We start from the raw sequence: 57671 nt of genomic DNA on the forward strand, positions 1-57671 counted from the left end.
GCTCTCGTACGCCTTCATCGTCAGCCCTGAGCAGTCGTAACCGGCTGGACCGGTCCCGCCCCAGATGTACGGCTTCCCCCGCTGGTCCAGAGCCCAGTCGATCACCGCCTGGGTCAGTTCGTCGGGGGCGCGTCCGATGAACGCCCCGTCCTGGTCCAGCTCGCACAGGACGGCGGTCCGGATGGAGCCGGACGTGTCGAACTCGCCTCCGGCGTACTGTTCGGCCCACTCCATCACGTCGTCCACGTACCACCAGGCGTGGTTGTAGCCGAAGATCGCCTGGCGGACGTCGTCCTCCAGACCGTGCGCGATCAGGTAGTCGGCTGCGGCGGGGATGGCGTCCGCAGGATCGTAGACGTTGACGATCCCGTCCTCGTTGCCGTCGACCCCGTAGCCGGTCTCCGGCCGCTCCTCCACGGGCTGGACGGGTTCGCCACCCCAGCTGTTGCCCGCCGCCGATCCGTCGAGGGAGCCGAACTGCATCGGTCCGGCCGCCCCCCAGTCGTTGTGCCCCTCGGTGATTCCCGGGCCCTCCCAGCGCCCGTGGTGCGACTCGACCTGACCGACCCCGGCGAGGATGTTCCAGGGAATGCCCTTCTCCTCCCCTACCTCCTGGTAGATCTCCAGGTAGTTCTCCGGGATGGAGTCCATGGCGTAGCCGCTCGCGTCGGGCTGTTCGGCGTCCGCGTTCGGGGTGCAGACGAGCCCGCTCGCCATCAGGGAGCCGACCTGCTGGGTGGACGTGGTGATGACCGGGATCACGAACATCGCCAGCATGACCGTCAGGGCGACCGCGACCACCGCCGTGACAGCGACCCAGAGTCCTGCCGCTCCCCTGTCCGAGGATGAGGTGAAGGCGAACACGTGGACTACTCCTCGCCGAACTGGCCCGCGTCGGCGGGCTGGAAGTCGAAGACCTGCCAGGAGCCGCCGCTCCGGACGACGGTGACCGCGAACTCCCCGAGTTCCTCGTCGAACTCGGCGTTCGCCGTCTCGGTGATGGACTGGGCCGTCACGACGAAGGTGATCGAATCGCTGCCGTAGGTGCGCACCGAGTCGACCTGCGCCCTCCCCTGCGCGACGGCCTCCGCCTCGGACATCTCGTCCCAGAAGGCCCCCGCCCTGCTCGCGTCCACGAGCACCCGGGCGTACTCGTCCGTCGCCAGGGCCTCCATCGAGGCGTAGTAGGACTCGGGGGACCCGGTGTAGTCGATGGTCCCGTAGGCCTCGGCGAACGTCCGAGCCGTCGCCCCCGCCGCCCTGAGCTCCTCCTCGGAGAAGGGGAACCAGTCGAGGACGTCCACGTCCTCCTCGGCGGTGGTGTCGATGGGGCTCGGAGCGACCGTCGACAGCGCGCCGGGCTCCGCGGGCTCGGCGGCCCCGCTCTGGGACGCCCCCGGCTCCTCCGGGGCCGCGGCGGGCTCCTCCTCGCCACCTCCCCCGAAACCGCCGAAACTGAGATAGAGCCCGAACACGACCAGCACGACTATCAGGCCGATGAAGACAGCCCGCTGAGCGCGTTCGGGGAGAGGGTTGGGCATGGTTCGGGGCCTTTGTCCGTCAGTCGTCGTTCAGCCAGAAGGGGACGTCACGCTTGCGGTCCCTCGTGCCGGAGCCCCGGCTCTCCCCCCAGAAGGGGGTGATGGGCGCGTTGTCCTTGTTCTTGCCCGACCCTGTCAGCCACCCGCCGTCACCGTCGCCCCGCCCCCGTCCTTCGCCGGAGGGTGCGGGACGGGCCGGTCGCTGCGGGGCGGGGCGCTCGCGCCTCTCCCTGGGTGTTCCCCAACGCGATCCGCGCGCGTCCAGGGCGCCCCGGGCGGGGGTGTCCTCGCGACCGGTGAAGATGCCCCGGCCCGTGCTCGGATCGGGCCGGTCGGAGCCGGCCGCACGACTGTTCCCGGACACCGGGGCCCCGCCACCGAACACGGAACCGCCTCCACCGCTGTCGCGCCGGTCGGAACCGCCGCGTCCGCCGGCTCCGGTGCCGAACACGGCCGCCCATCCGCTGTCCCCGGTACCGGTGTACCCGCCGCTCGGCCGCGGCGGGATCGATCCGGCCCGCGCGTTGTCGAGGCTCGGCGCCTGGTTGCCGTCGCGGCCCACACCCCCGGCACGCGTTCCGGCCGCACCGCTGTGGCTCCTCGTGACGTTCAGCGGAGGAGCGTCGCCGTCCCCCCGGACCCGCCCGTACCCGCCGCCGCGCGCACGGACGCCGTCAGCGCGCACGGGAACGCCGTCGGCCGGGACCTCGTCGCCGACGCCCGTCTCCGTTCCGGTTCCGGCGCCGGGAACTCCTCCGCCGCCGGCGGGGACCCCCGCAGCTCCTGCGGCGATCTGCGGTGCCCGACGCAGCCCCCAGGCCTGTGCCTTCAGGTTGGCGACGGGTGGGAGGACCATCGCGCTCCTGCCGAGCGCCTGGCTCTGAGCTGCGTCACTCACGATCCGCGAGGTGAAGCTGTTCGCGTTGACCGAGGCGAAGAGGTAGGCGAACGGCTTGCGGTAGAGGAACAGTGCCACCGTGAACAGGGCGAGGAGGATCATCTGCAGCCCCCAGCCGAGACTGGTGGACATGACCATTCCATAGCACATGACCAGCAGGGATATCAGGAGTACGACGAAGATCTGCTTGAGCAGGAATCCGATCATCAGCTCCACCCAGCGCAACAGGACCATGCGCCCGTACCCCGGATGAATGCCGATGAGCAGGAAGATGGGAGCGAAGAGGAAGAGCAAGAGGAAGGCGATCTTCAGGACGATGAGCGCCACGGAGCCTGCGAGAATCAGCCCACCAGCGAAGACTGACGCAAAGAGCGCGAGAGTCGCAATACCAAGACGACTGCCCTGGTCTTCCCCTGAGAAAAGTGGATAGACACTGGGGTAGTACTCTTGAACATCCGCAGCGATAGCTTCGTAGGATGCCTGCTTCTCCTCAAACAGCTCGTTGGCGTCGATGTCCTCGTCCGCTATCTGCTGTTGCTCGATTCGACTGACCGCCTGCGCTGCCACCAGGTCGGTTCCATGAATATGAGAAGCGGATTCAGCTATGTCGCCGTTACCGAACTGACCGGCGACCCACGGCTGGCAGACCAGGCTCGACCACAGCATGTCGGCGTTCCGCCTCACCTGGAAGTCCGACTCGGACTCCCAGTCAGCCCTCTCTGGCGGCTCCGCTCCGGAGGGGCACGTTCCCGACCCTCCCCCGTAGGGGACCTGACCGACAGCACTCGTCACCAGCTGGCTTCCGGAGTTCACCAGTCCGCTGGCCATGCCCATGATCTGGGCCGGGTTGATCATGATCCACAACCCGAGGGCCGTGGCGCCGATCATCCAGATGGTCGACTCGATCGTGAGGGTCATCCGCTTGCGGATGAGTCCGAACCATCCGAGCCACAGGGCGCCCAGGATGACGACCGTGGGGATGAGCGGCCGCCAGATGCCCTCCCGGAGCGTGACGACCACGTTCTCGACGAGTTCGTTGAAGCTCGCGAGCAGTCCGTCCGAGGTCGCCGCCTGGTAAACGGTGATCGTCGACTGGTTGATGGTCTTCGAGAGGTCCCACGCGGTGTTGGCGAGCGTGGCCTGGGCGCCGTTGCTGATCCCGTCGACGCACGATTCGGTGATCATGTGCCATTGCTGGCCGGCGGTGCCGTACTGCCCGTACATGCTGGCGTCGGGGGGCAGCCCGTCGGGCGCCCCGGCGATGGCCGACTGCGACTGCGGGGGGACGAGGAGGCCGTCGGACCCGCTGCCCGCGGATTCGGGGAGCGGCGCGGGCTCGCCCGGGCAGAGCGGGTTGGCCTGGGCGCCTGTGAGCGGTAGCAGGAGGAGGCCCGACAGCATCAGGAACGTCATCAGGAGGCGTCGCCATCCCCGCCGTCGGACGTGCTGATGCGTCATCTGCTGGCTCCTGCGTCGTGTGTTCGTGCGGGGACGATGGCAGACACCGGGACCTGAGCGCCGGTCGCACACGCACGCGTACCACTGCTCCGTGCGCGGCGGTGCGCGACCTCAGGGCCCCCGCATGTCTTTACCCCATCCTCTATGGTGCGCCATCACCGGGTTGGGAGATGGGTACAACGCGATGGGATTTCCGGTTCTCCCGCTTCCGGCAGCCAGACCAGCAGACACAAAAGCCCCCTTTCGCCCTGTTTTCGCAGGTAGAAGACATGAACGGCCTTCCGGAACACCCAAAATCCGCAAGGCCACAATTTTCTCTCCACCAGGCGACTATGAGGGGCATCACACTCGGTTTCGCGATCAAAAGTGGACACTTTGCTACCAATCGGACTGGCACCCGGTTCCACTCTGGTCTTCCGTGGGCTCCCGAGATCTCATTGGCGCACGGCCGAAACCACACCCCCCCGCGCCCCCGTCCAACAGAGTCCCGGCGCCACCACCGCCGGGGCTCCGCGACCACCGGCGCCAGACGACCCCGCCCAGCCCCGACCGGAGGCCGAAGCATGACCGTTCCGCCGCCAGGCCAGCCCGATCCTTCCCGCGGCACCGGACGCCCCGCCGCCCCTCACCTGCCCGTGGTGAGCGTCACCGTGCTCTTCGCGAGCGCGATCCTGTACTCACTGGCCACCACGGGGGTGCTCCTGGTGGTCGGCGCCTTCCTCCTGTTCGTCGTCACCAGCGGGGCGGCGGCGTCCGCCGCCCTGGCCGCGACCGCCCTCGTGGTGCTCGCCGTGGCCCACACCGCCCTATTCGCGGTCCTGCGCCGCACCGACCTTCCGCGCCCCGGGACCACCGCCGCCCTGCTGACGGCGTCCGTCGTGCTCGGGCTGCTCCAGACGGCTCTCATGTACCTCTGGTTCGACGTCGGCCGGGGCGGGGGACCGCTGTTCGCCGCCGGACTCCAGGGAGCGGCGGTCGCCCTCGCGCTGAGCCTCTCCCGGGGCCGCGGGATCGGCTGGGCGGCCGCGGCCGCGGCCCTGGCCGTGGCGTCGCTGCTGCGCCTGCTGGTCACGGGAGGCCTGGACACGGCCTCCCCGCACCTGGAGGTCCACGACCGGCCGGCTGCCGCCACCGCTCCTCCGCACGAGGTCGCGGCTCCGGACGCCACGGCTGAAACCCCGCCACATTCGTCACTATGAGTTATTGCAAGTATCCGTGAGTGGCGAAAGGCGTCGGAAGTACGGGACGTCGCCGACCTCGTTCCACGGGGCCCGGAAAAGGACGCCCGGACGCCGAATCATGGCCAAGGTCAGTAATGACCCTGACCAGGTCTCCCACCTCCCCGGACGGCTTCTCCCCGCGGGACCGGGCCGCTGGTCGGAGATTCCGTCGCACCGCACCGGTACCGTGGTCACTGTCCTAGGAGGCCCCTGGAACCCCCTGAATCACACACCTGTGGCGGTGACCACTTTCGGTCACCTCCCGTCGGCGCCCAGGGGCGGAGGGCCTTCCGGATTACAGTGAGAACCATTCGGAAAACGGCGGCGAGCACCGCATGGCGCGGCGGTAAGGCCTTTCTTGGATAGATTGGCTGCCCATCGCCCCCGCCTCCAGAAGGGATGCGCCCCTATGCCCACCCCCGGTCGTGCCTCCGTCGGCCGTTACGAGCTGCGAGAACGGCTCGGCGCGGGCGGAATGGGCACGGTGTGGCACGCCTGGGACCCCTCCCTCCAGCGCGACGTGGCCGTCAAGGAGGTCCTCCTTCCCGAGGGCATGGACCCGGAGGACCGCGCCGAGGCCCGTGCCCGCACGCTGCGCGAGGCGCAGGCGACCGCCAGGATCAGCAACACGTCGGTGGTCGTCATCCACGACGTCCTCGAACACGACGACAGCCCCTGGATCGTGATGGAGCTGCTGAGCGGGGTGTCGATGCAGCACCACCTGGACCAGCACGGGCCGATGCCGCTGGAACAGGTCGAGGAGGCGGCGAGGTCCCTGCTCGGGGGGTTGAGGGCGGCGCACGCGGCGGGGGTCACCCACCGGGACGTGAAGCCCGCCAACATCATGCTCACCGACGACGGCCGGACGGTCCTGACCGACTTCGGGATCGCGAACGTGGACGGGAGCGCGGCCCTGACCCAGACGGGCGTGTACATCGGGTCGCCCGAGTACATGGCGCCGGAACGGTTCGAGGGGGAGCGCGCGCTGCCCGCGTCCGACCTGTGGAGCCTGGGCGTCACCCTGTACTCCCTGTTGGAGGGGCACACCCCGTTCAAGCGGGACAGCATCACGGGGATCATCAGCGCGGTGCTGACCGCGCCCATGCCGCCCGCGCTGTCCGTGCCGGGGTACGGGTCGGCCCCGGCCGGCGCACCGCTGCGGACGCTCATCGGTGCGCTGCTCGACCGGGACGCGGCGCAGCGGCCCGACCCGACGGAGGCGCTGGCCCTCCTGGCGCGGGAGAGGCGCGCGCACACCGGGCACACGGCCTCCACCCCGGGCACGGGCCCGCAGAGCGCTGCCGGCGGCGGCCAGCCCGCGTACGGACCCGGGAGTCCCGTCGCCGGAGGAGTGACGCGGTGGCAGGAGACCGGGCCGAGCGGCGCGTACTCGGCGCACCGGAACCCGACCGGCGGGGAGGGGGCGTTCCCCCACACTCTGCGGCCCGGCGCCCCGGGAGGGCCGACGGTGCCCGGCGTGATCGGGATCCCCGCCGTGCCCGAGGGCCCGGGGGCTCCGGGCGCCCCCGTCCAGGGACCGCCCGGACACGGGGGGATGTCCGGCGCCCACCCGGTCCACTCCCGGCAGACGGGCCCCCAGAACGCGAACCCCCCGCACTCCGGCGGTCCGGGGACGGCCGGTGCCCCGGCGCCCCACGGAACCCACAACACCCCCCACCCGATGACGGCTCGCGGTGGCCAGCCGTACCAGCAGCAGCCGTACGGGCCTCCGACCGGGCAGGGGACGGGGCACAACACCCTGCCCGGGGAGGCGTCCACGGGGGCCGGGCCGGGCGTCGCCCGCCCGGGGTTCGCCCCGGCGGGCGGTGTGCCTCCCGTCTCCGGCGGCCGGCAGTCGTGGGCCCCGGCGGGGGCCGCCGCGCCCCGGCCGGTACCGGTGGTCGTCGCAGCGGTGATGCTGGGGATCAACGCGGCCTACCTGCTGTTCCTGACCGTGATGTTCGGGGCCGAGGCGCTGGGCGGGGACACGGGCAGCTGGGGCACGGTGCTCCTCCTGGGCCTGTGGGGTTCCTACTCGGTCATCGCGGCGGCCGGGACGGTCCTGCGCTCGCGCATCGTTTTCGGCGCCGTGGTGCTCGTCCAGGGGGTCGCGGCGGTCGGCTTGTTCTTCAGCCTGTTCTCGGTGCTGATCTACAACCCGGACCAGCTGGCGTTCTACCTGGCGGTACTGGTGTTCAACCTGGTGATCGGCGGCCTGCTGCTGCTTCCGCCGCGGGTGCGGGCGTACTTCGGGGTGGGCGCGGGCTCCGGCTGAGGACCGGCGGTCGCGGGACCGCGCGTCCCGCGCGGTGACCGGCCGCCGGGGCTCACCAGCGGGTGACCCGCAACCCGCCCAGGTCGGCCAGTGCGACCCTGCCCTCGTCGCCGAGGACGCGCACCATCTCCTCGGCCTCGGGGAGGCTGACGTGGCGGCCCCGGGCCAGGCTCTCCTCGGGCGAGGGGCTCTCCATCCACAGTCGGGGCCCGGGTTCCCACATCATCTGCACGACCCCCTCGCCCCGCGAGGCGAACACCGCGAACGTGCCCTTGACCGGGGTGAGCCGGTACACGAGGTGGCGTGCGGCCGCCGTCCGCATGGGCTCGGCGTAGTCCACGTACCCCGCCCCCTCCTCCGCGGTGTCGGCGTAGGTGACCTCCAGCAGGCCGGACGGCGAAGGGTGGGCGTCCTCCCCCGGCCAGGCGGCGCCGACCGCCCAGCGGCCCAGGGGCTCCTCCGCACGCTCGCGGGACAGCGCGGGACCGCCGGCGACCCGCAGGAGGTCGAAGTCGCGCGTGATCTCGGCGCTGTCGCCGTGGTCGCTCCGCAGGGTCGCGACGAACCCGCCGGGCATCCAGGGCAGGACCATGCGGGCGAACTCGCGGACGGCCACCCGCCCCTCGTAGCGGGTGATCCACGGGGGGACCGCGTACGGGCCGGGGCTGCCGATGCCGACCGTCACCATGGGTTCGCCGTCCGCGGCGGGGCCGGCGAAGGCCGCCTGCCGGTCCCAGCGCCGGTGGCTCCAGTCCGCGCGGACGCGCAGCTTGCGACCGGAGTCGCCGTCCCACTCGACGGTGAGCCCGTGGGCGCGCAGGACCTCCGCGACCTCCTCCCCGACGGCCGCGAGGCGGACCGGGTGGCTGGACTCGAAGCCGACGTACAGCGAACCGCCGTCGGCCGCGGCGAGGCTCTCCCCGTGGTGGTAGAACGCGTAGCCGCGGGTGGCTGCTCCGCCCGGCTCGGAGTTGCGGACGCCGAGCTCGGCGTCGAGCGCGGCCCTTCCGCAGGTGTCGCAGCAGGTGAAGTCCTCACGCGCGATGATCCCGGACTCGTCCAGGGCGCGGAAGGCGCGGGTGAGGCGTTCGCCGTCGGTGCGGGAGGGCCACCGGCGCTGCCGGTGGCGGTGGTCGGCGAGGGCCGCGTCGACCTGGTCGGGCAGGCGGGCGAGGGCCTCGCGCACCCGCGGGTCGTCGGGACCGGCCCCCTCCTCCAGGGAGTCGAGCAGGTCCGCCCGCGCGTGGTGGAGGATCTCGACGAACCCTCCGCGGCCGGAGGCGACCCGCGCCCGGACGCCCTCCCCCGCGTCGGCGCGGGGGAGGCGGTCGGGTTCCCGGACTTCACTCATCGGTCCAATGTGACAGAAGCCGCCGGGGTTCGGGGCGGGAGGCCCGCCTCCTCGCTGTCCGCATCCGGACAACTACCGCCCCCTGGTCACGGTGGGCGCGGAACCCGCTTTCCGCGCCCGGCACGACCGGGGCGGTTCGCGGAAGGCTGCCCCCGGGAGGTCCGGGCCCGTCCTCACCCGGGTCCGGTCAGCAGCCGGTCGGACATGAGCACGCGTTCGACGCGTTCGTCGCGGACCCGTCGGGCCGACTCGGCGGTGTCGGACAGTGCGGACACGTCCGCCGAGGCGGTGCCGAGGCACCCCGCGGAGACCAGGTGGTCGACGTAGTCGGCGTTCGAGTCCACCGCCTCCTGGCACTGCTCCCATTCCCTGTGGGCCGCCACGGCCTGCTCCACCAGGGCCCCGTACGCGGTGATCTGGGCGACGCGGGCGCGCACCGCCTCCTCCACCGCGCCCAGGTGCTCCCGCTGGGGTCTGAGCGCCTCCCTGACCCTGGGCGACACGGCCCGCTGCCACCGGCGGAGGTGGGCGCGGCGCAGCTCCCTCTGCCGGGAGAGGAGGGAGGCGATCCGCCACTCCTGGTCGCGGAGGACGGCCACCGCCCTGTCGGTGTCCAGAGCCTCCGCGCCGAGGTCGGTACGGGCGTCCGACACCAGGTCGATCGTGCGCTGCACCTCGCCCAGGAGGGCGCGGTCCGTCTCGGCGAGGTCGTCGGGGAGGACGACGAACTGCTGCCGGGGCCCCTGGACGGTCTGCCCCGCCCTCGCCGTGAGGGAGTCGACGGCCACCATGGCGACGAGGACGCCGAACAGCACCCACGGCATGCCGGGGAACGGGTCCTGGGGGACGACCTCCATCAGCCACGCCGGGGTGGTGGCGGCAGTTCCCACCCCGACGAGGGCTCCCGCGGCCCGGACCGCGGGATGGGCGTCCCCGCGGCAGGCCAGGGCCACGACGTAGGCGACCAGGCTGATGCTGACGATCACCATGCCCAGGTACCACCCCGCTGTGAACAGGGCCAGGGCGGTGGTGAAGCCGACCCCGAGCAGCTGGACGCCGCCCTCCCGCAGCCGGGCCCGGCGCCCTGCCGCCTCGGTGTCGTAGCGGCGCGGAAAGCGGTCGGGCGCGCGCGCCTGCCAGGTGACCTCCTCCCGCAGTTCCTCGGGCAGTGAGGGGTCGACGACGGGTCGCGGCCGGATGACGTCCTCACTCATGGGCGGTCCCTCGTGAGTGGTGGGTCTGTCGGGAGGCGGGGCGGGGGCGGGCACCCGGGGAGGAGCCCGACAAACTAGGAGATGCCCACCCCGGGGGCGCCCCGAACCTGCCATCCGGGTCGCCTTTGCCGCGTGGCGCCCACCGATCCGCGGAGGACCGCTCCGAGCTGCGGCGGGCCCGTCAGGCGAACGGGCCCGCCCCTCCCGTCAGGCCGGTCCGTCGTGTCCGGCCGCCACCAGACCGTCGTCGCCCGGGCGCTGCCGGGTGGGGTTGGTGTCCAGCCAGCGCAGCAGACCCTCGGAGACGAGGTCGACGCCGATCCGTCCGGCCCGGCCGTCCAGGTCCCGGAACAGGCACTCGCCGTTGCCCAGGTTGCGCAGGACCGCGAGGTGGTCCTCGGTGGGTTCGACCCCGAGCAGGGCCATGACGCTCTCGACCTCGAAGCGTTCGCTGGAGCGGAACGCGAACACGGAGGACAGGCAGTTGGTCACCTGTTCGTTCAGGAGGTCCCCCGCGTTCTGGGACACGAGGATGAGCGCGGTGTTGCGGGAGCGGCCCATCCGGGACACCTCGGGGACGAGTTTGGCTCCCTCGGGGGTGGAGGTGACCGCCCACGCCTCGTCGAGGAAGATCGCCTTGGGGAGGTGGCGGTCCAGGCCGTTCATCAGGCGGCGGGCGAACTGGGACACCAGGTAGAGCAGGGCGACGGAGAGTCTCTGCTCGTAGGAGTAGTCGTCGCGGCCCACGCCGGAGTCGGGCAGGGTGAGCCCGCCCAGGGTGAACACGGTGGTCCACCCCTCGGTGTCGATCTGCGTCTCGCCCTGCGGGTCGAAGCACAGCGAGGCGAGCCGCATCTCCGACATGGACTGGAGGACCGCGCCCAGGTTGCGGGAGGCGGCGCCAGGCGAGGAGACCAGGTGGTCGACGACCTTGGCGAGGGACGGCTGGGGCTGGTTGGCGACGGCGGCGACCGCCTGGATCATGGCGGACTCGCGCTCCTCGCTCATGCGGGGCAGGAGGAGCCGCAGGGTCTCGGTGGCCATGGTCTTCTTGGCGGCGAGGTCGTCGCCGAACGCGAACGGGTCGAGCAGCCCGGGCTGGGCCGATCCCAGCGACATGGTCCTGGCCTTGCGGCCCCGGCGCTGGAGGAGTTCGATGAGCGATTCGGCGTCGCCCTTGGGGTCGATGGCGGCGACGGTGACGCCGCGCAGGGCCAGCTGGTAGATGAGCAGGAGCGCGAGGGTGGTCTTGCCGCCGCCGGGCTCGCCGGTGATGGCGATGGCGGTGGGGCGGTTGCGCGCGGCGGCGACCATCGGGTCGAAGTGGACGATGGAGCGGGCCCGGCCGATGCTCTCGCCGATGTAGGGGCCGACCCAGCCGCCGCCGCTGTGGTCGACGCGGTCCCCGACGTCGACGGTGGCGGTGGGCATGCCGCCCGCGATGGTGCGCAGCGGCTGGCGCTGGGCGTATGCCTGGAGCCGGATGCGGTCCCCGGGCAGGGACTCGTTGAACAGGGAGAACTGGTCCCCGGTGGAGTTGATGACGTCGATGCCGATGTCGCGGTAGTGCTCGACCACGGCCTCGACCTGTTGGACGAGGAGGCGCTCGGTGGGCGCGGACACCATGAGTCTGTGCCAGCCGTAGACGAAGGGCAGGCGCTCCTTGGTGATGCCGTGCTCCAGCATGCGGGCGGCGTCGATCTGCTCGGCGAGCGCGATGGGGGCCTCCACCCCGGCCTCGCGGATGTGCGCGTCCATGTCGCGGGCGTGCGCGAGTTTGCGGCCGACGTCCTTGGAGGCCTTGGCGGGAGGGATGAGCTTCATCCGCAGGGACACCTCGACCGGGAAGGGCAGCGAGTCGGCGTGGTGCAGCCACGGTTCACCGTCCGGGAAGGGCATCAGGTCCGGGAACCGGGCGAAGGACAGGAACGCGACGTGGGTGGATCCGGAGGGCTGTTCGAGGCGGAGCATGGAGCGGCCGTTGTGGACGACCCCGTCGACCAGTGCCTCGATCTCGCCGCGCCCCCAGGTGCGGCGGCCCGCGGCGGAGGGGCGGACGTCCTCGGCGCTGCCGCTGACGGAGTGCCGGATGAGCCAGGCGATCTCGTCGGAGGTCGCGTGGCGCGCGTGCAGGGAGCTGGCGGCCAGGGCGCGGCCGAGCCGCTCGGACTGGTCGGTCCAGCGGGCGATCTCCTTGTCGTCCACGGCGTCGTCGTTGATGCCGAGGGCCTCCTCGGTGCGCTGGTAGGCACCGAAAACCTGGGAGAACAGGCCGAGCCCGGTACCGGAACCCCGCAGGCCGAGGCGGACGCCGAGGTAGACCTCCTTGGTCCAGAAGTCCTTGGCCCACACGTGCCGGTACATCTCGTCGAGGTAGTCGTACCAGCCGGCCCCCGAGTCGGAGGTGCCGTCCAGGGTGGTCGCCCACTGCGCGGCCGGGTAGGTGCGGTGGGCGACGCGCAGGTGGACCTCGGCGTCGTTCATGCGGATGGCGGCGAGGGCGATGGTGATGTTGGTGGCGAGGGCCTGGCGCTCCTCCGGGGTGGTGAACTCGTACGACACCGTCGGCAGCCGGAAGTAGGCCCAGGCCTCGTTGTCACTGAAGAGCACGCGGTCGTCGAAGTAGCGGACCGCGAGGCGGGTCGCGCCGCGGGTCCCCCTGGTGCCGGTCATCTCTGAGCCCTTCTGGTCGCGTCGCGTGTCGGGGTGCGTCCGGAAGGCGGACGCACCCGGGCCTGCCGCCTGTGCCGCCTTCCATAGTGGAGCATCGTGCCGGGGCCGTAGAAGCGGACGGGGTTACGGCGCGCCAGAATCCCGAGGAAAACGTCTCAGGGCCCGTGCGGGCGTCGTCCGCAGCCCGGTGGAGGCGCCGGTGGGGGTTTCCCCTGCGGTCCCGGTGGCGGGAGGGGTCCCGGGCTCCGTGCCGACGCACCGTGTCCTCCTGTGGCAGTGCCCCCGTCGTGCCCCGCCCACGCCCTTCGGCCACACCCGAACCCGTGTCCCCTCCCCTCGCTCGGCTCACCACTGCCCCGGAGGCGCTCCCGTACACGAGCGGGCCCGCCTCCCCTGGAGGGAGGCGGGCCCCGTCGACCGCGGGCGGTCGGTCACCGGTGGTACCCGGTTCAGCAGGCGGAGTCGATGGTGCCCTGGATGGAGGACTTCTCCGTGGACGTCACGGTGAGGTCGTACACGTACTTCACGTTGATCCAGGACTTGACGTAGTCGCAGTGGACGGTGGTGTTGGTCGGCATCCACTGGGACGGGTCCTTGTCCCCCTTGGACCCGTTGCTGGACGGGGTGGCGAGCCACAGCTGCGAGCTGGTCACGTCGTTGGCGAAGTCGGCGCGCTGGGACGTGGTCCAGTCGGCGGCCCCCGTCTTCCACGCCTCGCTCAGCGGCACCTGGTGGTCCACGCTGATGTCGGAGGGCTGGTCGTACACCCAGGAGTCGTCGAAGGCGCTGTACCAGCTGCCGGACGTCGGCTGGCAGTCGTCGTTGGTGACCACGTCGTGGCCGTCGCGGAGCAGGACGACCTGGCGGGCGGTGCAGGGGCTGTCGACGACGTTCCAGTGCGGGAAGAGGCTGCGGTCGTAGCCGGTCTGCGGTCCCTTGGCCGCGACGGTGAGGGAGTTGAGCTGGGTCTGGGCCGCGGAGGTGCTGGGGATGTTGGGCGGCAGGACGTGGTCGGCGGCCGCGGGGGCGGCCCATCCGAGGACGGCGGCGAGGGTCGCCGCGGCGGCGGTCGCGATCACGCGCGAAACCGCACGGGGGAAGGGGGTCACGTTTTCTCCTCTTGAGCGGGTCGAGGAAACAAGGACCCCACTACTCTGGGGTAATACGGCCTCTCGCGCCAGTCCCGGACGGGGAATTCACGCCTGATCGGACGTTGTTTCGGGGAGACGGAACACTTACTTGTGAATCAACCCCTGTGCCAAATACGTGTGATCCAGCACACGCCCGAATCGCCCAGGGTGACGGCGTGTTTCGGCGGATGCGAGCACGGCGGGTCGACCTGCATCGACGGCGGGGCTGTCCGGCCGACGACCACCCGGAGTGACACAGGGCAGGTGGACGTGGCGAACCGGGGCATCGGGGACGCCCTGGAGAAGGGAGCCGCCGCAGAGGGGGCGGCTGTTTTGGCCCATAAGTGAAACCGTCGTACCCGGAAAGGTAACCGACAAACACGGGAGCCAGAATCGATTCGGGAAATGCCGTCCGTTGTTTGTTAAGTTCGCATGTCGTAGGGAACGCCGTCTACCTCAGAGAGGACGAACCCCACGAGGGGACAGGCCATGACTCTCCTGATCGACATCCCGACCGCGGACGAGTACCCGACCCGCAAGGCCCACGAACCAGCCCTTCTCTACCGCAGGTCGCCCACCGTGTGGGGGTCTGCCGACGGCGGCCCCTTCTCCGCCGAGGAGATCGCGGACTACGACAGGCGCGGCTACACCCAGATCGACTCCCTCGTCAGCGGCGAGGAGGTCCAGGCCTACCGCGCCGAACTGGAGCGGCTGTCGGCCGACCCCGCTCTGCACGGGGACGACCGCGTGGTCGTCGACCCCGAGACGGGCAGGGTCCAGTCCGTCTTCGGAGTGCACGGCCTCAGCGACGTCTTCGCCTCGCTGGTCAACGACCCGCGCCTGGTGGAGCGCGCACGGCAGATCCTCGGCTCCGACGTGTACGTGCACCAGAGCCGCGTCAACCACAAGCCCGGCTTCGGCGGCGGCGCGTTCTTCTGGCACTCCAACTTCGAGACCTGGCACGCCGAGGACGGCATGCCGCGTATGCGGGCGGTGAGCTTCTCCGTCGCCCTGACCGAGAACCACCCCCACAACGGCGCCCTCATGGCCATCCCCGGTTCGCACCGCACGTTCGTGTCGTGTGTGGACCCGTCCCCGAGCCCGCACCACCGGACCCCGCCCAAGACGCGCGGCGTCGGGGTGCCCGACGAGAGTTCGCTGTCGCTGCTGGCCCACCAGCACGGCATCGAGGTGCTCACCGGGCCCGCGGGCGGAGCGACCGTGTTCGACTCCAACTGCATGCACGGTTCGGGGGACAACATCACGCCGCACCCGCGGTCGGACGTGTTCGTGGTGTTCAACAGCGTGGACAACGCCTGCACCGCGCCCTTCGGCTCCTCCGGGCCCCGCCCGGAGCACATCGCCTCCCGGGACTTCTCCCCCGCCGGGCGCTGAACCACCGCCGCGCGGACGGGCCCCGCTCCCGCCCGTGCGGCGGTTCACCACCGCTCCGTGACGCGTCGGTGCCCGGAGCCCTCTGAGGGCTCCGGGCACCGACGCGCGCCCCGGGGCGGGCGTGCCCGGCGGCCCGGACGCGAAGGGAGCGCCCGGCCGCCCCTACCGGACCAGTGCGTTGACGAGGACGCCGCCGAGCGCGCCGTGGGCGCGCTTGGTGGCCGGGCGCAGGGCGCCGACGTCGATCTTGGTGTAGGACGAGCCCAGGTGGTCGTCCCACGGGATGCGGACGATGGCCCGGCAGCGCCCCCGCGCGACCCGCTCGGCGGCGTCGACGTCGTTGAGGCTGCGCTTGCTGACGCCGTTGACGACGAGCACCGAGTTGGCGCGCAGCGCGTTGTAGCCGTTGCCGTCCAGCCAGTCGAACGTCATCGAGACAGCCCGTTCTGCGTCGGCGTTGGCCGGGGCCACCAGCACGAGACCGTCGGCGACCGGGAGGGCGCGCGCCACCCCGGTGGCCGCCGGGTCCAGGAGGGTGACGCCGTAGAACGAGCCGAGCAGGGACGCCAGCTGGCCGTAGTCCCGGTCGTCGAGGGTCTGGACGTAGGGGTCGTCCAGGGTCTGGACGACCTCCAGGCCGGTTCCCGACTGGCTGGTGTAGTCGCTCATCCGGGAGTAGTCCCCGATCGCGTCCGCGTTGGCGAGCAGGGCGGTCAGGGTCTCCGGGGTCTGGGCGCCGACCCTGCGGGAGAGGCCGTTGGGGCCGGGGTTGACGTCGACCGCGACGACCAGGTCGTCGCGGTGCGCGGCCAGGGTGTGGCCGATCATCAGCGTGGTGACCGTCTGTCCCGCTCCGCCCGTGCATCCCAGGACGACGAGGCTGCGCGGACCGTCGAGCGGGGTGCGCAGCCGCTCGATGTCGCTGGGGGGCAGGTCCGACCGGACGGGCGCCGCCCCTCCGGTGACGACCTTGGCCAGCCGGCGCCAGCCCCGGGTGCCTCCGGACTCGCTGCCGCCGGGCTCGCCGCGGGCGGGCTCCTCGGGTTCACGGACCGGCTCGGGCGGCAGGACCCGCTGCGACGGGACGCCGTTGGGCGTGTCGCCCAGGCGTTCCTGTTCGCCGGTGCCGTGGTCGAGTTCCAGCTGGGGTTTGGGCTCCCTCGCGGCCGGCTCCGGCTCGTCGCCCGGGACGGGCTGCCCGAAGAGCTGACCGAGCTTGCGGGCGTTCTGGGCGACCCGGTGGAAGACGCCGTCTCCGGGGTCACCGTCGCGGGTGTCCTGGCCGGGGTGGGTCTCGTGGCCGGGGTGGGTGTCCTGCTCGCCACCGTGTGCCCGGGCGTCCTGTCCGGCGGCGCCGTCGCGGACGCCGTCGGCCGGCGGGGCGGCGGCGGTGCCCGTCCCGTGGGACCACAGGTCCTCGGAGCCGGCCCTCTCCGCCGCGAGCGCCCCGGCCATGCTGGGGTTGCCCCGGGGATCGCGCGCCGCGCGCTCGCGCCCGGCCGTGTCGGCCCGGCCCTCGGTGCGGGCGTCCCCGTCGGAGCGCGCCCCCTCCGCGGGTCGCGCGTCCTCCACCGTGCCGGTGGCGCGCATGCTCCACCTCGTACGCGAGGAGGCTTCGTCGGAGTCGGCCCCGGAACCGGCCGCCTCGGCACGGGCGGTCTCGGAGCGGGTACCCGCCTGGCGCACACCGTCCGTTCGGGCCTCCGGGGTGTCGGCGGCGCGCCGCACGCCCCTGCCGTCCTCCGCTCCGAGGGTGCGCCGGTCGTCGTCGCCGTGACCGGCCGACCGCCGGTCCGTGTCGCGCCCCGCCGCGGCGCGGCGGCGGGCCAGGGCCGCGGCCTCGGCCTCCTCCAGGTCGGAGACGGTGCGTCGGCGCGCCGCCTCGGCCCCGGGGTCCGCCCACACGTTGCGGTCGGCGCGTTCGGGTTCGTCGCGGACCTCGACGAAGCTGACGAGCTCGCCGGTCCCGTGGTCGAGCTGGGTGGGTGGTTTGGGCTCGTCGGTCGGAGGGGTCGGGTCCGGTTCGATCTGCTCCGTCTCCGGAGCCGCCGCAGCCGTCTGCGGCGCGGCCGTTTCGGTCGCCCTTTCCGTGTCGGGAGCGACGGCGGTGTCGGAAGCGTCGGCGGCCCCGGGCGTGGCGGTGGCGTCCTCGCGCAGCTCGCTGGCCGGGATCACCGGGTTCCCGCGGTCGCCGACCTTGGGCTGGTCCGGGTGGCGCTTCTTCCCGTCCTCGAACCACTCGGCGGGGTCGCGGGGGGTGTCCCGCTCGGTGCTGGGTACGGCGTCGGCGAACTTGGGGCGGGGCGGCGCCGGCGTGTCGGCGGTGATGAGGTGCCGGTCGAGCACGGACATGTGCGCGTCCCACTCCGGGCCCCGGTCCTCCGGCTCCTCCTCGGGCGGCCTGGACATGGCGTCGTGCTCGCCGGTGCCGTGGTCCAGCTCCAGCGCCGGGACGGCGTCCACGGCACGGGGGGCTCCGGCCCGGCGCGCGGTGTCCTCCGCGCGCTGCGGTTCGGGGTCCTCGGTGGAACGGGTGCTGGCGTCCTGCGCCCCGTCGGCGGGGGCCGACGGGGCCCCGGAGGAGACGGCCGCGGGGACCGCCCCGGACGCGGTGGGGGTGGTGTGCTCCTCGGAGGCACGGGGGGCGTCGTCGTCCGCGCCGTCCGGCTCGGCGGCAGGCCCCGCCGCGTGCGGCGGCGCCTGCTCGGCACCGTCGTCGCGGTCCTCCTCCACCGGGGCGGCGGAGGCCGGGGGCAGCCAGGGCAGGGCGGTCTCGGCGGCGGGCCGTCCCGTCGCGGCCGCGAAGCGGGCCGCGTAGTCGGACAGGTCCGCGTGCTCGGCGGGGTCCTCCTTGCCCTGCTCCTCCCCGAGGTCCCACGGGGCGGCGTGCGGGCGGCCCCGGCGGCGCGTGCGCTCCTCGGCCCTCTCCGCCGCGGGGGATCCCTTCCCCCGGGCGGGGTCCGCCGCCTGTTCCGGAAGGCCGAGGCCCTGGGCCCGGACCTGGCGCTCTTCCCGGGGGCCCCGCTCGCGCACCTGGTCGGTGCGGCGCTCCTCCAGGTCCTTGGCGACCTGGATCCCCTGGGTGCGGCCGCGCAGGCGCCGCGCGGCGGGCGACTCGTCCTCCGGCCCGGGGTCGGGGGCGGACATGACCTCCTCGGCGCGGCGGCGCTCCCGGACGGGGTTGCGCCTCCCGGCGGGGGACACCGCGTCGGCGACCTCGTCCCGGCTCAGCGCGCCGGTGTCACCGACGGAGTAGGCGCTCTTGGAGGTGAGGCCGACGGGGGTCTCACCGGAGGAGGCGCGCAGGTTCGCGAACCACGCCTCACTGTCGCGGTGCTCGTCGTTCTCGGTCGCGTACAGCCGGTCGTCGCCGAACCCGTCCGCTCCCCCGCCCTGGTCGTGTTCCTCGTCGCGGTCGGGGGCCTCCGGGGAGGCCGGAGGCGCGGGTTGGAGGGCCAGCCCGAAGTAGTTGAGCACGCGGCGGCCGACGCCTCGGCGCGGGCCCTCCGGCGTGCCGGGGTCCCCGGTGGTCGCCGGGTCGGCCTCGAACGCGCGGGGGTTCTCGCTCCAGGCGTCCGCCGGAGCGCGGTCGTCGGGTTCCGCGCGGGCGGCGACGGAGACCGGGATCCGCTCCTCGCGCGCGGGGGCCCCGGCCTCCCTCGGCGCGGACGTGCCCGCGAGTTCCGGAGCCCGCTGTTCCCTGCGGGACTCGGCCGCGTCCCGGAGGGCGGGCCGGGACGATCGTGCGTACGCGTCCCCGGTGAGGACGCGTCCGGCCGCGGGCAGCGCGGGGGCGGCGGAGGCGCGCGCCGGCACCCGCTCCTCCTCCCGCACGTGCTCCGGGTCGGCTTCGGCCGGGGCCCGTTCGGGCACGGCCGGGGTGTAGGCGGGTGCGTCCTCGACAGTCGGCGCCGACGCGGACGCGGGTTCGGCCACACCGCGCAGCGGGGGCGCGGTGTCGGGGGTGAGGCGCAGGGGGGCGGTGTCCTCGACGGGGGCCTCGGCCGGCTCGGCCCCGGTCTCCACGGCGTGGCGCTCGGCGCGGCGGCGCCCGGGCATGGCGAGCGGACCCGCCTCGGGGTCCCGGTGCCACACGCGCACCGCCACGCGGACCTCGGACGGCTCGTACTCCGGGGCCAGGCGGGTGTAGACCCTGGCCTCGGCGAGGAAGCGCGCCTGGGAGATGAGCAGTTCGGTGAGCCGCTTGCCCTCGACGACCGGCCGTGTGGCCAGCACCGTGATCACCCCGGGGGGCACGACCCAGAGAACCAGGTGCCAGCCGTTGCCGAACGCGAAGGGCGCGTTGAGGATGCTGAGCAGGACCACCCAGAGCGCGAACACGCCCAGGGCGACCCCGAACGTGCCCACCGGGAGCGGCATGGGCAGCCGGAAATCGTAGAGCTTGTACAGCCGCTTCTCGATACGCCAGATGTTGGTGTACGTGGGCAGATCCACGTTCCCGGCCTCCCTCGCCTATTCCGTCGATACGCCCATCGCTCGGGCGAGCGCCACTGCGATGACCTCGATGATGCCGGGGACGTAGAACACGATCCCGATGAAGATCGCCAGGATGATGAACTGCGCGAAGCGTGTGATCTCCCTGGTGAACAGGAAGAACACCGCCACGATGGACACGATGACGAGGAAGAGCGGCCCGAAGAAGCCGCGCAGGAAGTCGGCCAGGCCACCGGTGTCGGGGGCGTTCTCCGTCGGGGTCGTCTCGACCGCGAGGAGGAGCAGGTCGGTGGCGCCGACGGCATGGAACACGTCCGGTGTGGATGACAGCAGGGGGAGCATGTCAGGCGCCGTCCTCCGCTGTCGTGACTGGTGTGCTCATGGTTCTTCTCGTCTCCTTGCCTACTGGCCCCGTCACTCGCCGAACGAGCGAGGGGCGCCCTGGATGTCGCGGACGTGCCACTCGGTTCCGGAGTTCACGACCGTGACCAGGTAGTTCTGCGTCACCTGTCCGGCTTCGGCCCCGTCGGAGGCCGGGACGCTCCACGTGACCGTGGTCGCTACCTGTCGTACGTCATCATCCACGTTCGGGGACTGTGATGGCACCGTCATATCGGACAGTTCCACGAATTCCAGACTGTTCTCCGGAAGTGGGGCGATGGTGACGCCCGGTTCGACGTAGCGTTCCAGGTGCGCGGGCTCCCCCGCGTAGGCCTCGAAGAAGCCCGGCAGCACCTCCGTGAGCTGCTCGCCGGCCTGCGGGTCGGTCTCGAAGGAGGCGCCCTCCGGCAGGCTGGCCCGGGTGGGCGGGGCGAGGAAGGCGGGGGTGCCGGCCACCACGAGGGACTCCCCGTCGGCGTAGACGGGCACGTCCATGCGCATGGGTTCGCCGTTGACGTCGGCCCGCACGATGACGGAGGCGTTGTGGTCGTCGTGGACGTCCACGGCGACGACCGTGAGGTTGTCCCCGGTGAGGCTGTCCACGGGGACGTCGAGCGCGGCGGCCTCGCCCTCGGGGACGAACGCCGCCAGGGCCGACAGGCGGGCCTCGGAGTCGGAGGTGTCGAGGTAGGTGTCGGCGAAGCGGAGCCCGAAGGCCGCGGCCGCCGTCTCCGGGTAGGCGGGCTCCTCGGTCTGCTCGGGCTCGCCCGAGGCCGTGGGCAGGGCGAACCCGCCGCGCAGGGGGAACCAGATGCCGTTGAAGATGACGACGATGATGAACGCCCACAGGACGGCGCGTCCCACGCCCACCCACCAGCGCCCGCCCGACCCGGCACGGGGCCGTCGGGTTCGGGGGGCGTCGAACTCCATCTCGTCGCCCTCCCGGTCACGTACGGCGGTGCCGCGTCGTGACGCCTTCGCCATCCCCGCCTCCTGCACACAGTTCCGAGCCGCCCGCTCCGGACGGCGTATCCGCCAAGCCTTGTCTACCCCATCCCTATAGTGAGGCATTGTGGGGGTTGGGAGCTGCCTCCGTGACTCCGCGTTTCCCCGCCAACAGTGCAATGCGCACACCGACAGAACCTCGCAAAAGGTGCATATTACGGCAATGACTCATGGAACTCGTGGTGGGGCCGTGCACGTCCGCGCCATTAGGGTTGGCCCGGAAAGCGATTAGTCACTCGGCAGGGAGCAAGGTCTGTCCCCCGGGGGCAGGAAACCGTTGACGGGATGTAACCGGGATCTCCTTCCGGAGGCTCCGAAACCCTGCGCAGGGGCCCCTGAGGCGCCACCCCGACCACACCGTCCTCCGCCGTCACCCCAGTAACGCGCGACGGCTCTCGGGGGCCGGCCGCCCCCGATGCCTATGATGGCGCGATGATCCCCCGCCGCCCCCTCGCACGGGCCCTGCTGGCCCTCTACGGCGCAGTGGTCGCCGTCCACCTCTGTGTCCAGTGGTTCGACGCCGACGCCTGGTCCCGTCCGACACAGGCTCTGCTGATGCCCGTCCTCGCCGCCGTCCTGCTCGCGGAGGCGGCCCGCCCGGGCGAGCGCCTCACCGCCCTGACCGCGGTCGCCCTCGGCCTCTCCTGGCTCGGCGACACCGCCCCGGCGACGGCCTCGGGCGACACCGCGTTCCTACTGATGGTGGGCTGCTTCCTCGTCGCGCAGGTGGTGTACGCCGTCGCCTTCCTGCCCCTGCGCGCGGACAGCGCCCTCCACCGCCGGCGGGCTCTGCTCGTCCCCTACGCCGCCGCCGTGGGCGGGCTGGTCCTGGCCTGCGCGCCCGGGGCGGGAGGCCTGCTGCTCCCCGTGCTCGCGTACGGCCTCTGCCTGGGTGTCGCGGCGGTCCTCGCCACGGGGGTGCACCCGCTCGCGGGGGCGGGCGGCGCGCTGTTCCTGGTCTCCGACGGCCTGATCGCGCTCGGGGCGTTCGCTCCCGGGTTCGACCTGCCCCGGGACGGCTTCTGGGTGATGCTCACCTACGCCGGGGCGCAGGTGCTGCTGGTGCTCGGAGTCCTGGCCCGGCTGCGGGCGCGGGAGCGGACCGCCGGCACGGCCCCGGAGACGGTCGGCAGAGCGTGAGGGGCCGCGTGCCGCCGTGGTCACGGCGGTACACGGCCCCTCGGGCGTGCTGCTGGTCGGCTCGTCCGGTCAGACGTTGAAGCGGAACTCCACCACGTCGCCGTCGGCCATCAGGTACTCCTTGCCCTCCATGCGGACCTTGCCCGCCGAGCGGGCGGTCTGCATGTCGCCCGCGGCCACGAGGTCGTCGAAGGAGACCACCTCGGCCTTGATGAAGCCGCGCTGGAAGTCGGTGTGGATGACGCCCGCGGCCTCGGGGGCGGTCGCGCCCTTGCTGATGGTCCAGGCGCGGGCCTCCTTGGGCCCCGCGGTCAGGTAGGTCTGGAGGCCGAGGGTGTCGAAGCCGACCCGCGCGAGCTGCGCCAGGCCCGACTCGGTCTGCCCGAGGGACTCCAGGAGTTCCTGCGCCTCGTCGTCGTCCAGCTCGGCCAGCTCCGCCTCGATCTTGGCGTCGAGGAAGATCGCCTCGGCCGGGGCGACCAGCCCCTGGAGCTTGGCGCGCAGCGCCTCGTCGGCGAGCTCGTCGGTGTCGAGGTTGAACACGTAGATGAACGGCTTGACCGTGAGCAGGCTCAGTTCGCGCAGCCGGTCCAGGTCGATGCCCTCGGCGGCCGACAGCGACGTGCCGCCGTCGAGGACCTCCTGGGCCTCGCGGGCGGCCTGGAGCAGTTCCTGGGCGCCCTTGTCCTTGGCGTTGCGCTTGGCGTCCTTCTCCAGGCGCGGGATCGCCTTCTCCAGGGTCTGGAGGTCGGCGAGGATCAGCTCGGTGTTGATGGTCTCGATGTCGCGGGACGGCTCGACGTCGCCGTCGACGTGCGTGACGTCGGGGTCGTCGAAGGCCCGGATCACCTGGCAGATGGCGTCGCTCTCGCGGATGTTGGCGAGGAACTTGTTGCCCAGCCCCTCACCCGTGGAGGCGCCGCGCACGATGCCCGCGATGTCGACGAAGTCCACCGTCGCCGGGAGGATCTTCGCCGAACCGAAGATCTCGGCCAGCGCGCCGAGCCGGGTGTCGGGCACACCCACGACCCCGACGTTGGGCTCGATGGTCGCGAACGGGTAGTTCGCCGCCAGAGCGTCGTTCTTGGTCAGGGCGTTGAAGAGGGTGGACTTGCCGACGTTGGGCAGGCCGACGATCCCGATAGACAGACTCACAAGGCCAGAGTCTATGCGGACCGGCGGGTGGCCCGGTCCGCCGCCGCGGGGATCGGGACCAATCGCCGAAACGCAGTGCGCAGGTGCCACTACGCGCAGTAGGTTGCGAACAACGTCTCCGGGGACCGGGGGCGGGAACGCCCGGGGCGCGGCCGTGTGCCGCACCCCGGCCTCTCGACCCCCGTCCCCGGCCGAAACACGGGGGCCGCGGCATCCGGTGGACGTCCGGTCGGCGCCGGGCGGCGGGGCACCGGACACGGGGGCGTGTCCGGCGGGAACTCTCGACCGTCCCGGCGCGACCCGACGCGACGGTCCGCCGGGCACGCCCGGGGCTCCGCACGACGGCGCAGCCCCGCCGCGGAGGCGGGGTTCTCCGCTCACCCACCCCTGCCACGGCCCCGTCCCTGGGGAGGACAACTGTGGTCACCGATCAGCTCCGGGCGCTCGTGCGCCGCTACCCGCTCGTCCGCTTCGCGACCCGGCAGGTCCGCGTGCGCCTGCCCAGAGGGCTGGGCGGGCTGGACCCCGAGCGCGTCCCGCCGTGGAGCCGCCTCGTCACCTTCGCCCTCCCCCGGCTGGAGTCGGACACCCGCGGGATCGGCCCGGACAGCCTCACACTGCGCCTCCGCGGCGACCTCACGGTGCCCCGGCGCCTGTCCGTGTCCGGCCTGGCCCGGCACGAGCCCGGCAGCCTGGCCTGCTTCCTCGCCATGCTCGACCACACGCGCCCCGGCGCGGTGCTCGACGTGGGGGCGGGTGTGGGCGTCTACTCCGTGCTGGCCGCCGCTCGCAGCAGCCGTCCCGTGTTCGCGTTCGAGCCCACGCCGGAGGTGGCCTCGGCCGCCCGCGCGATGTCGTCGTCCGGGGACCTGGGGGTCACCGTGGTGGAGTTGGCGCTGAGCAACCACAACGGCACCGCCCACCTGCGCCGGGCGGGGCACAACGACACGTGCAACACGCTGGTGCACGCCGCCCGCGGGGGCCTTTCGTACATCACCGTGGGCGTGACGACCCTGGCGCGGTGGAACGAGTCCGCGTCCGTGGCCCCGGCGGTCGTGAAGATCGACACGGCCGGCACCGAGCCCGACGTGGTCGCCGGGGGGCTGGAGGTGCTGCGCCGGTACCGGCCGTGGATGCTGGTGAAGGTGAGGCCCGACCGGGGGGTCGAGGAGAGGCTGATGGCCCTGCTCGACCTGCTGGAGTACACGTGGTACCCGGTGGGAGCGAAGCCCCCCTACCGGCCGCGCGCGGAGATCGCCGGACGGGCCTCCCCCGCGCGGGAGCGGATGTGGCTGTTCACCCCCGAGCCGGTGCCCTCGGGGTTCTGGCCGTCGGTGGCCGGTTGGCGGAGGGCCCTCGAAGCCTGCACCCCGGCCTCCAGGGGCTCCTGAGGGCCGCCGCGGGGCGCGGACCGCGATCCGGTCCCGCGCCCCGCGCCTCCCGGGCCGCGGCGCCCAGGGGGCCCGGTCGTCGGGGCCGGGGCGGCCGCGCCGTCTACAGCCGGGCCCGGGCCGTGCCGGACACCGCCTCGCGTCCGAACGGGGCCCGGCCCCGCATCCACTCCAGGAGGGCGTCGAGCAGGGCCGCGGGTTCGTCGCGGTGGACGCAGTGGCCCGCGCCCCGGACGACCCTCACGGTGAAACCGCGCTCGGTCAGCGCCTGCGCCGCCCGGGGGTCGACGGTGATGCCGTTCCCCGCGCGCAGGACGAGGGAGGGGACGGCGGGCCCCGCCGGGAGGAAGTCCCTACCGGCGATCTCGGAGGCGACGAAGTCGAAGAACGCGGGGTCGAAGGAGGCGAAACCGCTGAGCTCCCTCTCCACGTCCTCGTCGCTCCAGCGGGGGTTCATCTGGCGCACGCCCGCGACGTCCGCGGTGGCGAACACCCTGCGCATGCGCGTACCCGCGTCGTCGGCCATGGTCGGGATGCGGAACGCCGGGTCGACGTAGACCGCCCGGCCGGGCCTGAGCCGCTCGACGGCCAGCGAGAGGGCCACCCCGCCCATCGAGTGGCCGACGATCACGTCGAGCCCGGTGGGGAGGGAGTCCGCCAGGTCGTCTCCGAGAGCCTGGACGCTGTAGGGGCCGCGCGGGCTGCGGCCGTGGCCGCGCATGTCGACGCCGAGCACCCGGTGCCCGCGCTCGACGAGTTGCGCCTCGATGGCGTGCCAGGTCTCGTGGTGGGCCATCGCCCCGTGGACGAGGGCGATGGTGTGGTCTCCGGTGCCGCTGCTGTAGGTCTCCAGTCGCATGGGAGGGGGACTCCTTGGATATGAGGTACTGCCGAGGGATCCGGGGCCGGAGAGGGATTCCGGCCGCCACGTACGGGGGTCTCCAGGGTCTCGAAGACTTTTGCACAAGGAAAGGAAATGTCCGGATGCGGACTTCGGTCCGTACCTTTTCCTTCCTTCCGGAACCCCGGCCGGGGCGGTGCCGGTACCCTGCCCACCGGGCAGGACGGCCGCGCGACCCCGGCCCGCCCCCGGCGTCGCCGGGCCGGCGGGGCCCCGAGCGCGACGGCGCCGTGCGTGCCCGGCGCCGCGGCGGTCGGGTACTGACGCGGGTGCGCGGGCGCCGCGGCGGGGAGGGATCGCGGGCGGGCGTGCCACGAGCGGCCCACCGCGCCGGCCGGCCCCGGCCTCCCGCGGCCTCGGGTCCCGGGCCGGCGGACATGCCGGACTTGGCCGGTCTGCTCACCGATGTACTGCGTGGCGGGGAGACCGGGGCGCGCGACGGCTGACACCATGGTGCGCCATGGACGGTCTCGCACTCGTACTCATGCTCCTGGTCGGCCTGGCGATCGGCGTCGCCGTGGGCTGGATCCTCGCCCGCGGACGGGACGCCGAGGCGCGGGCGGACGCACGCGCCGCCGAGGAGCGCGCCGCCTACGTCGAGGAACAGCTCGGGGACCGGTTCCGCGCCCTGTCGGCACAGGCCCTGGACCAGACCAACCAGCGCTTCCTGGAGCTCGCGGAGGGGCGTCTGCGCGCGGTCAGCGCCCAGGCCGGCGGCGACCTGGACGAGCGGCGGCGGGCGGTGGAGCGCATGGTGGAGCCGCTGACCGAGACGCTGAGCCGGGTGGAGCGGCAGCTGCGGGAGGTGGACGCGGGGCGGGTGGCCGCCCACGCGGAGCTGGCCAAGCAGGTGGAGTACGTGCGCGAGGGGTCGGAGCGCCTGCGGGACCAGACCCAGTCCCTGGTGACGGCACTGCGCAGGCCCGAGGCGCGCGGCCGGTGGGGCGAGTTGCAGCTGCGCCGGGTGGCGGAGCTGGCGGGGATGGGCTCCCACTGTGACTTCGAGGAGCAGGCCGCGACGCGGGACGGGTCGCAGCGCCCGGACATGGTGGTGCGCCTGGCCGGCGGCAAGAACATCGTGGTGGACTCCAAGGTGCCCCTGTCGGCGTACCTGGACGCGGTCGAGGCGGGCCGGGAGGAGGCGGTGGAGGAGCGCCTGCGCGCGCACTCGCGGCACCTCCGCACGCACGTGGACCAGCTCGCCGCCAAGTCGTACTGGGCGGCGTTCACCCCGGCTCCGGAGTTCGTGGTGCTGTTCATCCCGGGGGAGGCGTTCCTGGCTCCGGCGCTGGAGCACGACCCCGAGCTGTTGGAGCACGCGATGGCCCGGCGGGTCCACATCGCGACGCCGACGACCCTGATCTCCCTGTTGCGGACGGCGCAGTACGCGTGGCAGCAGGAGGCGCTGAGCGAGAACGCGCGGGCGGTGTTCGACCTCGGCAAGCAGCTGCACGCCCGGCTGGGCAAGCTGGGCGGTCACGTGGAGGGCCTGGGTCGGGCGCTGACCCGGACCGTGAGCGCCTACAACCAGACGGTGGGGTCGCTGGAGAGCCGTGTACTCGTGACGGCGCGGCGGTTCGGGGAGCTGGGCCTCGTGGACGGCGAGCTGGACAGGCCGACGGGCGTCGAGGAGCGTCCGCGCACGGTGGCCGCTCCCGAGCTGGCCGGGGAGGACGTGTTCGGGGACGACGGCGGCGGAGCCGACCGACACGCACCGGGCGGGTCGACGCCGGACGGCTCGTCCGCCGGGGAGCGGGGTGACGTCCTCGGGTCGGATTTCGACCCGGGTGACCGAAAGGACACCGATGTCGATGACATTCGGCATGCGAATAACTGGAGCAATGACTCGACCCAAAAAGAGTCCCGAGAGAGGGTGTACGACTCGTGAACCGATCGGTTGTCGCAGGTCACCCACCCCGACCGAGGACAACTCGGACGGCCGAAACCAAAACGTCAGAACCGCACCACCCCATCCTGGTGTCCAACGGGTGGAAGGCGTGTTCGAGGCGGATAGGGCAAGTGACCGAAATGGCGACACGATCCTCGGAAAAGACAGCGAACACATACCAGAAGTGACACACTAAACACCGTGAGTAACACACTTGGGAGGCGGACGACTATGCCCCCGCGAAAGGCGGACGGTCCGGAGCCCGGGCACGCACCGTACTTCGTGCGGCCCGACGACCGCGGCCGGGACGCGTCGGGTGCCAGGAGGAGAGCGCGCGCGGCCCCGAAGGCCCCGGAGGGGAACCCCGTCCGGCGGCCCCCGCGCCTGACCGGGCGGGGCGGCGTCCTGATCATCGCCGTGCTGAGCTTCGCCGGGACCATGATCGCCCAGTGGACGGGCTTCCCCACCGCGCCGGGCATCGCGTTCACCGTCGCGTGCCTGGCCACCGCGTCCGTGGTCCGACCGGCCGACCTGCTGTCCCTGTCGGTCAGCCCGCCCATCGCGTTCTTCGTGGCCGTGGTCGCCGCCGAGAGCGTGCTCGCCCTGGGCAACGAGGGGTTCGCCCGGGTCCTGCTCCTGGGGCTGGCCTCGCGGCTGGCCGAGGTCGCCCCGTGGCTGTTCCTGGGGACCGCCCTGGTCCTGGTGATCGGGATGTTCCGCGGGCTGCCGGGCAACCTGCGCAACCTCGGCGACGAGCTGAACGGCCGCACCTAGGGCGTGCCCCGCAGGGGGCCTCCGGGACGGCGGTCGGCCGCCGTCACACCGGGACCGCCCGCCCCGCGGGGATCAGAAGGGCGTGTCCCCGTCCGCGGGGGCGTCGTCCTCCCGGCGCTCGTCCATGGCGGCGGCCATCTTGGCCCGGGCGCCCTCCAGCCACTGCTCGCACACGCGGGCCAGCTCCTCCCCGCGCTCCCACAGGGCCAGGGACTCCTTGAGGCTCAGCCCGCCGGACTCCAGCTGGCGGACGACGGTGTTGAGCTCCTCGCGGCTCTCCTCGTAGCTCAGCTCCGGCACGGCGGCGTCCTCGCCCTTGTCGTCGGTCCTGGTGCCCTTGGCGGCCATCTCTACTCCCCCTCGGTGGTGTCTTCGGTGTGGACGGAGTCCACGGTGGCGGTCAGGCTGTCCTCGGCGAACCTCACCCGCAGGGACTCCCCCACGTCCGGTTCGGCCGCGGACCGCACCACCGAGCCGTCCGGGCGCTGCACGATGGCGTACCCGCGTGCCAGCGTCGTGGCCGGAGACAGGGCGTGCAGGCGCGCCCGCGTGTGGCCGAGGCCCTCGCCGGCCCTGTCGAGCGACACGGTGAGGCTCCGGCGGGCGCGGTCGCGCAGTTCCGCGACCTGCTCGGTGAGCCGGTCGATCTCCCGGACCGGACTGGCGAGCACGGGGCGGGACCGGATGCCCGAGAGCCAGGCGAGCTCGCGCTCCAGCCCGCCCTTGAGGACCCTGCGGCCCCGGTCGCGCAGCTGCCTGATGATCTCCAGCTGCTCGCCGACGTCGGGGACGGTCTTCTTCGCCGCGTCGGTGGGGGTGGAGGCGCGCACGTCGGCTACGAGGTCGAGGAGCGGGGCGTCCTGTTCGTGACCGATCGCGCTGACCACGGGCGTGCCCGCCGCCGCGACCGCCCGCACCAGCGCCTCGTCGGAGAAGGGCAGCAGGTCCTCCAGCGAGCCGCCGCCCCGGGCGATCACGATGACGTCGACGTCCGGGTGCGAGTCCAGTTCCCGGAGCGCCTCCAGCACCTCGCGGACAGCGCGGTCGCCCTGGACCGCGACCTGGCGCACCTCGAAGCGCACGGCGGGCCACCGTCGGCGGCCGTTCTCCAGCACGTCGCGTTCGGCCGCGGAGTCTCGTCCGCAGACCAGGCCCACCGTGGCGGGGAGGAACGGCAGGGGGCGCTTGCGCCCGTCGTCGAACAGCCCCTCGGCCGCCAGGGTGCGCCGCAGCTGCTCCAGCCTGGCGAGGAGTTCGCCCAGGCCGACGTGGCGGATCTCCAGCGCGCGGAGCGAGAAGGTGCCGCGCACCTCGTAGAAGTCGGGTTTGGCGTGCACGACGACGCGCGCCCCGGCCTCGGGGGGCGGACTCTGCGCGTCCAGTACCGAGGTCTGGCAGACCACGCGCACCGACACGTTCGCGACGGGGTCGCGCAGGGTGATGTAGGCCATCCTGCCGCGCCGGTTGAGCTCGGCGATCTGCCCCTCGACCCAGATCCGGCCCAGTCGGCCGATCCACTGGCCGACGGCGTTGAGGACGACTCGTACCGGTTGCGGCGCCTCGGCGGAACTCTCCATGCCCATGGCAACCGAGCCTAGGGGAGGACGCCGACAGTTGCGGGCAGGCCGGTCACCGGGCGCGGCCGTCGCGGCGTGCCCCCGCGCCCGGCCGCGGTCAGCCCTGCGCGTCCCCGCCGGCGGAGACCGTGTTGTTGATGCCGATGTCGGTGACGTCCGGTTCGCCCTCGGCGTGGTGGACGGCGTTGTCGGCGCCCGTCACGCGGATGGAGTCGGCGCCGCCCAGGTGGACGGTGAGGTCGTTGCCCGTGACGGTGACCGCTCCGCACCGGCCGTTGAGGACGACCTCGGCTCCGCTGGCGGTCACGTTGACGTCGCGGTCCTCGCAGTCCTCCGTGACGCTTCCCTCGACGGAGGCGATGTTGAGGGCGCCGGTCTCGCTGTCGATGGTCACGCCGCCTCCCTCGCCGATGGTCACGTCGCCGTTCTCGTTGCCGACCGTGACGTCGCCGTCCGAGTCGACGGAGATCTCGCCGTCCTCGCTTCCGACGGAGACGCCGTCGGGGTCGACGTTGATCTCCTGCTCCGTACCGGGGATGCCGACCGAACAGCCGGTCAGCCAGAAGGTCGCCGCGACGAGGAGTGCGGCGGCGGAGGTCGAGGAACGCATGTGCAGAGCCCTTCGAGCGGGGAAGCGCCGGTGTGTGCGCAACAGTGGGACGTTCGGCGTCCCTCCGTGGTTCCGACGGAGTGCGACCGAGGGTTCCGCGCGCCGACGTCCGCGCCGCCGGAGGCCTCCTACGCCTCGGCCTCCATCTTGGCGATGCGGTTGTCGTACATCTTGATGAACTCGGTGCGCCCACCGTGGGCGACCTCGTAGGCGCGCAGGTCGCGGACCTGCTCGATCGTGAGCTTGCGCAGGCGGGCGCGGACGGAGGGCAGGGTGAGCTCGTCGTAGGTCGGCACGGCGAGGTCCTCGACGGCGGGGGCGGCCCCCTTGCGGACCTTCTCCAGCACCTCGTCGCTGGCGACGGTGGTGTGCGCCTCCGCGGCGGCCAGCTCCTCGGCGATGGCCGGGGCCTCCTCCGGGACGTCCGCGGTGGCCGGGACGACGGGCTCCGTACGGACCTGCGCCTCGGACTTCTCGGTGGCCACGGGCTCCTCGACCGCGGTCTCCACGGTCTCGGGCGCCTTCTCCTCGACCGTCTTCTCCTCGACCGCGGTCTCCACGGTCTCGGTCTCCACGGCCTCGGGCTTCTTCTCCTCGGTCACGGTCGCCGCGGCCTTCGGTGCTGCGGCGGGCTCGGCGGTCACGGTGTCCGCGGCCGGCTCCGCGCCGGTCTTCGCGTCGGTCTTCGCGCCGGTCTTCGCGTCGGCGGCTGCCGGGGTCGCGACGGCGTCCTGCTCCTGGGCCTTCTCGACCGCGGTCCCGGAGGAGGTGGCGGCGTCGGCGGAGCCGGTGGGGGCGGTCGGCTCGTTGCGTCCGAAGATTCCCTTGACCAGGGTGATCAGTTTCGTGGCGATCGTCGGGTTCGACATAGGGCGGGGGCTCCTGGTGGTCTCGGCGGTGGGGTGGGCGGCACGCGTCCAGCAAACCAGGCGAGGACGGGTTGAGGGCGAACCGCCTGCGACAGATGCGATGGTGAACCAGGATAGAGGAGCGGGGAACACCATGAGCAGGGGATAAGTGAACGATTTCGCCACTTCGGTCCACGACCGAACACATCCTGTTGCGATACCGTCACCTTGGCCCCGGTTCGGCGCAGGTATCCCCATCTCAGTGCCATCGCCCACATCCGGGTCGCACACCGATCGAGCCACCTAGGATGTACGCATGACTGCGATGACGACTGCCACGAACCAACGCCGTGTGCTCCTCGCCAACCCCAGGGGTTACTGCGCCGGTGTCGACCGCGCGGTCATCACCGTCGAGAAGGCCCTGGAGCAGTACGGCGCGCCGATCTACGTGCGCAAGCAGATCGTGCACAACACCCACGTGGTGCGCACCCTGGAGGAACGCGGCGCGATCTTCGTCGAGGAGACCGAGGAGGTGCCCGAGGGCGCCATCGTCGTGTTCTCCGCGCACGGCGTCTCCCCCGCCGTCCACGAGGAGGCGGGCAGGCGTCAGCTCAAGACGATCGACGCCACCTGCCCGCTCGTCACGAAGGTCCACAAGGAAGCCAAGCGCTTCGCGTCGGAGGACCGCGACATCATCCTCATCGGCCACATCGGCCACGAGGAGGTCGAGGGCACCAGCGGTGAGGCCCCGGAGCACATCCAGATCGTGGAGAGCCCGGACGAGGTCCACAAGGTCCAGGTCCGCGACCCCGACAACGTGTCCTGGCTGTCCCAGACCACCCTCTCGGTGGACGAGACCACCCAGACGGTCGACGCCCTCCGGAAGAAGTTCCCGAACCTGCTCGACCCGCCCAGTGACGACATCTGCTACGCCACCTCGAACCGCCAGGACGCCGTCAAGGCGATGGCCCCCGAGTGCGAGCTGGTCATCGTTGTCGGCTCCGACAACTCCTCGAACTCGGTCCGCCTCGTCGAGGTCGCCCTGGACGCGGGCGCCGACGCCTCCTACCTGATCGACAACGCGTCCCTCATGGACGACGCCTGGCTGGAGGGCGTGACCACGGTCGGCGTCACCAGCGGCGCCTCCGTGCCGGACATCCTGGTGCGCGAACTGCTCGACAGGCTCGCCGGGCACGGCTACGGCTCCGTCTCCCCGGTGACGACCGCCGACGAGACGCTGACCTTCTCCCTGCCCAAGGAGCTCCGCCGCGACCTGCGCGCCGAGTAGCTCCGCGCTCGTCCCGGACATGACGAACGCCCGGTGGGTGGACCCACCGGGCGTTCGTCATGTCCGGGACCCGGGCGGTGTTTCCCGAAGGCTCGCGGGTCGGCGGGCGGCCGTCGGGGCGACCTCCCGCGGGACGAGGTACGGGGTTCGGCCCGGTCGTGCCCCACGTGCGCGGAGGCCCGGTGGACGCGATTCCCGGACGCGGGAACGCGACCCTAGTCGGCCTCCGTGCCCTCGGCGTCCTCTCCGCCCGCGGCTGCCGGGCGGGTCTCCAGCCCCTCGGCCAGGTGGGTCAGCTCGTCGAGTTCCGCGGAACCGGAGACGACCACGGTGACGCCGTCCTCCCGCAGGACCAGGGCACCCCACTCCTCGGAGTCGAAGTGCTCCCACTCGCGACCGCCGACGGCGACCGTGCCGGCCTCCTCGGCCTCCTTGACCCGGTCCGCGACGACCTGCTCCGGGTCGGCGTCGCTCTGGGTCAGCATCGCGTGGCTGTCGTCGGCGGTGGCGAAACCGACGCTCCACTCGACCGGACCGCTCACGTTCAGGGTGGAGCTGGTGGGCGTCCACCCCTCCTCGGTCAGGTCGGGCGAGGGGGCCGTCACCGGGTAGTCGGCGGCACCGCTGAGGACGTCGATGTCCGGCCGGTAGTCCACGGAGGGGATGTGCTCGCCGGAGCGCGTGGAGACCACGAACGCCATGATCAGGACGATGCCCACGAGGATCCCGAGGGAGATGGCGTAGTTCTTGAAGGTCGCGTTGGACCGGCTGTGCTCACTCATGACAGTGTCCAGCTTGCCGCAGGTCCGGGGCCTTTCCGACCCGGGGTGGACTTAACGGGCGATCGCGGCCGCGCCCCCGCTGGTCCTGTTCCCACGGGAGTCCTCTCGGGGGACCGGCCCGGGGGTCGCGGGCCCGGAAGGGCGCACGGCAGACGTCCTAGACCTCGGGGTCCGCGGAGCGCCGCCGGGGTTCGAGCTGGGTGAGCAGACCGGTGATGTCGTCGGCGAGCGCGCGCGCCTCCGCGTCGTCGCGCCGCACCACCTCCGCCACGGCCAGGAGCATGGCGCCGCTCACGACGATCAGCAGGGCCTCGTCCACCGGCTCGTCCGCCTTGCGGAACAGCGCCACGTTGCGGTCGGTCCACTGGGTGAGCCGGGAGCGCAGCTGGTAGTCGAACCCGGGAGGGCCGTCGCCGCTGAAGAACAGGCGGGTCGTGTCACCCTCCTCGATGCATCCGAGGAGGTAGGCGTGTGCCGCGATGTTCATGAGCCGTGTGGGATCGCTCTCACCGCCCGCGCGCGCCTCCACGACCGCCTGGTGGGTCCGCTCCTGCTGCCGCTGCTGGAACTCCTCGTACAGGGCGAGGTAGAGGTCCGCCTTGCCGGTGAAGTGGTGGTAGAGGCTCCCGACGCTGGCCCCCGCCACGGAGACGACCTCGCTGACTCCGGCCTTGGCGAAACCCACCGTGTGGAAGACCTGGGCAGCCGCCCTGAGCAGGGCGCTGCGGGTGGCCGCGCCGCGTGGGGAGACCCGCGCGGGCTTCACCAGCTTCTCCGGCTTGTCCGTCTTGTCCACTGTCACACCCTCACTCCAGTCCGGCCGCTCCGGTCCGGATCACGCCAGAGTAGACCTTCGCACCCTCCGAGCGACCGGCTCGGGTGGCCGGTCGGGCACCCGTGGCCGCTCGGGGGTCACGTCGGGTGACTACCCTAAGACCTGTACCCCCGCCCTGTTCCCTGTCGGAAGGTGTCATGTCCATGTCGCAGTCCAGTAGCCCGTCCGCGCAGCCCGCGGCGCCCGACCGCAACCTCGCGTTGGAGCTGGTCCGCGTCACCGAGACCGCGGCGCTCGCCGCAGCCCGCTGGGTCGGCAAGGGCGACAAGATCGGCGCCGACGGCGCCGCCGTGCGCGGCATGCGGCACATGATCAGCACCGTGTCGATGAACGGCACGGTGGTGATCGGCGAGGGCGAGAAGGACAACGCCCCGATGCTCTACAACGGTGAGCGCGTGGGCGACGGCGGGGGCCACGACTGGGACGTCGCGGTCGACCCGATCGACGGCACGACCCTGGCAGCCATGGGCATGCCCAACGCCATCGCGGTCATCGCGATGAGCCCGCGCAACACCATGTTCGACCCGTCCGCGGTGTTCTACATGGAGAAGCTGGCCACGGGCCCGGAGGCGGCGGACGTGGTGGACATCGCCGCCCCCGTCACCGACAACGTCCGCGCGGTGGCCCGCGCCAAGGGCAAGTCGCCTCAGGACGTGACGGTGGTCATCCTGGACCGCCCCCGCCACAAGCAGATCGTGCAGGACGTGCGCGACGCGGGCGCCCGCATCAAGTTCATCAGCGACGGCGACGTGGCGGGCGCGATCATGGCTGCCCGCGCCGGCACCGGCGTCGACCTGCTGCTGGGCATCGGCGGCACCCCCGAGGGCATCATCACCGCGTGCGCCATGAAGTGTCTGGGCGGCGCCATCCAGGGGCGCCTGTGGCCCAAGGACGACGAGGAGCGCCAGAAGGCCCTCGCCGCCGGGCACGACCTGGACCGCGTGCTGTACACCGACGACCTGGTCTCCTCGGACGACGTGTTCTTCGCCGCCACGGGCATCACCGACGGTGAGCTGGTCGGCGGTGTGCGGTACGAGTCCTCGCGCGTCATCACCGACTCCCTCGTCATGCGCGGCCGCAGCGGCACCGTCCGCCAGGTGCTCAGCGAGCACCGCCTGAGCAAGCTGTCCGCCTACAGCGGCGTGGACCTCACCTCCGCTCCCTGACCCGGCGCCCGGGCCCGGACTCCCCCGTCCGGCGCCCGGGCCCGGTGCGCGGCGTCCCTCCGTCGGTCCGGGGCGCCCGCTCTCCGGACCCCGCTGCCCCGCCCGGCCGGTGGGGGCACCGGTACGCCGTCCCCCGACCGGCCGGCCAAAAGTGGCGCGGGACGCGAACCACACCGGGGTGAGTAGGCATCAGACCCGGCGTTGGCTGCGCGGTCACGCGCGAAGAATCCCCCGTCGGAGGTCCGATGTCCCACCCAGATCCTTCACAGCAGCCCCAGTGGCAGCATCCGCAGCCCGGGCAGCCTGGGCAGGGCTTCCCTCCGCCGCAGGCTCCCGTCCACGGGCAGTACGCCGCTCCCGGCGCCCCGGGCGGAGTGCCCGGCGGACCCGGCGGCGGCTTCCCCGGCGGGCCGCCCCCCGGCCAGTACTCCGGCGGGTACGGCCCGCCCCCGGGCGGTGGCGGCGGGCGCAACCGCTGGCTGATCCCGGCCGCGGCGGGTGTGGCGCTCGTCGTCATGGGCGGAACCGTGTGGGCCACCGTGTCCCTGGTGAGCTTCGGCGGTCCGCAGCCCGAGTCGGTGCTCCCCGGCAGCTCCGTCGCGTTCGGCAAGATCGACCTGTCGATCGACGGCTCCCAGGCGATGGAGCTGATCCGGTTCGTCGACCAGCTCCCGGCGGAGATGACCGAGGAGATGGACGAGCCCGACGGCGACATGACCGAGCTGTTCGCCGAGGGCTTCGTCGAGTTCTTCCCCGAGGCCCGGCAGGCCGACGTGGAGGAGTGGATCGGCCAGCGCGCGGGCGTCGCGATGTGGCCGTCCGACGACGCGTCAGCCCATTTCAGCGAGGGCTCCGGCCTCGCCGTCACACTCGCGCTGGCGGTCGAGGACGAGCGGCGCGCCGAGGAGGACCTCGCCTCCCTCGCGAGCTCCGACGACTCCTTCCGCTACGAGATGACCAACGGCTTCGCCCTGCTGTCCACCTCCGACGCCGCGCTGGCCGACCGTGAGGCGCAGATCGGGGAGCACGGTTCCCTGGAGGCTTCCGACGTCTACTCCGGGGACGTGGCCGACGTGCCCGCCGGCAGCCTGGCGGTGGGCTGGACCGACTTCACCCGCCTGATGGAGGTGGAGGGCGTCGCCGAGGACATCCAGAGCGAGGTGGCCGCCGAGACCGGTGAGGTGAGCGGCCGGGCGACCGCGTCGGTGCGGATCGACGGCGACTACCTGGAGGCGCGGGCGGACGTCTTCGACTTCGAGGTGGACAGCGCGGACCTGGCATGGCTGGCCGAGTCGCCCGGTGCGAGCGTGGCGGCGATGGAGTCCCTGCCGGAGAGCACCGTCATGGCGGTCGGCGCCAGCGGCCTGGACACGGCTCTGACCGACGCCTACGAGAGCGACGAGATCCCGTTCCTGAGCGGCAGCGGCGAGATGCAGGAGATGGAGCGCGAGTTCAACGCGATGGGCGCTCCCCTGCCGGAGGGCTTCACGAACCTTCTGGGCTCCTCCACGGCGTTCGGCGTCACCGACATGAACCTGGACAGCTTCTTCGGCTCCTCCTACGGCAGCGGCGAGGAGGTCTCGTTCCAGTACCGCGCGGTCGGCGGCGACGAGGGCGTCCTGGGCGACTTCGTCGAGAGCGTGATCGCCTCCGACCCGTACGCCACTCCGCCGGGTGTGAGCACCGACGGCGACGCCGTCGTGCTGGCGAGCGGCAGCAGCGCCACCGGACGCCTGGGCGACGACCCGGTGTTCCAGCAGACCATGCAGGAGATGGACGAGGCGGTGGTCGCCGGATACTTCGACATGCGTCAGGTTCTCACGGAGGCCGAGGTCCAGGACCCCTCCCAGTGGGGGGCGCTGGGCCTGGCCGTGAGCGTCACCGAGGAGGGGCAGCGCAGCAGCCTCGAGCTGCGCTGGACCCCCAGCGGTGGCGGCGAGTGAGTCGGTGACGCGGAGGGACCTTCGGTCCCCGTGAAACGGACGCGGGGGGCGGGGGGGGGGGGGGGGGGCGGGCGCCCCCCCCCCCCCCCCGGTCCGCGCGTCAGGGCCGCAGCAGACCTCAGCTGACGACGCGTCGGCTCATCTGGAAGCTCGCCAGGAACCACATCAGCACGATGAACCCCAGCAGGACCCCGACATGGAGGACCGCCGCCCCCGCGCCGAGCCCTCCGAACACCGCCCCCCGGATCAGCTCCACCGCGTGGAAGAGCGGGTTGACCATGGCGGCGTTCTGCACCCAGCCGGGGAGCTCCGTGAGCGGGAAGAACGTGCCCGCGACCAGGAACAGCGGTGTGAACAGTCCGCTGAACACGTAGTCCATGGAGCGCACCGACGTGATCACCGCGGAGATCCAGATGCCGAAGAGCGCGAACGCGAACCCGGCGAGGAAAGCGATGAGCGGTACCAGGAGCATGCCCGGCCCGGGGCGGAGCCCGAAGCCGATCGCGACCAGCAGCGGAACGCAGCCGTACACGCCCGAGCGCATCGCCAGCCACAGGGCCTCGCCGGTGACGAGCTCGCGCACGTCCACCGGTGCGGCGAGGATCCCCTCGTAGGTGTGCAGGAAGCGCCGTTTGATGAAGGTGTTGATGACGGCGGGCATCATCGACTGGAACATCACGGACACCGCCACGATGCCGGTGCCGAGGAAGTCGATGTAGCTGAACCCCGCGAGGGTACCGATGAGGGCGCCCATCCCGAAGCCGAAGCAGAGCAGGTAGAGGGTCGGCTCCACGACGGCGGCGAACGTGGTGGCGCGCCAGGACTGGCCGTACAGGATCCACTCGCGGGCGACGACGCCCATCACCGCGTCGGCCTCGAACCGTCCGGGGCGCGCGTGGAGCTCGGGGCGGGCGTCCTCCCGGGCCTGGTGGTACTGGCTGCTCATTCGACGCTCTCTCCGGTCAGGGTCACGAACACGTCCTCCAGGGTGCTGGCCCGGCGCTGCGGGGCGCCGAGCCGGTCGCGGAGGGAGTCGGGCAGCTCCTCCGCGCGCAGGACCGACACCGTGACGCCGGTGCGGCGTGTGGTGAAGCCGTGCTCGCGCACGCGTTGTTCGAGGGCGTCGGCCCCCTCGTCCCCCGGGGTGTACTCCTCGACGGTGGCGCCCGCGTACTTGGCGACGAGGTCGGCGGGCGTGCCGCGTTCGACCACCGACCCCCTGGCCATGAGCGCCACCTCGTCGGAGAGGCGTTCGGCCTCCTCGATGTAGTGGGTGGACATCAGGACGGTGACCCCCTCGTCGCGCAGCGCGGAGATGACGCCCCACAGGTCCTGGCGCACCTGGGGGTCGAGACCGACGGTGGGCTCGTCCATGAGGACGAGCTCGGGCCGGTGGAGGAGGGCGCGGACGATGAGGAGGCGGCGGCGCATGCCGCCGGACAGGTCGTCCACGAGCGTGTCGCCCCGGTCGCCGAGCTGGGCGAGGCGCATGGCGCGGGCGATGGCCTCCCTGCGCCGGCCGCGCGGGACCCGGTAGAGGAAGGAGAACATCCGCAGGTTCTGCTCGACGGTCAGTTCCTCGTCGAGGTTGTCGTGCTGGGGGACGACGCCCATGCGGGCGCGGGCCCACTTGGACTCGGCGGGGATCGCGTGTCCGAGGATCCGGATCTCGCCCTCGTCCGCGAGGGACTGGGCGGTCAGCATCTTCATGGTCGTGGACTTGCCCGCGCCGTTGGGCCCGAGGAGGCCGAGGACGACGCCTTGGGGGACCTCCAGGTCGAGTCCGTCGACGGCGGTGAGCCGGCCGAAGCGCTTGACGACGCCGCGGAGCAGCAGTGCGGGCACGTCCGGTGGTGTGTCGCGGGGGGCCGTGGACGCGCTTCCGGGCAGGCGGCGGCCGGGCACTGGTGTGGTCATGGACCCACGGTAGGCACCGGATGCGGCGAATTCCAACGGGTTTACCTCCGCCGCGGGAGGACCTGTGCGCGCCGCGCCCGCCCGCGTTCCCCGTGTGCCGGGGACTCCACCTCCGGCGGGGAAGGGTCCCGTCGGAGGGCTCGGGCGCGTCGCCCCGCCAAAACCCGTTGCGCCCGCCCGGGGCGCCTGCCTACCATCGGCGTCCGGACCGAGGAGTCCGGAACCGGAGACGATGTCCCGGGGGCCATGGCCCCGCGGGTCGAGGACAGGTGTTGATGAACCGGAACGCGCCGAGCGCGCCTCACACTTCTGCGGGCTTCCGCCTCGCCTGACGCGGTGCCCCTTCCGTCGAGAAGCGCTCGGCCTGCTCCCGCTGCCTCGTACCGTTTCCGGCAAGGAGTCCCGGGTGTCCACCACCGATTCACCGCACGAACCCAGCCCCACCCTGCGCACCGGCACGTTCACCTGTGTGCGCTGCGGCCTCTCCGTGTCCGCCCTCGCGCCCGGAGGAGACCGGCGCGACCACTGCCCGAGCTGCCTGACCTCGCGTCACGTCACCGACCAGGTCGGGGGCGGCCTCTCCGACTGCGGCGGGCGCATGGTCCCCGTCTCCGTCGCGGTCCTGCGGGGCGGCGACTGGATGCTCGTCCACCGGTGCACCCTGTGCGACGAACTGGCCGGGAGCTCCGTCTCCCGGGACGACAACCACCTCGTCCTCGTGCGGATCGCGGTCCGGCCCCTCGCCGAACCGCCGTTCCCGCTCGACCTGTTCGGGGAGGTGTGAGCGTGGGTCGTCGCAACACGCGTGACCGGCGGCCGCAGCGGACCAAGACCGTCCTGCACGCCACCCGCGAGTCCGGCTCGTTCCGGTGCGCGGAGTGCCGCCTGGAGGTGTCCCTGGCCGCACCGGGGACCGGTCACCGCAACCACTGCCCGAACTGCCTGACGAGCCTGCACGTGGACCGCCGGATTCCCGGCGACCGCGCCGCGGGCTGCCGGGGCAGGATGGCCGTCCTGAGCCTGTCGTCGCGCCCCGACGGGGAGTGGATGCTCATCCACCGCTGCACCCGGTGCGGCGAACTGGGCTCCAACCGGGTGGCCGGGGACGACAACCCCCGCGCCCTGGTCCGGCTGGCGGTCCGCCCTCTGGCGACCGCCTCGGACGCGGTGGCGAGGCGGGTGCTGCTCCACCTGTAGGAGCGGGGCCGATCCGCGGATCGGCCCCGCCGACGGGCCGGCCGCCGCGGCGACCGCGCGGTGGCCGGTCGGCCCCTCCCGGTCCGGCCGGGAGTCCGGACGGACCGGGAGGGGCGGAAGGCCCCGGCCGGACCCGCTACCCCGTGACGGGGGTGAAGGGGTCGGGGGTCCGTGCGGTCCACCGGTTCAGGTGGGCGACGCCGGTCTCCAGCGTGACCCCGTCCTCGGTCCGACGGCCGCGCTCGACGACGTAGAAGTGCCCGTCGTCCAGGGAGACCAGGCCGTACTGGCCGCCGGACTCCCAGCCCCGGACGCCCGACTCCCCGTGGAGGAGGCCGTCCTCGCGCAGCGCGAGCAGCAGGCCCTGTTCGTCGTCCTCCTGGCCCCTGATCGTGCCCCGCACCGGGGGCCGCGAGCCGTCGACCACGTAGAGGGAGTAGTTGGGGAAGTGCGGCTTCACGCCCTTGTAGACCGCCATGAACCAGTCACCGGTGCGGGCGTCGTACTCCAGGTTCTGCACCCCGTAGGTCGTGTTGCCCGTGTACACGAAGAACTTGCCCTCGACCCTGGGAGGGCCGCTCGTGTGCGGGGCGTCCTGGTCGAGCGGGCGCTCGTACCTCCTCCAGCCCGACGTGTCGTACTGCAGCAGGACCTGGTGGTCGTTGTCCGCGCGGCCGGGGTGGGAGTAGACGCCGTAGGCGACCGTCAGCACCTCGCGGCCGCCGCCGCGGCCGAACGCGGGGCCGAAGGCCACCCCGTCGATGCCGCTGGAGCCGTAGCGGTGGTCTGCGGTGTCGGCGACGTTCCCGTCGAAGACGCCGTCGCCGTCCATGTCGGCGGTGTAGTCCTCCACGACCTCGTCCAGGTGGACGGTGGTCAGGACACGGTCCTCCTCCGCGTCCATGCCCGTCCGGGTGATGCGGTCGCCGTCGAAGATCGCGATGTAGAACGCCTCGGCGGCCTTGTACTCCAGGGAGCCGTAGACCCGGCCGTCCCTGTCGTTGAAGTCGAGGTCGCCGAGGTGGCCCGTGAGACCGGTGACCGTCCCGATCACCTCGCCCCGCAGGTCGGTCTTGACGAGTGTGTCGGTGAAGGAGAAGTACATGTGCCCCTTCTCCTCGTCGAGAGCGGCGCCCTGGACGTGCCCGGACGGCCAGGCGCCGCCGTCCACGGACAGGGGCGGGCCGTCGCCGTGCTCCCGCTCCGGGGCGTCCGCCGCCGCCGGGGCGGGGGCCAGCGCCGCGGCGACCGCCGCGACCGCCGCCCCGAGGGCGCCCGCCGCCCGGCCCCTTCTCCTCCATGTACCGGTTCCGCGCATGTCGCTCCCGTCCTCCACGTCCTCACCGTGTGCTGTCGGTAGGAAGCTATGCGCGCTCGGTGAACCGCGCGAGACCCCCAAGGGAACCCGGTGCGCACACGGCGGGGCGGCGGCCGCACCGCAGGGGCGTGACAGCGGCCGGGCCGCCGCCGCACTAGGGTGGCGGTGTGAGTGAGGAAGTGTCCCCCGACCGGCTCCGCGCCTCCGACACCGACCGAGAGCGGGTCCTGAGGGTGTTGCGCGACGCCGCCACCGACGGCCGCATCGACCTGGAGGAGTTCGAGGAGCGCTCCTCGCTCGCGCAGGAGGCCCTCACCCTGGGTGAGCTCCCCGGGATCACCGCCGACCTCCTCCCCGCCGAACGGCAGCCCATCCGCCTGGACCCGCAGCCCCTCGTCGGGCTGTTCGGCAACGCCGAGCGCCGGGGGCGCTGGGTCGCCTACCCGGGCGAGTACGCGGTCGCCGTCCTCGGGCGGGTCGACGTGGACATGCGCGAGGCCCTCCTCATGCACAGCCACCACCGGATGACCGTGACCGCCGTCCTGGGCCGCGTCGAGATCGACGTTCCCGAGGGGGTCGAGGTCCGCCTGACGGGTTGGTCGTTCCTCGGGCGCCGCACCACCACCGCGCGCCGCTCCGACGTGTCCGACCCCCCGGTGCTGGAGATCGGCGGCTTCTCGCTCTTCGGGGTGGTGCGCGTGCGCGCGCCGAGGCGCCGCCGCTTCCTCGGATGGCGCCGCGGGACCTCCCGCCGCGGCATCGGCTCCTGAACCCGACCGCTTCCACCTGCGGCGATGTCAACATGACGCGTGCAACACCGCCAACTCCGGGTGAGGTGACAGTGTGCTCCGGTGCGTCTGGCAGGCTTTGTCTCACAGGTTTTCCCAGGAGAGATGGGTTGCAATGAGTGAGTTCCGTATCGAGCACGACTCGATGGGTGAGGTCAGGGTTCCGGCCGAGGCCAAGTGGCGGGCTCAGACGCAGCGCGCCGTCGAGAACTTCCCGATCTCGGGTCAGGGCCTCGAAGGCGCCCACATCGCCGCCCTCGGCCAGATCAAGGCCGCCGCGGCCAAGGTGAACGCGGAGCTCGGCGTCATCGGCGACGACCTCGGCAAGGCGATCCGCGAGGCCGCCCTGGAGGTCGCCGACGGCAAGTGGAACGACGAGTTCCCGATCGACGTCTTCCAGACCGGTTCCGGTACCTCCAGCAACATGAACACCAACGAGGTCGTGGCGACCGTCGCCAAGGAGCGCACCGGCCTCGACGTCCACCCCAACGACCACGTCAACGCCTCCCAGTCGTCCAACGACGTGTTCCCGTCCTCCATCCACATCGCCGCCACGGCCGCCGTGCAGAACGACCTGATCCCGGCGCTGCGGCACCTGGAGGCGGAGCTGACGCGCAAGGCGGCGGAGTTCGCGTCCGTCGTCAAGAGCGGCCGCACCCACCTGATGGACGCCACCCCGGTCACGCTGGGCCAGGAGTTCGCCGGGTACGCCGCCCAGGTGCGGTACGGCGTCGAGCGCCTGGAGGCCTCCCTCCCGCGCGTGGCCGAGCTTCCGCTGGGCGGCACCGCCGTCGGCACCGGCATCAACACCCCGGAGGGCTTCTCGGCCCGGGTCATCGCCGAGATCGCCTCGAACACCGGTCTGCCGCTCACCGAGGCCCGCGACCACTTCGAGGCGCAGGGCGCCCGCGACGCCCTGGTGGAGCTGTCCGGCCAGCTGCGGACGGTCGCGGTCGGCTTCGCGAAGATCGCCAACGACATCCGCTGGATGGGTTCCGGTCCGACCACCGGTCTGGGCGAGATCTTCCTGCCCGACCTCCAGCCCGGCTCCTCGATCATGCCCGGCAAGGTCAACCCGGTCCTGTGCGAAGCCGTGCTGCAGGTGTCCTCGCAGGTCGTCGGCAACGACGCCGCGGTGGCCTTCGGCGGCGCGAGCGGCAACTTCGAGCTGAACGTGCAGCTGCCGATGATCGCCCGCAACCTGCTGGAGTCGATTCGGCTGCTGTCCAACGTCTCGCGGGTGTTCGCCGACCGCTGCGTGGCGGGCATCGAGGCCAACACCGAGCAGTGCCGCGTCTACGCCGAGTCCTCGCCGTCGATCGTCACCCCGCTCAACCGCTACATCGGCTACGAGGAGGCCGCCAAGGTCGCCAAGCAGTCGCTCAAGGAGAAGAAGACCATCCGCGAGGTGGTCCTCGAGCGCGGTTACATCGAGGCGGGCAAGCTCACCGAGGCGCAGCTGGACGACGCCCTCGACGTGCTGAAGATGACCAACTCCCAGTAGGAGTTCGTCCCGGGCCGTTCCGTCACGGGACGGCGGCCGGCGGTATCCACGGGACACCCCGCCCGTGCGGGGTGTCCCGTCGTCTGGGCGCGACCGGACCGCACGAAGGTCATGACCGTGTAGCGCTTCGGTTCCACTCCCCTCCTCCCAGGAACCTTCCGTCCCCGGAAGGCGTCGGACATTCTTGTCAGAACACGCGAAAAGCCCGCCTTCGAGAGGGCAGTACATGTCGAGCAACAGCGACAGCGAACACATCGTCGCGGACCGCTACGTCCTGCGCCGCGAACTCGGACGCGGCGGTATGGGCGTGGTCTGGGAGGCCTTCGACCCGTCCCTGGACCGCGTCGTCGCGATCAAGCAGGTGCTCCTGCCCGACCACTTCACCGACTCCGAGCGCGCCGACGCGCACGGGCGGGTCCGCCGCGAGGCACGGTCGGCGGCGCGGATCAGCCATCCCACGGTGATCACCATCCACGACGTCTTCGAGAACGACGGCAACCCGTGGGTGGTCATGGAGCTGGTGGAGGGCGGGTCCCTCCAGGAGCGGTTGAACGAGCGGGGAGCCCTCCCCCCGGACACCGTGGCGGTGATCGCGGAGTCGCTGCTCAAGGCGGTGCAGGCGGCGAACGCGGCGGGCGTCCTGCACCGGGACATCAAGCCGGGCAACATCATGATGTCCCTGGACGGCCGGGTGATCCTCACCGACTTCGGCATCGCCACCATGGAGGGCGGGCCCAGCATCACCCGTACGGGCGCGCTGATCGGCTCCCCCGAGTACATGCCGCCGGAGCGGTTGGAGGGAGGCCCCGCCGAGCACCGGGGGGACCTGTGGAGCATCGGCGTGACCCTGTTCGCCGCGGTGGAGGGCACGTCGCCGTTCCGCCGGGACAGTCTCACCGCCGCCATCGCCGCGGTCATCACGGCATCGCTGCCGCCGATGACGCGCGCCGGGTGGATGGAACCGGTCATCGCCGGGCTGCTGGAACGCGACCCGGACCGGCGGCTGACCGTGGAGGGCGCTCTGGCGCTCCTCCGTGAGCGCGGGGGCGGCGGCCCCGGAGCCGTGGGAGCAGCGGGAACTGTGGGTGCCACGGGCGCCGCAGGAGCAGCGGGAGCCGCCGGAGCAGCGGGAGCCGCAGGCGCCGCTGCCGCGGGCCCGCACACCGCACCCGGGAGCGGTCCGCACACGGCGCCGGGGAGCGGGGCACAGTACGCCCAGGGGCTCCAGAGCGGCGGGTACCCCGCCGCCGGGCCCCGGGGCGGCGTGTACGGCACGGGTCCCCAGGGGACCGGTCACACCGGCACAAGGCCCCCGCTCCCGCAGGGTCCGCCACAGCACACCGGTCCGACGAACCCGGTGACCCCGGTGACGCCCTTCCCTCCCGGCCGCGCCTCGACCGCCCCCTACACGCACGGGGCGGGGCATTCCGGCGGGCACCCGGCTGTGGCCGGCGGCGTGGGAGGCCCCAACGGCCCCGGCGGCACCACGGGCGCCCTCCACTCGGGAGGCCGCGGCGACGGGCGGCCCGCCGGTTCCGGGACCGTGTCGACCGCCAAGGTGCTGCTCGGCGTGGGCGCCGGCCTGATGGCCCTGCTCCTCATCTCGGTGGTCGTCGTCGCGGTCGTCCTGAGGTCGGGCGGCACCCCGGAGGAGGGCGTCTCCCAGGGAGCGGCGCCGGGCAGCGAGGCCCCGCCGGGGGAGCCGACCACGTCCGAGGACCCGGGCGCCGGTCTCGGCGGGAGCGACGGGTCCGGTGGCGAGGGGGCCGCGGAGGACGACGAGGACAGCGGCGAGCCGCCCGCCTACGACGAGTTCGAGACGTTCCGGTCGCAGTGGTACGACGTCGGTTACCCGTCGGGCTGGGAGGTCGACGACAGCGAGATCGACAACACCCTCGCGGTGTTCATCGCTCCCGGACGGGACCACCAGGTGTGGGTGACCGGCTGGACCGAGCACGAGTTCACCGGGACGAGCGCCGAGTACCTGCGGGAGACCGACGGCGGAACCGGCGCGGCCGAGGACATCACCACGGACTACTCGGAACTGGAACTGGAGGAGTTCGACGAGGACGACTACGGGGACGGATGGGACGTCGCGATGGTGGAGTCGGACTTCACCAACGAGTCGTGGGCGACGCCGGAGCGCCGGTTCTGGACCTACGCGATCAACCTGGACCACCAGGACGAGAGGATCTTCTACCTGGTGAGCGTCAACGTCCCGCGCGAGGACGCCGACTTCTACGAGGACCTGCCCGAGGAGGTCCTGGAGGCCTTCACCCCGCACATGTGACCGGCCCCCGACGTCGAACGGCCCCCGCGGTGTCACCGCGGGGGCCGTCGTGCGATCGGGGTCAGTACCAGCCGACGGACTGGGAGTGGGCCCACGCCTCACACGGGGTGCCGTAGCGCCCCTTGATGTAGTCGATGCCCCACGCGATCTGGGTGGCGGGGTTCGTCTGCCAGTCGGAGCCGTGGGTGGCCATCTTGCTCCCGGGCAGGGACTGCGGGATCCCGTAGGCGCCCGAACTGGCGTTCTCCGCCGTGTGGTTCCAGTTGCTCTCCTTCTCCCACAGGGGCTCGAGGCAACCGGAGAACTGGTCCGCGCCCCAGCCCTCCGCGAGGACCATCTCGAGGGCGATCGACTTGGGGTCCCCCGTGAACTCGGGAACCTCCTCCTCTTCCTCCTCTTCCTCTTCCTCCTCGATGTCGCTCCCGTCGCCCTGGGCCGTTCTGACCCCGTCGCCACGGGCGGCGTCGCTCTCTCCTCGGGCCTGCTGCCGCAGGTCCTGGAGTTCGTCCTGCGTCAGATCGGAGGACGAGAAGAAGTCGTCCTCCCCGGTTTCGGTGTCGGCAGCGGCTTCCTCGCTGTCAGGGACGGCGGCGTTGGCCGCCATGTTCGGGTCGACTCCGTCGTCCGCGAACGCGGAGACGGCGAACGTCGCGCCCGCGACGAGGGTCGCCGCACCGATCACCGCCGTACTGCGCAACGACATTCGGTTGAGTAGCACGATTGCCTTTCCCAAGAGGGGTTATTGGCAGGGAAAGCCCCATTAATACCAGTTGTTCGCCTGGGAGTGGGACCAGGCGTCACAGGGGGTTCCGTACCTGTCCTTGATGTAGTCGATGCCCCACGCGATCTGGGTGGCGGGGTTGGTCCGCCAGTCGTCGCCGTGGGAGGCCATCTTGCTTCCGGGCAGGGACTGCGGGATCCCGTAGGCGCCCGAACCGGCGTTCTCCGCCGTGTGGTTCCAGTTGCTCTCCTTCTCCCACAGGGGCTCCAGGCAGCCGGAGAACTGGTCCTCACCCCATCCTTCGGCGAGGACCATCTCGAGGGCGATCTCCTTCGCCGAGCCCGCCGGCACGGGGGCACCACCACCGGGGGAACCCGTGGAGTCCGAGGCGCCGCCGGAGGCGGCGGTCTCGGGCTCGGGTTCCGGTTCGGGCTCGGGGATCTCGCTCCCCGTCCCGCTGGTGGACCGGACGCCCTCGTCCGCGGCCGACCTGGCCTCCTGGCGGGTCTCCTCGCGCAGGCTCTCGCGCTCGTCCTCGCTCGCCGCGGACGGCGCCGCGAAGAAGTCGTCCGCGTCGCCCCCGGTCTCCTGCTCGGGGACCACCGCGGCGGACGTGAGCCGCTCGGGCGCGACGTCGCCGGTCTGCGCGAACGCCGCGACCGTGAAGGCGCTCCCCGCGACCACGGCCGCGGCTCCGACGGCGCTCGCACGGCGCAGTGAGGTTCGGTTGAGTAGCAAGGATGGCCCTTTCGCGTAGACGCACACGGGCTTTCGTGGGGCTGCTCGTGTGTGGTGCTTCGCCGCCGCTGACCACGTGGCCCGGACTGTGCGCGGAGGGGACGGGTCTTCCGTTCGACCGACCGCGGCGCGGGACTTCCACGTGGGAGGGAGTGTTCTGTGCAGCGGACTCAGCCTGCATCATCGTCACGGTGAAGTAACGCCAGTTTTACTATGCCTTGGGTCACATCACGGAATGTGCCTGCATTGCAGCGATCTGACCTGCACGGCGACACGAAGAGTCAAGTCCTGGTCAAGTGGTGTCGGCGGTGTGGTCCCTGTCTCCCCCGCGGCGAGGGGGCACGCGACCCGCGTCACCGGGCGCTTCTGAGTACGAGTACCGATGCGTGCAGGGCGCGGCCCGGGTCAGGATGGCGGTATGAACGCCCACGGATCCCCACCGTCTCCCGCGGGTCCACGGCTCCACTGCCCGGACTGCCGCGCCCCGCTCCCGACCGGAGCCGCCGCGTGCCCCCGGTGCGGTCTGCGGCTCGTCGGCGACACCGCCCAGCGCCTCTGGTTGATCGACTCCGAGATCGCGGAGATCGACGGCCGCAGGCACCGGCTGCTCGGCGAGCGCGCCGCCGCGGTGCGGCTGCTGCGCCGCGAGTCGCTCCTGAGCCGGACGGACACGCCCCACCCCGCGAACACCCCCGCCGGGGGCCGCGCACCCTCCCACGAGCCCGTACGGGCCGAACCGGGCGCACGACCTCCGCTGGGCGCGGCCTCCCCCGGCGCCGCGAACCCCGCCGGTCGGCGCGGCACCGCGCCGCCCGGCGAGGTCACCCGGCGCTCCGCCCAGAACCTCATCCTCGGCCTGGGCGGCCTCCTCGTGGGCATCGCCGCCCTGGTGTTCGCCGTCTGGACCTGGAGCGACCTGGGCAGCGGCGCCCGCGCGGGCGTCCTCGGGGCCACCACCCTGGCCTTCGCCGTCCTCGCCCTCCCGCTGCACCGTCGCGGTATGAGGGCGACGGCCGAGACCTTCGGCTCCGTCGCCGCGGCCCTGCTGTGCGTCGACGCCCTCGCGCTGGGCCTGCTCCTGTCCGACCGGATCACCAACGGCCCCGGCTACGCTGCCGCCGCCCTCGCGGCGGTCGGCGTGCTGGCGGCGCTCTATCCGCTCCTCGTACCGCTGCGGTCCCCGCGCGTCGTCGCCGCCCTCGTCGCCCAACCGGTCCCGGTCCTGCTGGTGCTCGCGCTCCCCGGCGGCGGGTCCCCGGCCTGGACGCTGCCCGCGCTCGCCGCCACCGCGCTCGCCGACCTGCTGCTGGTCCGCCTGCTCGGCGGGCCGCGCGAGGGCGTGCCCGTCCGCACCCTCCACGTCACCGCGACGGTCCTGTGGGGGTTCTCCCTCGCCCTCTCCTCGGTGCTCGTGCTCGCGGTCTCCGACGTCGGCGACGTCGGCGACGCCGGCTCCTGGTGGGCCTTGGCCGCGGCACTGCTGGTGACCGGTGTGACCGGGCTGCTGTTCACGCGGCGACCGCTGCCCTCGCTCCCCGCTCCGGGGTCCCGGCCGTCCGGGCTCCACGCCGCGGTCGCCCTCGCCGCGCTGGGCGCCGTGCCCCTGGCGGCCGGCCCCGCCCACCTTCCCGTGCTCCCCCGGGCGCCCTCCGGGTTCTGGATCGGCGATACGAACGTCGCGACCGCTCCCGCCCTCCGGATCCTGGAGCTCGGCGGCCCCGGCGGACTCGCCCTGCCCGGGCCCGCCCACCTGGCGGCCGTCGTGGCCGCCGCCGTTCTGGCCCTGGCGTCGGTGGCCCTGCTGCGCCGCGACCTCCTGGTGCCCGCCTCCGCCCTGGTCGCCCCGCCGACCCTGCTCGCGGCCCCCCTGCTGCTGTCCCTGCCTCTCGTGGTCGCGGCCGTGTGGGCGCTGCTCGTCGGCGCCGCGCTGGTCCTCGTCAACGCCCTCCTGCCGCGTCGGCGCGCGGGGTGGGTGTGCGCGGCCACCGGGACCCTCACGGTCGCCACGGGTGTGCTGTGGTCGCTGCCGGACCGGTACACGTCCCTGGCCGCCCTCCTCCTCGCGGGCGCCACCGCGCTGGTCGCCCTCCTCCTCTACCGCCGCGCCGACCGCGGCGACCGCGGCGACCGCGCGGCGGCCTCCCTGTACGGGTCCGGCCTGCTGCTGTGGGCGCTGGCCCTGGTCACCGGCGCGGGCTTCCTGGCGGCGCTGGCGTTCGGCTGGGACGCGCCGCGCCCCGTCTGGTGGCTCCTGGCCGCCGCCACGCTGATGTCGGGCGCCACGGCCCTGCTGCTCGGCCGTCTCCGGTACCCGTTCGCCTCCCGGGGCCCCGGGGACGCCGCCGCGGGGTTCGGGGACGGGCGGGCGGCGACCCGGCTCCCCGCCCGGGGCTCCGCCGACCCCGGGCCGGCGTTCACCCTGCTCGGCCTCCTGCTCCTGGCCTCGGCCCCTCTGCTCGCCGGTGCGGGCCGGGGCCCCGGCCTGCCGCTGCTCTCCGGCCCGTACCCGCCGTGGACCGCTCCGGTCTCGGCGATGCTCGACCCCGCGCACGAGGTGCTGGGACTCTCGGCGCCCGGCGGGTTCGCCGCCGCGCTGGGCACCGCGCTCGGCGTGCTCGTGGCCGGCGCCCTCGCGGTGGCCCTGGTCCTGGTGGTCGACCGGAGGCGTGCGGTGACCGCGCTCGCGCTCGCCGCGCCCACCGCCCTGGTGCCGCTTCCGGTGCTCCTGGGGATGCCGTACGTGGCGGCGGTGGTGTGGACGGTGTTCGTCGGGGCGGCGCTGGTCCTGAGCGTCGCGCCCTCCGGCCGTTCCGGACTCGGCCGGGTTCCGGCGGCGACCGGGTGCGCGACACTCCTGCTGGGCCTGCTCTGGGCGCTTCCCGAGTACTACACGACGCTGGCCGCGCTCGTCCTGGTCGCGGCGACGTCCCTGGTCGCGGCACTGGTCCTGCGGCGCATGGACTCCTCCGGGGCCGGCCGCCCGAGCGCCGCCGCGCGCACCGTGCCCCTCGCGCTCGGAGGACTCGCCCTGCTCGTCCTCGGGGCCGCCCTGGTGTTCTCCTTCACACGGCCGGGTCCCCCCGAACCCCTGTCGTGGTGGTTGTCGGCCGCGGTACTGCTGTGCGTCGGCGCCGCGTCGGTGACGACGGCCCGGCCGTCGCTCCCGCCCCCTGCCCCGGCACGCCCCTCCCCCGCTCCGCGGCCCGTACCGGGGATGCCGCCGTTCACTCTGCTCGGGCTCCTGCTGCTGGCGGCCGTCCCCCTCGTGGCGGGGCCCCGGTCGCTGCCCGCGCTCACCGCGTTCTCAGGGGCGCACCCCGTGGCGTCCGCGGCCCCGTCGGTCCTGCTGGAACCCGCGTACGCGGTCCTGGGCCTGCCCCCGCTTCCGGAGCCCGCCTCGGCCGCGGCCGCCGCGGCCGGGGTCCTGGTGTCCGGCCTCCTCGCCGTCGGCGCGGTCGCCCTCGTGGCACGGCGGTGGACGCCGCACGCCGTCGCCCTGGTCGCGCCGCCCGCGCTGGTCCCCCTGCCGTTGATCACCGGGGCGCCGTTCTTCGCCGCCCTGCTGTGGACGCTGGCGGTGGGGTCCGCCCTGGCGGTGGGGTCGGCACTGCTGCGGAACCGCCGGGTGAGCCCGCTGCCGGGGCTGACGGGACTCCTCACCGTGGGGGTGGGGCTGAGCTGGTCGCTCACCGAGGTGCACACGAACGCGGGCGCGCTGATGGCCGCCGCGGTGGTCGCGTCGGTGGTCGCCGCGCTCGCGCGGACGCCCGTCCCGGCCGTGGGCGGCACCGCGGTCGCCACGGCCCTCACCGGGGCGTTCTCCCTCGCGCTCCCCCTGGCCCTGGACGCGCCGGTGGAGTACGCGTCGCTCGGGCCGATCGCCGTGGTCGCCGGTGTGGCCGTGGTCGCGCCGAGGCTGCGCGGGTCTCTGGTGACGGCGGTCGAGGTCCCCGCGTGCCTGTGGGCGGTACTGGCGCCGGCCGTCTCGGTCGGAGCGGGGGCGCGGCTGGAGCTGGTGGCGCTGGCGCTCGCCCTGGTCGGCGTGATCGCGTCGGCGACCGCCGTCCGCCCCGGCCGGTCGTGGTTCGCGGTGGTCGGCGGACTGCTGATGTTCGCCGCCCTGTGGACCGTGCTGTCCGCGTGGCACGTGAGCGTGCCCGAGGCCTACACCGTGCCGCCCGCGCTCGCCGCCCTGGTCATCGGATGGGAGTGGAACCGCAAGGCGGTGACCCCGCCGTCGAGCTGGGCGGCCTACGGCGGTGGGCTGGCGCTCCTGCTGCTGCCGACGGTGGGCCTGCTCCTCACGGAGGACGGCACGGCGTGGCGGGTGCCCGCCGTGCTGGTGCTCGGGGTGGCCGTGACCCTGTGGGGTCTGCTGCGACGGCTCCAGGCCGCCCTGGTCCTGGGAGGGCTGGCGCTGGTGGCCACGTCCCTGCGGGCGTTCGGGCCGCCCCTCTGGGACCTGGCCCAGGGCGCTCCGAACTGGGTGCCGTTCGCGGTCGTCGGCCTGCTCCTCCTCGCCGTCGGGGCCCGTTACGAGGCGAGTCTGGCGAGGCTGCGGAGCCTGGGGCGGGCGGTGTCGGGCATGCGCTGACGGAACCGCGCCCACGAAGGGGGCGCCCCGGGACCGGCCGCCGCGGCCGGTCCCGGGGCGCCGGTGTGTCTAGCTCTCCAGCATCTCGGTGACGAGGGCGGCGATCGGCGACCGCTCGGACCTGGTCAGGGTGATGTGCGCGAACAGCGGGTGGCCCTTGAGCTTCTCGATCACCGCGACCACGCCGTCGTGGCGGCCCACCCTCAGGTTGTCGCGCTGGGCGATGTCGTGGGTGAGCACCACACGCGAGTTCTCCCCCAGCCGGGACAGCACCGTGAGGAGCACGCCGCGCTCCAGGGACTGCGCCTCGTCCACGATCACGAACGCGTCGTGCAGCGAGCGGCCCCGGATGTGCGTGAGCGGGAGGACCTCCAGCATCCCCCGGTCCACGACCTCCTCGATGACGTCCTCGCTGGTCACCGCAGACAGGGTGTCGTGCACCGCCTGACCCCACGGAGTCATCTTGTCGTTCTCGGTGCCGGGCAGGTAGCCGAGTTCCTGGCCCCCGACCGCGTACAGCGGCCGGAACACCATCACCTTGCGCTGCTGGCGGCGCTCCAGGACGGACTCCAGCCCGGCGCACAGGGCCAGCGCGGACTTCCCGGTGCCGGCGCGCCCTCCCAGGGACACGATGCCGACCTCGGGGTCGGTGAGCAGGTCGAGGGCGATCCGCTGCTCGGCGCTGCGTCCGTGAAGACCGAACACGTCCCGGTCGCCGCGCACCACCTTGACCGACTTGTCGGGCCGCACCCGCCCGAGCGCCTTTCCGCGCTCGGACACGAGCACCAGCCCGGTGTGACAGGGGAGTTCCCTGGCCTCCTCGATCTCGCTGGTACCGCCGTCGAACAGCTCACCGATCTGGTGGGCGGGCACGTCCATCTCGGCCATGCCCGTCCAGCCGTGCTCGATGGCGAGTTCGGCGCGGTACTCGTCGGCCGGGAGGCCGATCGAGGCGGCCTTGATCCGCATCGGCAGATCCTTGCTCACCAACACGACGTTCCCGCCCTCCTCCTGGAGGTTGCGGGCCACCGTCAGGATCCGGGTGTCGTTGTCGCCGAGCCGGAAGCCCGCCGGCAGGATCTTGGGATCGCTGTGGTTGAGCTCCACACGGAGCGTTCCGCCCTGGTCGTTCACCGGCACCGGGACGTCCAGTCGGCCGTTGGCGACCCGCAGGTCGTCGAGACGGCGCAGCGCGTTGCGAGCGAAGTACCCGAGTTCCGGGTGGTGTCGCTTGCTCTCCAGCTCGGTGATCACCACCACGGGGATGACGACCTCGTGCTCGGCGAACCGGGCCATGGCCATCGGGTCGGCGAGCAGGACGCTGGTGTCGAGCACGTGGACGCGCCTGGTCCGACCTACCTCCGTGTGGGGGTCGGTGGGGGACTGGGTGTCACGGCGATCGGTCGAGGAACTAGCCACTCGTTCTCCCCTTGGGCACCGCGTGGGCGCCCTACTGTCACGGGATCATGGAGGACCGGGACCTGGCCCCAGAGGGCCGGGTCCGGCCCTCCTCGTCGACGTTCCGCGAGAGCGGAGGAGATCAATGAGCCGGGGCCTCCCGAACGGGTGGATGCACACCACCCGCTTTTTCCGACGCTACGCGCCCACGACCCCGTTTCCAAGAGGCCCGTCCCGCCGCGCGGTGAACACCGCGTTAATGGGCTGGTCGACGGGGAGAGCCCGGGGTCAGAAGCCGAAGCGCCGGTTGCGCGCGCCGTAGGAGCGCAGTGCACGGAGGAAGTCCACCCTGCGGAACGCGGGCCAGTAGACCTCGCAGAAGTAGAACTCCGAGTGCACGCTCTGCCACAGCATGAAACCCGACAGACGCTGCTCTCCCGACGTGCGGATGAGCAGGTCGGGGTCGGGCTGGCCGCGCGTGTAGAGATGCCGTGCGATGTCCTCGATGTCCAGGCGCTCGGCAAGCTCCTGGATACCGGTGCCCTTGGCCGCCTCCTCGTGAAGGAGGGACCGAACCGCATCAGCGATCTCACGTCTACCTCCATACCCGACGGCGACGTTGACAACCAGGCCGGGGTTACCGGATGTTGCCGACTCCGCCTCCTTCAGGGCGCGGACGGTGGTGTCGGGCAGCACGTCGAGCGCGCCGACGGGGCGCGTGTTCCACCCCTCCTCGCGGAGGCGGGCGATGGTCTGCTCGATGATGCGCACCAGCGGGCCCAGTTCGGACTCGTCGCGGGTGAGGTTGTCGGTGGACAGCATCCACAGGGTGACGACCTGCACACCGACCTCGTCGCACCAGCGCAGCAGCTCGAAGATCTTGTTCGCGCCGGCCTGGTGGCCCTCTTCGGCCGCCCGGAGGCCGCTGCTCTTCGCCCATCGACGGTTGCCGTCCATGGCGACGCCGACGTGGCGGGGAATCTCCTGGCTGGTCAGCCGGCGTTCGAGCCGGCGTTCGTAGAGCCAGTACAGGGGGTCTCGGAGCCCCATTGGCGAAACCTCTCAGAGCTGGATCGAAGACAGCACACCCCTGCGAAGGATGTGCCGACGGGGATTCCTCCAGAGTAGTTCGCCCCGGGACGCTACGTCACAGCGAGGGACTTGCGCACGTGTTTGCGGCCCTGGTGGATGCGGGACTTGACGGTTCCGAGGGCGAGGTTGAGCTCGGAGGCGATCTCGTTGTAGTCCATCTGGCACAGGTCGCGCAGGACCAGGGGGGCCACCAGGTTGGGGCGGTCCTTCTCCAGCTGGTCCAGGGCCTCCAGCAGGTCGATGCGGGAGCCGGCGATGACGCTGGTGGTCCGCGGGTCGCTCTGGTGGGGCATCCGCTCGGCCTCGGTCGGGAACTCGGCGGACCGGCGCTTCATCGACCGGTAGGTCTGGCGCGCGGAGTTGGACACCACGGTGTACAGCCAGGTGGTGAACAGGGAGTCGCCCTTGAAGCTGTCGATCTTGCGGGCCACGCGCAGGAGCGCGTCCTGGCAGGCCTCCTCCGCGTCCTGGCGGTAGGGCAGGAAGCGCGCGCACCGGCGCAGCACCTCGGGCTGGATGCGCCGCAGGAGGTCGTCCAGGGCCACCGCGTCGCCGTGCTTGGCCCGGCGCGCGAGTTCCTCCAGCTCCTCGTCGACGTTGCTCGCCACCCGCCGCCGGGGCGTCGGGGTCCCCTCGTTCTCCGTGTGGTCACTACTGCGCATGGCTGGTCTCTCCCTGACTGACGGCAGACGTCCCGCCGTCCGGTTCGGACGCGTGTGCGCCCGTCGGTACGAGGGTCACACGTCAATGGGACGTCTACGGAACCCCTTCGGCTCCATCCTCACGAAACATGACATTTCGCCACGACCATTCACATGGCGTACCGAACCCGACGGGGCCTCCCCCAGTTTCCACGCCCCGGGGGTATCCGCGCTACCCGGAGAGGGGATCATATCGGCGGGGAGTCATCGTGAAGGCGTAGATGGTGTATTAGTGGGCAACGACCGCGTATTCACCCCTGACACACCGAGGCGGAAATGAGCCAACCGGAGGCCTTCGGACGGTACCGCGTCATCCGGCGCCTGGGTTCCGGTTCCTTCGCCACGGTCTGGTTGGCGCAGGACGATCTGCTCAACTACCCGGTGGCCATCAAGGTACTCGCCGAGAACTGGGCGCACCAGATGGACATCCAGCACCGGTTCCTGGAGGAGGCGCGCATCCTGCGCCAGACCGACTCCACGTGGCTGGTGGCGGTGCACGACGTCGACGTGCTCCCCGACGGGCGCCCCTACATGGTGATGACGTACGCCGACCAGGGAAGCGTGACCGACCTCATCAGGCGGGGTCAGCTGCCCCTGGACGAGGCCCTGCGGCTGCTGACGGAGATCGGCCAGGGCATCACCGTGCTGCACAACCACGGCACGATCCACCGTGACATCAAGCCGTCCAACGTCCTGCTCCAGTCCTCGCCCGTGGGACAGCGCGTACTGGTCGCGGACCTGGGGTTCGCGAAGGCCATCGACGAGGCCTCGGGGTTCACGGCGGCGGCGGGGACGCCCGGCTACATGTCGCCCGAGCAGAGCATTCCCGGCGGCGACCTGGACGTGCGGTCCGACGTGTACTCGCTGGGCGCGGTCGCCTACGAGCTGATCACCGGACGGCCGCCCTCGCGTCCGCCCGTCAAGATCGCGCCTGGCCGGATCCGGCCAGGGCTCCCCCGGGCCCTTGACGAGCTGATCCTCTCCGCCCTCTCGGTGGACCGGGAGAGCCGCCCCGCCGACGCCAAGACCTTCACGGACCGTGTGCGAACGATCCGTACGGAGCCCGACCTGCCCAAGGCGGACCCGTGGTGGCAGCGCTACCAGATGCCCTGGAGGCGCACGGTCGCCCTGACCGCCGCCCTGCTGCTGATGGTGGCGGGCGTCACCGCGTCCACCGGCAGCCCGGGCCTGGACCTGACCACGGTGCGGTACGCCGCCCAGGACATACGGGTGAACGTGCCCTCGGCGTGGGCGCGGGAGTTCCACACCGACCAGGACGCCCGTCCGGCGGCGGCCGAGGCGGGCGCCGGCCCGGGGCTGCTGGTGGCGACCGACGCCGACGACTGGCACTCCACCGAGGTTCCGTCCTACGGGGTGTACGCCACGGTGATGCCGGGGGCCCGCGCCCTGAGCGGCGTCTCCGACACCGACCAGTGCGGTGGCGCCCCGGACGAGCGCGAGCTGCACACCACCGCGTGGGAGGGCACGGTGTGGGACTGGCCCGAGTGCAACGGCGGCGGCGCGTTCACCAGCGCCGCCGTGCACCAGCCGGGTGTGCCCACCACCGTGTACTTGGAGATCCGCCAGCCCGACTACCGCCCGGACGTGGTGAACGACATCATCGGCGGCACCCGCCTGGGCTGACCGGGCCCCGCGGCTCCGGCCCGGGGTCCCGCGGCTCTCCCGCGCCCCGGGGCCGAAGCGGAGCCTCGGCCCCGGGCTCCCGCGGCGTCCCGCGGTGCGGGGCCGGCGCGGAACGGAGGCCCGGAACTGGCACTCCCTAGGCGAGCAGCTGTGTCCGCAGGTCCTCGGGCGAGGTGACCGGGAGCTTGCAGACGAACCCCTCGCACACGTAGGCGGTGGGGACACCGCCGACCGGGGCGCGGTCGCGCAGCAGCGGCACCCCTCCGTCGTCGCGGCCGTCGCCCCGCGACAGCGCCGTGCCGAGCGGGGCCCAGGCCAGGGCCGTGCGCACGAGTTCCTCCGTGCGGGGGTCGCCGGGGTCCCCCACCACCGCGACGGCGCGCGGCCCGGACAGGGCCGCCTCACCGGCGGCGAGGCCCCATCCGGCGAACCGCGCGGCCTTCTCCGCCAGCAGGGCGACCGGCGACAGGGCTCC

General features: G+C 72.6%; 44 protein-coding genes (2 of these 44 cut by a window edge). 17 read left to right on the forward strand and 27 right to left on the reverse strand.

Annotated features, from left to right (window positions below):
- From Q8791_RS11415 to Q8791_RS11425, 3 genes are all read right to left on the reverse strand, one after another.
- Positions 1–777, reverse strand: the 5' portion of a protein-coding gene (locus Q8791_RS11415) for a C40 family peptidase (protein WP_407941988.1). Its footprint begins 309 nt before the window's first position; 777 of the gene's 1086 nt are visible here — the first part of the coding sequence; the start codon lies at positions 775–777; its stop codon lies off the left edge, out of view.
- A gap of 92 nt (positions 778–869) precedes the next feature.
- A complete protein-coding gene (locus tag Q8791_RS11420; protein WP_330091616.1) occupies positions 870–1541 on the reverse strand; it encodes a hypothetical protein in 672 nt (223 codons plus the stop codon).
- A gap of 19 nt (positions 1542–1560) precedes the next feature.
- Complete coding sequence (locus Q8791_RS11425; RefSeq protein WP_330091617.1) at positions 1561–3897, reverse strand: type IV secretion system protein; 2337 nt, start codon at positions 3895–3897, stop codon at positions 1561–1563.
- 638 nt (positions 3898–4535) lie between these two features.
- On the opposite strand from Q8791_RS11425, the gene Q8791_RS11430 reads away from it, so the two are divergent.
- Both Q8791_RS11430 and Q8791_RS11435 read left to right on the forward strand, forming a co-directional pair.
- Entirely contained in the window at positions 4536–5096 is a 561-nt protein-coding gene (locus Q8791_RS11430) for a hypothetical protein (protein ID WP_330091618.1), read from the forward strand.
- Positions 5097–5526: 430 nt separating this feature from the next.
- Complete coding sequence (locus tag Q8791_RS11435; RefSeq protein WP_330091619.1) at positions 5527–7392, forward strand: serine/threonine-protein kinase; 1866 nt, start codon at positions 5527–5529, stop codon at positions 7390–7392.
- Positions 7393–7444: 52 nt separating this feature from the next.
- Here Q8791_RS11435 and Q8791_RS11440 read toward each other — a convergent pair whose 3' ends face one another.
- The 4 genes from Q8791_RS11440 to Q8791_RS11455 form a co-directional block, all read right to left on the reverse strand.
- The gene (locus Q8791_RS11440; RefSeq protein ID WP_330091620.1) at positions 7445–8743 is read right to left on the reverse strand and encodes a DUF6891 domain-containing protein; all 1299 of its coding nucleotides are present in this window, start codon (positions 8741–8743) and stop codon (positions 7445–7447) included.
- Between the two features lie 173 nt (positions 8744–8916).
- Entirely contained in the window at positions 8917–9957 is a 1041-nt protein-coding gene (locus tag Q8791_RS11445) for a hypothetical protein (RefSeq protein ID WP_330091621.1), read from the reverse strand.
- A 207-nt stretch (positions 9958–10164) separates the two neighbouring features.
- Positions 10165–12630: an ATP-binding protein gene (locus tag Q8791_RS11450; RefSeq protein ID WP_330091622.1), complete on the reverse strand. Its 2466-nt coding sequence runs from the start codon at positions 12628–12630 to the stop codon at positions 10165–10167.
- Between the two features lie 449 nt (positions 12631–13079).
- On the reverse strand, positions 13080–13739 hold the full coding sequence (locus tag Q8791_RS11455) for a GmrSD restriction endonuclease domain-containing protein (RefSeq protein WP_330091623.1): 660 nt from the start codon (positions 13737–13739) through the stop codon (positions 13080–13082).
- Between the two features lie 510 nt (positions 13740–14249).
- Between Q8791_RS11455 and thpD the strand changes: the two genes are divergently transcribed.
- Complete coding sequence (gene thpD, locus Q8791_RS11460; RefSeq protein ID WP_330091624.1) at positions 14250–15155, forward strand: ectoine hydroxylase; 906 nt, start codon at positions 14250–14252, stop codon at positions 15153–15155.
- Between the two features lie 162 nt (positions 15156–15317).
- On the opposite strand, the gene Q8791_RS11465 is transcribed toward thpD, so the two are convergent.
- From Q8791_RS11465 to Q8791_RS11475, 3 genes are all read right to left on the reverse strand, one after another.
- Positions 15318–19610, reverse strand: coding sequence for a TcpE family conjugal transfer membrane protein (locus Q8791_RS11465; RefSeq protein ID WP_330091625.1), 4293 nt, complete (start codon positions 19608–19610; stop codon positions 15318–15320).
- Between the two features lie 18 nt (positions 19611–19628).
- The gene (locus tag Q8791_RS11470) at positions 19629–19952 is read right to left on the reverse strand and encodes a hypothetical protein (RefSeq protein ID WP_330091626.1); all 324 of its coding nucleotides are present in this window, start codon (positions 19950–19952) and stop codon (positions 19629–19631) included.
- 72 nt (positions 19953–20024) lie between these two features.
- On the reverse strand, positions 20025–20975 hold the full coding sequence (locus Q8791_RS11475; protein ID WP_330091627.1) for a conjugal transfer protein: 951 nt from the start codon (positions 20973–20975) through the stop codon (positions 20025–20027).
- Between the two features lie 453 nt (positions 20976–21428).
- Here Q8791_RS11475 and Q8791_RS11480 point away from each other — a divergent pair, with 453 nt between their 5' ends.
- Positions 21429–22136, forward strand: a complete 708-nt coding sequence (locus tag Q8791_RS11480) for a lysoplasmalogenase (RefSeq protein WP_330091628.1) — start codon at positions 21429–21431, stop codon at positions 22134–22136.
- Between the two features lie 69 nt (positions 22137–22205).
- On the opposite strand, the gene ychF is transcribed toward Q8791_RS11480, so the two are convergent.
- Positions 22206–23291, reverse strand: a complete 1086-nt coding sequence (gene ychF, locus Q8791_RS11485) for a redox-regulated ATPase YchF (RefSeq protein ID WP_330091629.1) — start codon at positions 23289–23291, stop codon at positions 22206–22208.
- 419 nt (positions 23292–23710) lie between these two features.
- Here ychF and Q8791_RS11490 point away from each other — a divergent pair, with 419 nt between their 5' ends.
- On the forward strand, positions 23711–24682 hold the full coding sequence (locus tag Q8791_RS11490) for an FkbM family methyltransferase (protein ID WP_330091630.1): 972 nt from the start codon (positions 23711–23713) through the stop codon (positions 24680–24682).
- Between the two features lie 103 nt (positions 24683–24785).
- Here Q8791_RS11490 and Q8791_RS11495 read toward each other — a convergent pair whose 3' ends face one another.
- Positions 24786–25541, reverse strand: a complete 756-nt coding sequence (locus Q8791_RS11495) for an alpha/beta fold hydrolase (protein WP_330091631.1) — start codon at positions 25539–25541, stop codon at positions 24786–24788.
- A 502-nt stretch (positions 25542–26043) separates the two neighbouring features.
- On the opposite strand from Q8791_RS11495, the gene Q8791_RS11500 reads away from it, so the two are divergent.
- Together Q8791_RS11500 and Q8791_RS11505 are read left to right on the forward strand one after the other, a co-directional pair.
- Positions 26044–27471 (forward strand): DNA recombination protein RmuC, encoded by a 1428-nt coding sequence (locus Q8791_RS11500; RefSeq protein WP_330091632.1) that lies wholly within the window; start codon positions 26044–26046, stop codon positions 27469–27471.
- Positions 27472–27702: 231 nt separating this feature from the next.
- Positions 27703–28245 carry a DUF6542 domain-containing protein gene (locus tag Q8791_RS11505; RefSeq protein ID WP_330091633.1) on the forward strand — a complete coding sequence of 181 codons (543 nt, stop codon included), beginning with the start codon at positions 27703–27705 and terminating at the stop codon, positions 28243–28245.
- 72 nt (positions 28246–28317) lie between these two features.
- On the opposite strand, the gene Q8791_RS11510 is transcribed toward Q8791_RS11505, so the two are convergent.
- From Q8791_RS11510 to Q8791_RS11525, 4 genes are all read right to left on the reverse strand, one after another.
- Positions 28318–28593 (reverse strand): exodeoxyribonuclease VII small subunit, encoded by a 276-nt coding sequence (locus Q8791_RS11510; protein ID WP_330091634.1) that lies wholly within the window; start codon positions 28591–28593, stop codon positions 28318–28320.
- A gap of 2 nt (positions 28594–28595) precedes the next feature.
- Positions 28596–29828 carry an exodeoxyribonuclease VII large subunit gene (gene xseA / locus Q8791_RS11515; RefSeq protein ID WP_330091635.1) on the reverse strand — a complete coding sequence of 411 codons (1233 nt, stop codon included), beginning with the start codon at positions 29826–29828 and terminating at the stop codon, positions 28596–28598.
- 91 nt (positions 29829–29919) lie between these two features.
- Entirely contained in the window at positions 29920–30432 is a 513-nt protein-coding gene (locus Q8791_RS11520; protein ID WP_330091636.1) for a DUF3060 domain-containing protein, read from the reverse strand.
- A gap of 128 nt (positions 30433–30560) precedes the next feature.
- The gene (locus Q8791_RS11525) at positions 30561–31301 is read right to left on the reverse strand and encodes a hypothetical protein (RefSeq protein WP_330091637.1); all 741 of its coding nucleotides are present in this window, start codon (positions 31299–31301) and stop codon (positions 30561–30563) included.
- Between the two features lie 295 nt (positions 31302–31596).
- On the opposite strand from Q8791_RS11525, the gene Q8791_RS11530 reads away from it, so the two are divergent.
- The gene (locus tag Q8791_RS11530; protein ID WP_330091638.1) at positions 31597–32568 is read left to right on the forward strand and encodes a 4-hydroxy-3-methylbut-2-enyl diphosphate reductase; all 972 of its coding nucleotides are present in this window, start codon (positions 31597–31599) and stop codon (positions 32566–32568) included.
- Between the two features lie 215 nt (positions 32569–32783).
- Here the strand turns inward: Q8791_RS11530 and Q8791_RS11535 are convergent, their stop codons facing one another.
- Positions 32784–33350 carry a DUF4245 domain-containing protein gene (locus Q8791_RS11535; protein ID WP_330091639.1) on the reverse strand — a complete coding sequence of 189 codons (567 nt, stop codon included), beginning with the start codon at positions 33348–33350 and terminating at the stop codon, positions 32784–32786.
- Between the two features lie 157 nt (positions 33351–33507).
- Positions 33508–34146: a TetR/AcrR family transcriptional regulator gene (locus Q8791_RS11540; RefSeq protein ID WP_330091704.1), complete on the reverse strand. Its 639-nt coding sequence runs from the start codon at positions 34144–34146 to the stop codon at positions 33508–33510.
- A 182-nt stretch (positions 34147–34328) separates the two neighbouring features.
- Here Q8791_RS11540 and glpX point away from each other — a divergent pair, with 182 nt between their 5' ends.
- Together glpX and Q8791_RS11550 are read left to right on the forward strand one after the other, a co-directional pair.
- Positions 34329–35351 (forward strand): class II fructose-bisphosphatase, encoded by a 1023-nt coding sequence (gene glpX, locus Q8791_RS11545; protein ID WP_330091640.1) that lies wholly within the window; start codon positions 34329–34331, stop codon positions 35349–35351.
- Between the two features lie 245 nt (positions 35352–35596).
- Positions 35597–37294 (forward strand): hypothetical protein, encoded by a 1698-nt coding sequence (locus Q8791_RS11550; protein WP_330091641.1) that lies wholly within the window; start codon positions 35597–35599, stop codon positions 37292–37294.
- Positions 37295–37412: 118 nt separating this feature from the next.
- Here Q8791_RS11550 and Q8791_RS11555 read toward each other — a convergent pair whose 3' ends face one another.
- Complete coding sequence (locus Q8791_RS11555; protein WP_330091642.1) at positions 37413–38240, reverse strand: ABC transporter permease; 828 nt, start codon at positions 38238–38240, stop codon at positions 37413–37415.
- Positions 38237–39211 carry an ABC transporter ATP-binding protein gene (locus tag Q8791_RS11560; protein WP_330091643.1) on the reverse strand — a complete coding sequence of 325 codons (975 nt, stop codon included), beginning with the start codon at positions 39209–39211 and terminating at the stop codon, positions 38237–38239. The genes Q8791_RS11555 and Q8791_RS11560 overlap by 4 nt, the downstream gene beginning before the upstream one ends.
- A 406-nt stretch (positions 39212–39617) precedes the next feature.
- Between Q8791_RS11560 and Q8791_RS11565 the strand changes: the two genes are divergently transcribed.
- Both Q8791_RS11565 and Q8791_RS11570 read left to right on the forward strand, forming a co-directional pair.
- Positions 39618–39995: an RNHCP domain-containing protein gene (locus Q8791_RS11565; protein WP_330091644.1), complete on the forward strand. Its 378-nt coding sequence runs from the start codon at positions 39618–39620 to the stop codon at positions 39993–39995.
- Complete coding sequence (locus Q8791_RS11570) at positions 39992–40408, forward strand: RNHCP domain-containing protein (RefSeq protein WP_330091645.1); 417 nt, start codon at positions 39992–39994, stop codon at positions 40406–40408. The genes Q8791_RS11565 and Q8791_RS11570 overlap by 4 nt, the downstream gene beginning before the upstream one ends.
- Before the next feature lie 136 nt (positions 40409–40544).
- Here the strand turns inward: Q8791_RS11570 and Q8791_RS11575 are convergent, their stop codons facing one another.
- Positions 40545–41744, reverse strand: coding sequence for a hypothetical protein (locus Q8791_RS11575; RefSeq protein ID WP_330091646.1), 1200 nt, complete (start codon positions 41742–41744; stop codon positions 40545–40547).
- 161 nt (positions 41745–41905) lie between these two features.
- Here Q8791_RS11575 and Q8791_RS11580 point away from each other — a divergent pair, with 161 nt between their 5' ends.
- The 3 genes from Q8791_RS11580 (at position 41906) to Q8791_RS11590 (ending at position 46308) form a co-directional block, all read left to right on the forward strand.
- A complete protein-coding gene (locus Q8791_RS11580; protein WP_330091705.1) occupies positions 41906–42496 on the forward strand; it encodes a DUF1707 SHOCT-like domain-containing protein in 591 nt (196 codons plus the stop codon).
- Between the two features lie 133 nt (positions 42497–42629).
- Positions 42630–44018: a class II fumarate hydratase gene (locus Q8791_RS11585; protein WP_330091647.1), complete on the forward strand. Its 1389-nt coding sequence runs from the start codon at positions 42630–42632 to the stop codon at positions 44016–44018.
- A gap of 226 nt (positions 44019–44244) precedes the next feature.
- On the forward strand, positions 44245–46308 hold the full coding sequence (locus tag Q8791_RS11590) for a serine/threonine-protein kinase (protein WP_330091648.1): 2064 nt from the start codon (positions 44245–44247) through the stop codon (positions 46306–46308).
- Between the two features lie 61 nt (positions 46309–46369).
- Here Q8791_RS11590 and Q8791_RS11595 read toward each other — a convergent pair whose 3' ends face one another.
- Together Q8791_RS11595 and Q8791_RS11600 are read right to left on the reverse strand one after the other, a co-directional pair.
- Positions 46370–47026 (reverse strand): aggregation-promoting factor C-terminal-like domain-containing protein, encoded by a 657-nt coding sequence (locus Q8791_RS11595; protein WP_407941985.1) that lies wholly within the window; start codon positions 47024–47026, stop codon positions 46370–46372.
- A 42-nt stretch (positions 47027–47068) separates the two neighbouring features.
- Positions 47069–47767 (reverse strand): aggregation-promoting factor C-terminal-like domain-containing protein, encoded by a 699-nt coding sequence (locus tag Q8791_RS11600; RefSeq protein WP_330091649.1) that lies wholly within the window; start codon positions 47765–47767, stop codon positions 47069–47071.
- A 418-nt stretch (positions 47768–48185) separates the two neighbouring features.
- Here Q8791_RS11600 and Q8791_RS11605 point away from each other — a divergent pair, with 418 nt between their 5' ends.
- Positions 48186–52361: an SCO7613 C-terminal domain-containing membrane protein gene (locus tag Q8791_RS11605; protein WP_330091650.1), complete on the forward strand. Its 4176-nt coding sequence runs from the start codon at positions 48186–48188 to the stop codon at positions 52359–52361.
- Positions 52362–52430: 69 nt separating this feature from the next.
- Here the strand turns inward: Q8791_RS11605 and Q8791_RS11610 are convergent, their stop codons facing one another.
- The 3 genes from Q8791_RS11610 to Q8791_RS11620 form a co-directional block, all read right to left on the reverse strand.
- Positions 52431–53696, reverse strand: coding sequence for a PhoH family protein (locus Q8791_RS11610; protein ID WP_330091651.1), 1266 nt, complete (start codon positions 53694–53696; stop codon positions 52431–52433).
- Between the two features lie 351 nt (positions 53697–54047).
- Entirely contained in the window at positions 54048–54809 is a 762-nt protein-coding gene (locus tag Q8791_RS11615) for an isoprenyl transferase (protein ID WP_330091652.1), read from the reverse strand.
- 92 nt (positions 54810–54901) lie between these two features.
- Entirely contained in the window at positions 54902–55513 is a 612-nt protein-coding gene (locus Q8791_RS11620) for an RNA polymerase sigma factor (RefSeq protein WP_330091653.1), read from the reverse strand.
- Between the two features lie 315 nt (positions 55514–55828).
- On the opposite strand from Q8791_RS11620, the gene Q8791_RS11625 reads away from it, so the two are divergent.
- A complete protein-coding gene (locus Q8791_RS11625; RefSeq protein WP_330091654.1) occupies positions 55829–57196 on the forward strand; it encodes a serine/threonine-protein kinase in 1368 nt (455 codons plus the stop codon).
- Between the two features lie 136 nt (positions 57197–57332).
- Here Q8791_RS11625 and Q8791_RS11630 read toward each other — a convergent pair whose 3' ends face one another.
- Positions 57333–57671: the 3' end of a thioredoxin domain-containing protein gene (locus Q8791_RS11630; protein ID WP_330091655.1), read on the reverse strand. 1782 nt of this gene lie beyond the right edge of the window; only the last 339 of its 2121 coding nucleotides appear in the window; the start codon falls outside the window, past its right edge; it ends in the stop codon at positions 57333–57335.

It is taken from the genome of Nocardiopsis codii (assembly GCF_036327455.1).
Lineage (GTDB): Bacteria > Actinomycetota > Actinomycetes > Streptosporangiales > Streptosporangiaceae > Nocardiopsis > Nocardiopsis codii.

Coding starts and splice junctions, on each gene's coding strand:
- Q8791_RS11420 (WP_330091616.1), bottom strand. CDS start 1,541: ATGCCCAACCCTCTCCCCGAACGCGCTCAGCGGGCTGTCTTCATCGGC.
- Q8791_RS11425 (WP_330091617.1), bottom strand. CDS start 3,897: ATGACGCATCAGCACGTCCGACGGCGGGGATGGCGACGCCTCCTGATG.
- Q8791_RS11435 (WP_330091619.1), top strand. CDS start 5,527: ATGCCCACCCCCGGTCGTGCCTCCGTCGGCCGTTACGAGCTGCGAGAA.
- Q8791_RS11440 (WP_330091620.1), bottom strand. CDS start 8,743: ATGAGTGAAGTCCGGGAACCCGACCGCCTCCCCCGCGCCGACGCGGGG.
- Q8791_RS11445 (WP_330091621.1), bottom strand. CDS start 9,957: ATGAGTGAGGACGTCATCCGGCCGCGACCCGTCGTCGACCCCTCACTG.
- Q8791_RS11450 (WP_330091622.1), bottom strand. CDS start 12,630: ATGACCGGCACCAGGGGGACCCGCGGCGCGACCCGCCTCGCGGTCCGC.
- thpD (WP_330091624.1), top strand. CDS start 14,250: ATGACTCTCCTGATCGACATCCCGACCGCGGACGAGTACCCGACCCGC.
- Q8791_RS11470 (WP_330091626.1), bottom strand. CDS start 19,952: ATGCTCCCCCTGCTGTCATCCACACCGGACGTGTTCCATGCCGTCGGC.
- Q8791_RS11475 (WP_330091627.1), bottom strand. CDS start 20,975: ATGGCGAAGGCGTCACGACGCGGCACCGCCGTACGTGACCGGGAGGGC.
- Q8791_RS11480 (WP_330091628.1), top strand. CDS start 21,429: ATGATCCCCCGCCGCCCCCTCGCACGGGCCCTGCTGGCCCTCTACGGC.
- Q8791_RS11495 (WP_330091631.1), bottom strand. CDS start 25,541: ATGCGACTGGAGACCTACAGCAGCGGCACCGGAGACCACACCATCGCC.
- Q8791_RS11500 (WP_330091632.1), top strand. CDS start 26,044: ATGGACGGTCTCGCACTCGTACTCATGCTCCTGGTCGGCCTGGCGATC.
- Q8791_RS11505 (WP_330091633.1), top strand. CDS start 27,703: ATGCCCCCGCGAAAGGCGGACGGTCCGGAGCCCGGGCACGCACCGTAC.
- Q8791_RS11510 (WP_330091634.1), bottom strand. CDS start 28,593: ATGGCCGCCAAGGGCACCAGGACCGACGACAAGGGCGAGGACGCCGCC.
- xseA (WP_330091635.1), bottom strand. CDS start 29,828: ATGGGCATGGAGAGTTCCGCCGAGGCGCCGCAACCGGTACGAGTCGTC.
- Q8791_RS11520 (WP_330091636.1), bottom strand. CDS start 30,432: ATGCGTTCCTCGACCTCCGCCGCCGCACTCCTCGTCGCGGCGACCTTC.
- Q8791_RS11525 (WP_330091637.1), bottom strand. CDS start 31,301: ATGTCGAACCCGACGATCGCCACGAAACTGATCACCCTGGTCAAGGGA.
- Q8791_RS11530 (WP_330091638.1), top strand. CDS start 31,597: ATGACTGCGATGACGACTGCCACGAACCAACGCCGTGTGCTCCTCGCC.
- Q8791_RS11535 (WP_330091639.1), bottom strand. CDS start 33,350: ATGAGTGAGCACAGCCGGTCCAACGCGACCTTCAAGAACTACGCCATC.
- glpX (WP_330091640.1), top strand. CDS start 34,329: ATGTCGCAGTCCAGTAGCCCGTCCGCGCAGCCCGCGGCGCCCGACCGC.
- Q8791_RS11550 (WP_330091641.1), top strand. CDS start 35,597: ATGTCCCACCCAGATCCTTCACAGCAGCCCCAGTGGCAGCATCCGCAG.
- Q8791_RS11555 (WP_330091642.1), bottom strand. CDS start 38,240: ATGAGCAGCCAGTACCACCAGGCCCGGGAGGACGCCCGCCCCGAGCTC.
- Q8791_RS11560 (WP_330091643.1), bottom strand. CDS start 39,211: ATGACCACACCAGTGCCCGGCCGCCGCCTGCCCGGAAGCGCGTCCACG.
- Q8791_RS11585 (WP_330091647.1), top strand. CDS start 42,630: ATGAGTGAGTTCCGTATCGAGCACGACTCGATGGGTGAGGTCAGGGTT.
- Q8791_RS11590 (WP_330091648.1), top strand. CDS start 44,245: ATGTCGAGCAACAGCGACAGCGAACACATCGTCGCGGACCGCTACGTC.
- Q8791_RS11605 (WP_330091650.1), top strand. CDS start 48,186: ATGAACGCCCACGGATCCCCACCGTCTCCCGCGGGTCCACGGCTCCAC.
- Q8791_RS11615 (WP_330091652.1), bottom strand. CDS start 54,809: ATGGGGCTCCGAGACCCCCTGTACTGGCTCTACGAACGCCGGCTCGAA.
- Q8791_RS11620 (WP_330091653.1), bottom strand. CDS start 55,513: ATGCGCAGTAGTGACCACACGGAGAACGAGGGGACCCCGACGCCCCGG.
- Q8791_RS11625 (WP_330091654.1), top strand. CDS start 55,829: ATGAGCCAACCGGAGGCCTTCGGACGGTACCGCGTCATCCGGCGCCTG.